Here is a 57119-nt window from a genome sequence, read left to right as displayed (position 1 = left end):
CGGCGAGGCCGCGCGCCTGCGCCTCGCGGGCAATGCCCCGGGCGACGGATTCCGCCCCGACGGAGAGCGCCGCGGCGTCGATCGGCACGAAGATCCTGATGGTGTCGGGAGAAAGCGTCATGAACGAACTCCCGCATCCGTGCACAGCTCCGCGAGGCGGTCGGAGTCGAGCCGCCCGATCAGTTCGCCATCGACGAGCGCCGACGGCCCGAGCGCGCAATTGCCGAGGCAATAGACCGTCTCGACCGTGACATCGGCAGCATGGGAGTGGTCATGGCCACAGTCAGGACCATGGGTATGACCGTGGGAAGCTCCATGGCCGTGCCCATCGACCGCAATGCCGTGGCGATGCGCCAGGTCCTGGACCAGCGCCTCGCAGCCGAGCGCCTGGCAGGCCTCGGCCCGGCAGAGCTTGATGACGCGGCGGGGCGGTGGGCTGGTGCGGAAATCATGGTAGAACGAGATCGTGCCATGGACCTCGGCGCGCGACAGGTTCAGCGCATCCGCGAGCAGCGGGACGACCTGCGCATCGACATGGCCGAACTCCTCCTGCAAGGCGTGCAGGATCGGCAGCGCGGCACCTTCGAGATGCACCAGTCCAGCGATGATCGAGCGCGCGCTGTCCTGGTCCCAGGCTGGATATCCGGTCATCGTTCCTCCATCCGACGCGGTTTGCCCACGCTGCTTTCGGAGAAAGTCGGCCCATACTGGAATGATTTCAAATCGTTTGTTTCGACCATATGATAGTCGGTGACTATCAAAAACGGTCTGCTGCTGCACGAAACCGCTAACGGGCCAGTGAAAGCCTCTGCTTATCGCAGCGTTCCATGATGCGCTCTGACGGAGCGCCGAGGCTGGCGATAGGTCTCGGCTATCCCGCCTTGCTGCGCCGCGGCAGCACGGCCTCGGTGACCGGCTGCGACATCGTCAGGAGATGGCGGGTCAGCGGCGCGAAGGGCTGGCGGTCGGCCACGATCAGTCCGATCGAGCGCTTGGCCTCGGGCTCGACCAGGGGCAGCGCCTTGGTTCCCAGCGGCACGCCGAAGAACTCCAGCAATTGCCGCGAGACGATGCTGGAGACGCCCTGGATGCCGGCATGCGAACACAGGTTGAAGATCGAATTGGTCTCGATCGCCGGCTTGGGCATGACGCCGACCGAGCGGAAGATGCCGTCGATGATTCGCCGGTTCTGCATGTCGGAGGTGAGGAGGCAGAGCTTGAGCTGGCCGGCCTGCGCCCAGGAAATGGTTTCCAGGCCGCCGAGCGGGCCGTCCTCCCGCGTCAGCAGCACATAGGCTTCCTGGTAGATCGGCTTGGCGATCACCCGTTCGAGCGGCTCGTTGTCGAGATAGGTCAGCCCAGCATCGATCTCGAAATTGTCGATCCGCTGCTGAATGTCCGACGAGGTCAGCGACAGCACGGTCAGCGAGACGCCGGGGTAGCGGGCGCAGAACGGCGCGGTGATATGCGCGACCATCGGCAGCGCGGTGGGGACGGCGCCGAGCCGGATGCGGCCGCTGACGCCCTCCTTCAGCTCGGCGATCGAGTCCTTCATCAACTCGGCCTCCGCCAGCATCCGGCGGGCATGGGCCAGCACGGCCTCGCCTTCCTTGGTGAGCCCCTGGAACCTGCGCCCGCGCTCGACGATGAGCACGCCGAGTTCTTCCTCGAGCTGGACGATCGCCGCCGACAGCGTCGGCTGGGAGACATGGCAGGCTTCGGCGGCGCGGCGGAAATGCTTCTCGCGGGCCAATGCGTCGAGATAGACCAGTTGGCGTAGTATCATGCCCCGACGCCCTCAAGCGCGTCCGCCTTCGCGCTGCATGGTTGAGAGGTTGAGAACGTGCTGGCGGACAGGGAGGGATTCGAACCCTCGATACGGTTTCCCGTATACACACTTTCCAGGCGTGCGCCTTCAACCACTCGGCCACCTGTCCGGCGCGCTGCTTATGACCGTCGAGCCGGCTTCTTTCAAGAGCGTTCTGGTGCCCGTCGACAGATGCCGTGAAAACGGCGGCTGACATGGTTGCAAAGCCGCAGGCGAATGGGCACATCGGCCCGACGATCGGTGGGCGAAGCGGGCGATCGGCTGCGCGGGATCGACGAGGACGGACGGATGGTGCGGTTTCTGCTGCGGCTGCTTGGCTACATCATCATCGCGGCGGGATTCGTCTCGCTCGTCATCGATGGCGCGCGCTCCATCGCCAATTCCTCTCTGCAGTACACGCCATCGGGCCTGGTGCTGTCGACGCTGTTCGGCGAGCGCATGGCCGCATGGCAGCCTCTGATCGAGCGCAAGCTCCACCCGCTGCTGTGGGACCCGGTGATGGTCAACCTGTTGCTGGCGCCTGCTGCGCTCATCGCTTTCCTGCTCGGCTTCCTGCTGTTGAAGCTCGGCACGCCGCCCGAGCCCAAGATCGGGATCCTCACGAGGCGGTGAATATCGGCGGAAGCGCATCGGTTGTTCGCTTGGGTTCCTGATCTGTTCTTGCGTCTGCCCGTAAGCTCGGCTAGCCTCCCCTGGGTCATGGGGTGGTGCTGATGGTGACGCGGGTCGCGACGGTGGCGTTCGAGGGCATCGAGGCGCGCGCCGTCGACGTCCAGGTCCAGGTCACGCCCGGCGGGGTCGCCTTCATCCTGGTCGGATTGCCCGACAAGGCCGTCGGCGAGAGCAAGGAGCGCGTCCGGGCCGCCTTGATCGCATCGGGTCTCGCGCTGCCGGCCAAGCGCATCACCGTCAATCTCGCCCCGGCCGACCTGCCAAAGGAAGGCAGTCATTACGACCTGCCGATCGCGCTCGCCGTGATGGCGGCGATCGGCGCGATCCCCGCCGACGCCCTGGCCGGCTACACCGTGCTGGGCGAGCTCGCCCTCGACGGTTCGATCACGGCGGTGGCCGGCGTGCTGCCGGCGGCGATCGCCGCCTATGGCCGGGGCCAGGGACTGATCTGCCCGCAGGCTTCCGGCTCCGAAGCCGCCTGGGCTGCCGCCGACATCGACATTCTCGCGCCGCGTTCGCTGATCCAGCTCGCCAACCACTTCAAGGGCACGCAGGTGATGGCCAGGCCGGAACCTGCGGTCGCCAGGCAATCGGGCCCGTTGCCCGATCTCGCCGACATCAAGGGGCAGGAAAGTGCGAGGCGCGTGCTCGAGATCGCGGCGGCTGGAGGTCACAACCTCCTGATGAACGGCCCGCCCGGTGTCGGAAAATCGATGCTGGCGAGCCGGCTGCCCTCGATCCTGCCGCCGCTCACCCCGCGCGAACTGCTGGAGGTCTCGATGGTTTTGTCCATCGCCGGCCACCTTGCCGATGGCGCGCTGACCGACCGGCGCCCCTTCCGCGCGCCCCATCACTCGGCCTCGATGGCAGCCCTCGTCGGCGGCGGCTTGCAGGCCAAGCCCGGCGAAGTCTCGCTGGCGCATCACGGCGTGCTCTTCCTCGACGAATTGCCGGAGTTCCAGGCCCAGGCGCTCGATGCGCTGCGCCAGCCGATGGAGACCGGCGACGTGCTGATCTCGCGGGCCAATCACCGCGCCGTCTACCCGGCCCGTTTCCAGCTCGTCGCCGCCATGAACCCGTGCCGCTGCGGCAAGGCGACCGAGCCCGGCTTCGCCTGCCGCCGCCAGCAGAACGAGCGCTGCATGGCGCAGTACCAGAGCCGCATCTCCGGCCCGATGCTGGACCGCATCGACATCGCGATCGACGTGCCCGCCGTCACCGCCGCCGATCTCATCCTTCCGGCGGCGAGCGAGGGATCGGCGCAGGTCGCGGCTCGCGTCGCGGCGGCGCGGCGCCTGCAGACCGCCCGCTTCGAGGCGCTGGGGCTGCCCAACATCGCGACCAACGCGGCCTGCCCGGCGCCGGTGCTGGATGAGATCGCGAGGCCCGACAATGCCGGCCTGTCGCTGCTGCGCGATGCCGCCGACGCGATGCGCCTGACCGCGCGCGCCTATCACCGCGTGCTCAAGGTGGCGCGCACGCTGGCCGATCTCGACGGCGAGGCGAAGGTCGGCCGCATCCATCTGGCGGAGGCCTTGTCCTATCGCTCGCGCGGCGACCAGATGGCGCAGGCGGCCTGATCCGCCGCTGGCCAGCCGCGGCGCAAGGTTAACACATCGCCGCACGCGATCCGTCAAATGCGCGGTTTCGCCCAACGGTTCTTCAATCGACAGCTGCTAGATGGGGATGATGGATCTTCTCTCATCCCCCTGGCCCGCGCTTGCCGTGGTGGCGCTGGCGCTGTTTGCAGGCGTCGCTGCCGTGACGTTGCTGCGGCAGCGGGACCGCATCGTCCGCCAGGCGGCGGAACTGGCTGGCGATGTCGAGCAGCTCAACGATCGCCTCTGGGCACTGGCCGACAGCGAGGAGCATTATCGCAGCCTGATCGAGGCGCAGGGCGATCTGATCGTGCGCCGCGATGGCCCCCGGATCGTCTACGCGAATGGCGCCTACGCCGCCCTGCTCGGTCTGAACGAGGCGGAGGTCGTCGGTGCGGTCGCCGTGCCGCGGCTGGTGGCCTGCCGCCCCGCTCTGGCGCTGGACGGCGGCGCCCGCGTGTTCGACGAATGCCTGGCGACGCCCGATGGCGAACGCTGGATCTCCTGGGTCGAGACCGTCGTGCCGGTGGCGCTTGGCAAGACGGTGCTGCAGCGTGTCGGCCGCGACATCACGGCGCGGATCGCGGGTGAACAGGAACTGGTCGAGGCCCGCGCCCGTGCCGAGAGCGCCAACGAGGCGAAATCGCGCTTTCTCGCCACCGTCAGCCACGAGTTCCGCACCCCGCTCAACGGCATCCTCGGCATGGCCGATCTGCTCGGCGACACCGGCCTCGATCCGGAGCAGAAGACCTATGTTCGCGCGCTCCGGACCTCCGGCGAGGCGCTGCTCGGTCTCGTCGACGACATCCTCGACTTCGCCAAGGTCGAGGCTGGCAAGCTCGAACTGGCGAGCGAGCCTTTCGATCTCGCTTTGCTGCTGGAGACGGTCTCGGAGCTGATGGCGCCCCGCGCCCAAGCCAAGGGCATCGAGCTCGCCGCCCATCTCGCGCCGGACCTGCCGACGCATCTGATCGGGGACCGCGACCGGCTCCGGCAGATCCTGCTCAACCTGGTCGGCAACGCGATCAAGTTCACCGATCAGGGCGGGGTGGGCATCCGCATCGGCCGCGATGGCGGCATGGTCGAGATCGTCGTGGCCGATACCGGGCCGGGCGTCCCGGAGGACCGCCGTCAGGCGATTTTCGAGGAGTTCGAGCAGGCCGACGATTCCGCCGCGCGCCGGCACGAGGGCACCGGGCTCGGCCTCACCATCGTGCGCCGGCTCGCCGTGCTGATGGGCGGCTCCGTCGGCGTCGAGAGCAGGGAAGGCGAGGGCGAGGCAGGCAAAGGCGCGCTCTTCCGCGTCCGCTTGCCCCTGCCGGTTGCTGGAGACGCCGTGGCGCCTGCTCCGCCGGACTGGCGGGGCAAGCGCGTGCTGATCGTCTCGGGCGCCCCTTTCGGCGCTGGCTTTCTCCAGGAAACCATCGCGGCGACAGGCGGTGTCGCCATGCTGGCGGCAGATGCCGCCACGGGCCTGTCGCTGTTGCGCAGCAATGCGTCCTACGACGCCGCCCTGATCGACCAGGCGATCGGTCGCGAGGCGGCGACGATCCTGGCCGAAGCCGCCCGCGCCGCCGGGGTGGCCGACTGCCTGATCATGCTGTCGCCGCTGGAGCGCCGCCAGTTCGGTTCGCCGCGCGACGCCGGCTTCACCGGCTTCCTCGTCAAGCCCGTGCGGGCGCGCTCGCTTTATGAGCGGCTCTCGCCCCGCCCCGCTCCGGTGGCGCCGGTCACCGAGATGTCCGGCCCCGGCCCGTCCCAGCCGCTGCGGCCGCGGCTCACCGTGCTGGTGGCCGAGGACAACGAGATCAATGCGCTGCTCGTCACGCGGACCCTGGAGCGCTTCGGCTGCGCGGCGATCTGGGCGCGCGATGGCCGGGAGGCGCTGGCGGCCGTCTCGGCCTGCCTCGACGCGACCGGCCCGTCCTTCGATCTGGTCCTGCTGGACATCCGCATGCCGGAGCTCGATGGGCTGGCCGTGGCGCGCGCGGTCCGTGCGATGGAGCGCGATCGTCCCGGCCGGGCGCGGTTGCCGCTGGTCGCGGTCAGCGCCAATGTCGCGGCAGGAGACCGGGCGGCCGCGTTCGCCGCAGGGATGGATGATTGCCTGGCTAAGCCTCTCGATCGCGTAGCCCTCCAGCGCTGGCTCGACAGGGTCGTAGGGCCGCGGACGCTGACGCTTTCGGCCTGAGGCACCGTCACCGCTCCGACGCAGTTCTGTCGCGATCCTGTCAGACATCGGGCGCAAAGAGTCCCGATTGCCAGAATTGGCGGCCGGTGGAACAAGACGAGCCATGGCACGAAACCTCCACGGATACCCGGCTGAGCCGGCTCGGCATCAGCCGGTGGGGAGCCTTCTGTTCGCGCGCTTCTCGCCGTTGAAGCTGATCGCCGGCGACACGGTCCGCCGCCTCGCTCGCCCATCCGCCGCAGCCGATCCGCTGTCGGGCACGCTCGGCCGCTCGGGGTCGCTCGAGGTCAGGCTGGCGCGCGGGCCGAGCGAGATCTGGCGGGCGCAGCGCCTGCGCTACCGCGTGTTCTATCAGGAGATGTCGGCCAAGCCCGACGTGGTCTCGCGCATGTTCCGCCGCGACGCCGACCGGTTCGACGCGGCTTGCGACCATCTGCTCGTCATCGACCATGCCGCGCGCGGCCGCTTCGGCGGCGTCAAGCCGAAGATCGTTGGCACCTACAGGCTGATGCGCCAGAGTGCGGCGGCCCGGCTCGGCGGCTTCTATACGCAGGGCGAATTCGATCTCGCGCCGATGATCGCCGCGCATCCCGGCCAGCGCTTCCTCGAACTCGGCCGCTCCTGCGTGCTCGAACCCTACCGCAGCAAGAAGACGGTCGAGCTGCTCTGGCACGGCATCTGGGCCTATATCCGCCACCACCGCATCGACGCGATGTTCGGCTGCGCAAGCTTCGACGGCACGGACCCCGATGCGCTCGCCTTGCCGCTGAGCTTCCTGCATCACCATGCGAACTCGGCGGGCGAATGGAGCGCGGCCGCGCGTCAGGAGCGCCATGTCCCGATGGATCGTTTGCCGGCGGAGATGGTCGACGCCAAGCTCGCGCTGAAGCAGATGCCGCCCCTGATCAAGGGCTATCTGCGGCTCGGCGCCCGCTTCGGCACCGGCGCCGTCGTCGACCGTCAGTTCGGCACCACCGACGTGCTGGTCATCCTGCCCGTGGCGGCGATCGACCAGCGCTATGTCGCCTATTACGGCGACGAGGGGCAGCGCTACGCGGCGTGACGAGCCTCCTCGTCATTGCGAGCGCAGCGAAGCAATCCAGGAAGACGTAGAGCGAGCCCTCTGGATTGCTTCGCTGCGCTCGCAATGACGGGTGCGGCGTGCCTTATTCCCCTGACATGGCCAGCGCCCTGAGCGCCTCGCGATAGGTCGGATAGCGGAAGCTGTAGCCGAACTCGCCTTTGACCAGCGCGTTCGAGACACGCTTGTTCTCGCCGTAGAAGCTGGCCGCCATCGGCGAGAGCTTTGCCGGGTCAAAGGGAATCTCCGGCGGAGGTTCGAGCCCGGTGAGGCTGGCGGCGAAGCTCACGACATCCTGCGGCGGGGCCGGCTCGTCATCGGTGACGTTGTAGATCGCGCCCTGGCGCGGGCGTTCAAGCGAGGCCATCAGCACCCCAGTGATGTCGTCGACATGGATGCGGTTGAAGACCTGGCCCGGCTTGACCAGCCGGGTCGCCTTGCCCTGCCGCAGCTTGACGATCGGGTTGCGGCCAGGTCCGTAGATGCCCGACAGCCGGAAGATCTGTACCGCCTTGCCGCTGCGCTCGCCCAGCGCCAGCCAGTCGCGCTCGATGGCGAGCCGCAGCTGCGAGCGAAAGCTCGGCCGTGGCGCTGTCGTCTCGTCGATCCAGGCGCCGTCATGGTCGCCATAGACGCCGATCGTCGAGAGATAGCCGATCCAGCGCAGCTCCGGCGCCACCGCCAGCTCCTTGCTCAGGCAGGCGAGAGCCGGGTCGCCAGCCTCGCCCGGCTGCACCGAGACCAGCACGGCTTCAGCCTCCGCGATGGCCCGGGCGAGAAAGGAGGACACGGCGAAACCGTCGAAGACCAGCGTGCGGATGCCCTCGCGGCTCAGGCGCGCCGCCTTCTCCGCCGAGCGCACGGTGCCGGTGACCTCCCATCCCCGCGCCAGGGCTGCGCGTGCGAAGAAGCCGGCGGAATAGCCGAGGCCGAGGATGACGAGCTTCATGAGGCGCTTTCCGGTTCGGGCGTTAACGCAAGCCATTCGCGGCGGACGTCGATATCGCTTTCCGATGCCAGCGCCGCGGCAGCGAAGGTGCCGGCCTGCACCGGGTCGAGCTTGATCAAAGCCCAGGCCGCCATGGCGCGCACCAGCGGCGAGGGGTCGCAGATGAGCGCGGCGGCGCTGACGGCCAGCTCCGGCCGACCGCTGTTGCCGATCGCGATCAGCACATTGCGGATGAAGCGGTCGCGGCCCGTGCGCTTCACCGGCGTGCCGGAAAACAGCGTGCGGAACGCGGCGTCGTCGAGCCCAGCGAGATCGGCCAAGGGCAGGGCGTCGAGCCCGTCGCGCAGCGCCAGGCGGGTTTCCTGCGCGGCCTCCGCAAACTTGTTCCAGGGGCAGACGGCGAGGCAGTCGTCGCAGCCGAAGACGCGGTTGCCGATGCCGGCGCGTAAGCCTTCATCGATATGGCCGGCATGCTCGATGGTGAGATAGGCGATGCAGCGGCGCGAATCGAGCTGGTAGGGTGCCGGGAAGGCGTCGGTCGGGCAAATGTCGAGGCAGCGCCGGCAGGAGCCGCAATGGTCGGTTTCGGGCGCGTCCGCAGGCAGTTCGGCGGTCGTGTAGATCGCGCCGAGGAAGAGCCACGAGCCGTGCTCGCGCGAGACCAGGACCGTGTGCTTGCCCTGCCAGCCGAGGCCGGCCGCCTGCGCCAGCGGCTTCTCCATCACCGGCGCGGTATCGACAAAGACCTTGACGTCGACCCCGCCCTGCGCCGCCAGGAGCCCGGCCACGCTTTTGAGCTTGCCCTTGATGACGTCGTGATAATCGCGACGGCGCGCATAGAGCGAGATCGCGGCCTTGTCGTTCTGCGAGAGGATGGCGAGCGGGTCGCTGTCGGGCGCATAGCTCATGCCGAGCATCACGACCGATTTCGCCTCGCTCCACAGCCTTTGTGGGTCGGCGCGCTGGTCGCTGCGCTCCTCCATCCAGCCCATCTCGCCATGGTGGCCCTGCGCCAGCCAGGCCGCGAGCCTGGCCGGCGCGTCGGGAATGGCATCGACGGCAGCGACCCGCGCGACGGAGAACCCCTCAGCGACAGCGCGGGCGAGGACCGCCTGCTTGAGGCGGTCGGCCTTCAAAAATCGAGGTTGTCGTAATGGGCGCTCGGCGCCATGCCCGGCATCCGGTCGTTCAGCAGGGGCCGGAAGCTCGGCCGGGATTTGATCCTCGCATACCATGCGCGGGCCGCCTCGTCCTCTTCCCAGGGCACGTCGCCGAGATAGTCGACGCAGGAGAGATGCGCCGCCGCGGCGAGATCGGCATAGCTCAGTTTCGAGCCTGCCAGCCAGTTCCGCTTGGCTGTCAGCCAGGCGATGTAGCGCAGATGATAGCGCACATTGGCGCGCGCGGCGCGGATCGCGCTCATCTCGGGCGGTCCGCCGCCGTCGTCGCGGGCCATGAAGCGCTTCATCACCTTCTCCAGCACGAGCGGGCCGGTGATCTCCTCGTTGAATTTCAGCGAGAACCAGTCGAGCAGCCGGCGAACCTCGACGCGCTCGCCGGGTCCCTCCGGCAACAGCCGGCGCTCGCCAAGGGCCAGCCCGCGCGTTTCGTCGAGATATTCCGCGATCGGGCCGGCGCCGGGAATGGCGAGCCCGTTCTCCTCGCGGAAGACCGGGGTCGTGCCGGCCGGGTTCATCTCGAGGAACTCGCGCCTGCGCTCCCAGACGCGTTCTTCGACCAGCGCGGCCTCGAGGCCGAACTCGCCGAGCACGAGACGGATGAAGCGCGAATGCGGACACAGCGGGTAATGATAAAGGGTCGCCATGGCACTCTTGAAGCAGGCAGGTGCGGCTGAAGCAGGGCCGCAGGATGAAACGCATCCCGATATGCGCTGGGCGCTCGCTATAGAGCCGGCTGGCGAGCCTCACAACCCGGCAGGGCGCATTGGCTGCGATTCCTGCTGAATGGGTTCGGTATTTGGTAACCAATTCGCAAAGGGCTGGGATTATGCAGGCCGGGGGCTTAAGGATGCCGCACTGCACAAAGCCTTGGACCGCACGAGGACACTCCCCCGATGGAAAACTGGATCGAAGCGGCCGTCCTCGGCATTGTCGAAGGCCTGACGGAATTCCTGCCGGTCTCGTCGACCGGGCATCTGCTGCTGCTCGGGCATTTCCTCGGCTTTGAGTCCAACGGCAAATCCTTCGAGGTCCTGGTTCAGCTCGGCGCGATCCTGGCGATCACGCTGGTCTATTTCCGCCGCCTGCTCGATATCGCCCGCAGGATCCCCACAGACCCCGCCGCGCGACGCTTCGTCCTCGGCGTGCTCGTCGCCTTCCTGCCGGCCGCGCTGATCGGCGCGGTGCTGCACGGCTTCATCAAGGGGGTGCTGTTCAACCCCTTCATCGTCTGCTGCGCGCTGATCGCGGGCGGGCTGATCCTGCTCGTGGTCGATGATCTCGAACTCGAGGAGAAATATCAGGACGCCACGACCTTCCCGCTGCCGATGTATTTCAAGATCGGCCTGATCCAGTGCCTGGCGATGATCCCCGGCGTGTCGCGCTCCGGCTCGACCATCGTCGGGGCCATGCTGCTGGGATCGAGCAAGCGCGCCGCGGCGGAATTCTCCTTCTTCCTGGCCATGCCGACCATGGTCGGCGCCTTCGCCTACGATTTGCTCAAGAGCTACAAGACATTGAGCTTCGACGACATGACGCTGATCGTCATCGGCTTCGTCTGCGCCTTCTTCGCGGCGCTGGTCGTGGTGCGCAGCTTCCTCGACTTCGTCTCGAAGCGCGGCTTCGCCGTCTTCGCCTGGTGGCGGATCGTGGTCGGCCTGTTCGGCCTGGCCGGACTCTGGATCGTCGGCTGACCGGTCTTGCGGATGGTGGGCTGACGCCTGGCCGTCAGCCGTTATGGCCCGTCGGCTCCGGCGGGTGCTGATGCTGCATCGGCAGGCCGCGTGGCAGGGTCGCGGTCTCACGCTCGATCATCCGGTGGACCACGGGCGGGTTGGGTCCCTTGTGCAGCGCCCTGACCCGATCACCGATATCGGCGTCGGCCTGCGTCACCCTTTGCGCCTGGCGGACATATTCGACCCAGGTCGGGCTGTCATAGCGCTCGACCCAGAGTTCGGCGTCGGTGAGGTCGCGCAGCAGTGTCCAGTGGCGCGCGCCGTCGCGCCGGCGGATGCGGCGGCGCTCGGCCATGGCCTTGAGAAATTCGACGACGTCCTCCTCGCGGATCAGCCATTCGATCGTGACGATCACCGGGCCGCTGCGCGGCTCGATGTCGACGGCGACCTTGGGCTCGCGCCAGCGGCTCAGCGGATCGAGATTGAGCGCCTCCAGCGGCGGCAATTGGTAGCGCAGGCCGATCGCCGCGCCCATCAGCAGCGCAAAGGCCGACAGCAGCAGCGCCTGCTCGGCTCCCAGATGCAGCGTCGCATAGCCCCAGGCCCAGCTTCCCGCCGCCATCCCGCCGAAGGCCGCCATCTGGTAGATCGCCAGCGCCCGGCCCACGACCCAGCGTGGCGCCGAGAGCTGCACCGTCGCGTTGAAGGTCGAGAGCGTCAGCACCCAGCAGGCCCCCGCGACGGCCAGCGCCGGCATGGTCAGCCACATCGTCGTGCTGACGCCGATGATCGCGGCGGCGGTCGCGTAGGCTGCGAAGGTCGCGCGCACCAGCGACTCGGTCGTCAGCATCCGGCGTAGCCGCGCGCTCATGAAGGCTCCGACGACGGCCCCGGCCCCGAAAGCGCCGAGCATAACGCCGAAGACCAGCGGCCCGCCCTTGACGAGGTCGCGCGCAATCAGCGGCAGCAGGGCCAGCGCGACGATGCCGCCGAAGCCGAACGCGAAGGAACGCAGGATGACGCTGCGGATATTGGGCGACATCGCGATATAGCGAACGCCGGCCCCCATCGCGATCAGCAGCGTCTCGCGCGGCAAGACGCGCTCGACGCGCGGCGGCTGCCAGCGCGCCAGCACGGTGATGAGCGCGATATAGCTGAAGGCGTTGATCACGAAGGCGGCGACCGCCCCGGCTGCGGCGACGATCGCGCCGCCGATGGCGGGGCCGACGCTGCGGGCGATGTTGAAGGCGACGCTGTTGAGCGTCACCGCCGCCGGAACGTCGCGGCGCGGCACCATGTCGCCGACGGAGGATTGCCAGGCCGGGTTGTTGAGCGCGGTTCCGCAGCCGATCAGGAAGGTGAAGCCGAGCAGCAGCCAGGGCGTCATCACGTCGAGCCAGGCCGACAGCGCGAGCAGGATCGAGACCGCCAGCATGAAGCCCTGCGCCGTCAGCATGATGCGGCGGCGGTCGTAATTGTCGGAGATCGCGCCGGCCGCCAGCGAGAACAGCATCACCGGTAGCGTCGTCGAGGCCTGCACGAGCGCGACCATGTCCGGCGAATCGGCGATCGAGGTCATCATCCAGGACGCGCCGACCATCTGGACGAGGCCGCCGAAATTCGAGGCGAGGCTCGCGAACCAGACCGCACGGAAGATCGGCTGACGCAGCGGCAGGAACGGGGAATTGCGTCCGGCGTCCGGTGCGACGCCCTCGGAAGCGAGCTCGGCGTCCGCGATGTCGGCTATCGGTTGGGCATTCGGATCGTCAGGCATGCCATAGGGTTAGAGCCTATGGCAGGACCTGCCAACCGCGATTGCGGCATGGCAGCCGCAAAGCCTTCAGGGCATAGCGCGAGCGGGCGCGCCGGTTTTCACCCTGCGGGCGGGCTTTGCCTTGGGGCGGCGAAACGCACCCGCGAGCGCGGCCGTGAGCCCGGCGAGCGCCACCCAATGACCAGGCCGCACCGAGGCGAGGTCCTGATAGACCACGAAGTCGGCATTGGCCTGAAACACCATCCAGGCGGAGACGCCGGTGGCGAGCGCGTACCAGGCGGTTTCGCACAATGCGGTGGCAAGCCCGGTCGCCAGCGCCGCGGCGATCAGGACGGGTGTCGTCAGCGAGATCTTGAGCTTGTCGAGCCCGCGATAGACCATCAGAAGCGCAAACAGCCCTGTCACCAGCGCGGGCTGGGTGACGTCGATCTTCGACTGCAGAGCGAAATGCAGCAGCCCGAGCATGGTGATGACGTAGATGAGATTGTGCAGGCGCTGCCAGCGTTTGGCGCCCATCCGCCGGATCATGCCGTCGGTCGAGGTCATGCCGAGTGCAACCAGCCCGACCAACGCCGTGATGCCCACAAGCAGGTAGAAGCGCTTGACGATCTCCGAGAGGATCAGCCCCCAGTCGAAGGCGAGATCGATGCAGTAAAGCGCCAGATGGCCGAGCGCATAGGCGAGCACGGAGAGCCCGAGCATGCGGCGGATGCCGATCAGCTTTCCCCAGTCGAGGATGCGCCGCAGCGGCGAGACAGCCAGCGTGACCAGGAGCAGCCGCACGGCCCAGGTGCCGGTGTCGTGGACCGCCTGCGTCCAGGGTTTGGAGCCGAGCTGACCCATCCAGGCATCGACCGCCAGAAGCAGGGCCGGCACGAGGACCAGCGCGAACGCCGCGGCGCGCAGGCCCGAGAAGCGCCCTTGTCGATCTGTCCATGGCAGCCACGAGCTGATCAAGGATGGGCTCATGCCATTCTCCTCATTGCATTCTCCCCGTCGGATACGCGAGAGTTCGCGCATCTGTCTCGCAGGAGCACACACAAGGACGTGAGCGCCTGCAAATCCTGCCCCTGCCACCCGCCTGCCGGATCTCACGACGGGAAACGAGCCATGCCTGCCACGACGCCCACCGTCGTCTTCGATGTCGGCAATGTCCTGATCCGCTGGGACCCGCTGCTGGTCTATCGCGAGTTGATCCCCGATGACGAGAAGCGCGCCTGGTTCATGCGGAATGTCTGCACCGCAGCCTGGAATCTGGAACAGGATCGCGGCCGGAGTTGGGAGGAGGCGGTCGCCATGCTCGTCGCCAGCCATCCGGAATGGGAGAGCCAGATCAGGGCCTATGACGAACGCTGGCACGACGCCGTGCCCGGCATCATCGAGGACAGCGTCGCCGTGTTGGCGGAACTGCGGGAGTGCGGCGAGAAGGTCTACGCGATCACCAATTTCTCGCGCGAGAAATGGGCGGAATGCCTGATCCGCTTCCCTTTCCTGCAAAGCTTCGACGGCGTCGTGGTGTCCGCCCATGAGCGCGTCGTCAAGCCCGATCCGGAGATCTACCAGATCCTGTTCGAGCGCTATGGGCTCGTGGCGGGCGACTGCATTTTCATCGACGACAGCGCCAAGAACGTCGAGACAGCCCGTAAAGTGGGCATGCAGGCCGTTCATTTCGTCGAGCCCATCGACCTGCGGCTGGAGCTGCGAAAGCTGGGCGTCGCGACATAGGGCGTGATGACGCCCTTTTGGGCGTCTGCATCAAATCCAGCGCCTCACGCTCCGATCCGCGCTTCGGCAGCAAGTGCCCGCGTCGCCGCCAGACACTCGTCCACCGCGTACCAGAGCCGTGGATTGAGCTCGATATTGAAGAGAACGCCGTCGGGGAAATTGCAGCGTTCCATCAGCGCCTGCCACGGAATCGCGCCCCAGCCGACCGGCAAATGCAGGTCGCCATGGCCGAAAGCGAGCTTCTCGCTCGCGAAGACCGTCTCGAATGCGTCGGCGAGCCCGAATGAATCATGCATATGCAGATGCTTGGCGAAGGGTGCCAATGCCGCGATCTCGGCGAGATATTCGCCGCCGACATAGCCGAGCCTGAGGAAGGCATGGCTGAAGTCCAGCGTCGCCCAGACATGGGAATGATCGATGGCTTCGATCTCGCGGGCCAGCCGCGAGGGCAGCGAGGCATGTGTCCTGCCCTTGTGGTCGCCGAACATCGTCTCGACGCAGAGCAGCACGCCGCAGTCGCGCGCCACGTCGCCGGCCTTCGACAGCCATTCGCGCTGACGGGCATAGGCGGCTTCGATCACCTCGGCCGGCTGCACCGGCATCACGCCGGAATGCATGACGTAGTGCGCGGCGCCGACTTCGCCGGCGACCTCGAGCGACGCCTTCAGCACCTCGAAATGGCGTGGCAGCCGGGCGGGATCATCGAAGAAGTTGATGACCAGCGGGCCGTGGACGCTGTAGCCGAAGGGCCGGCCGGCGCAGGCGCGCTTCAGCAGGTCGAGATGCGGCCGGCGGATGCGCCCGCCGACGACGAGGTCCATCGCGCAGGTCGGGAGCTCGACGCTGTCGACGCCGAGCCGCTCGACCCGGTCGAGCAGCGCCGGCAGATCGGAGAGATCGCTGGCGGGTTGCCCAGCCGTGATGCCGACACCGCGGACGCCCTTGGGATACATGGCAAGCTCCGGTCGAAACGATCACCTGCGTCGGCTGCAAACGAGCCCGCAGCGCCTGGTCAGCATGATTGAAGCAGGCGCGCAACCGCCATTCCCGAAAGGCGAGGGCGCGCGATGGCTGCTGCGCGCAGCGTTGTGGCAGGCTAGCATCGTCACAGAAACGATATCCGAAATGACGGACCCAACCGATGGCCAGCGAAACCCGCTACGATATGATGACCTATAACCGCTGCGGGCACAGCGGCCTCAAGCTCCCGGCCCTTTCGCTCGGCCTCTGGCACAATTTCGGCGAGACGACCGCGCCGGATGTCGGCCGCCGGATCTGCCGGACCGCCTTCGATCTGGGCATCACCCATTTCGATCTCGCCAACAATTACGGGCCACCGCCGGGCTCAGCCGAGACCGCCTTCGGGGCGATCCTGCGCCAGGATTTCGCCGGCCATCGCGACGAAATGGTGATCTCGACCAAGGCCGGCTACCGGATGTGGCCCGGTCCCTATGGCGAGTGGGGCAGCCGCAAATACCTGCTGTCCAGCCTCGACCAGAGCCTGAAGCGGATGAAGCTCGACTATGTCGACATCTTCTATTCGCACCGCTTCGATCCCGAGACGCCATTGGAAGAGACGATGGGCGCGCTCGATGCGGCAGTGCGCCAGGGCAAGGCGCTCTATGTCGGGCTGTCCTCCTATAATTCGCGGCGGACCCGCGAGGCGGCGGCGATCCTGCGCAGCCTCGGCACGCCCTGTCTGATCCACCAGCCGAGCTATTCGATGATCAACCGCTGGATCGAGGAGGACGGCCTGCTCGACACCCTCGACCAGGAGGGCATCGGCTCGATCGTGTTCTCGCCGCTGGCCCAGGGCATGCTGACCGCGAAATATCTCGGCGGCGTCCCCGAGGGCAGCCGCGCGGCGAGGAAGGCGCCGTCTTTCCGTGATGGCTTCCTCAGCGACGACAATCTCTCGCGCATCGCCGCCCTCAACGAGATCGCGGCCGGTCGCGGCCAGGGCCTCGCCCAGATGGCGATCGCCTGGGTGCTGCGCGGCGGCCGCGTCACCTCGGCCCTGATCGGCGCCAGCCGCCCGGAGCAGGTCGAGGACTGCGTCGCCGCCCTGAAGCGTCCCGACTTCACGGGCGAGGAGCTGGCGCTCATCGACCAGCACGCAGGCGATGGCGGCGTGAACATCTGGGCGGCGTCGGCCGAGCGCTGAGGCGGTCGGCCCGAAGCTCAGGCGGGGCCGTCGTCCAGCCCTGCGCCTCGCCATGACGGGAAGGCCAGGCGCGTGAATTTGGTGGCGGCGAGGCCGATGAAGGAGGTCGGCCGCTCGCGCAGCGTCAACCAGGCCAGCGCGATCAAGCGGCCGATGCGGCCGCCGAGCCGGGCCGCGCCACTCAGGACGGCACGGCCGACCGGGCCTCGCGCGCTCACCTGCGTCAGGATCGCGGCGTTCATCGGTTCAGATCCCGCGGCGATCCGCCCGACGCCGAAGCGCCACCGACGCGCGAACACCGCCGGATACCATGCCGGGAAGGCCGGATCGGCGCTCATATGCTCCAGCGCCGTCGCCAGCATGGCGAGGCTCGCTGCGGGGTCGCCCGCCTGCTGGCGCGACAGGCCCTGCGAACTGATCCGCCAGATCATGCCGAGATGCGGCACGAAACAGCAGCCATGCAGCAGAGCGAGGCGGCGCATCGCATAGGCATCGGCGAAGGCGCCGAAGGTGGCGTCGAACCCGCCATTGGCGGTCATCAGATCGCGGCGCACGACGGCCGTTCCCGTCAGGATCCAGTTGTCGATCCGGCGGAAGCTCTCGGCGACCTCCGCGGGACCGAGCAGGCGCGCCGAATAGGCGGGCCGCACAGGTGGTCGATAGCCGACCGTCCCGGTGTCGAGGTCCTGCACCGCGCCCTCGCAGCATGCGAAGGCCGCCTGTGGATGGGAGGCCAGGATGTCCAGCATCGCGGAAAACAGGCCGGGTCGCGTTACGTCGTCGGCCGCTCCGAAGTAGACGTAGTCGCCGCGCGCCTCATGCAGGCCGCGATTGAGCGCCGCGATCGCCCCGCCATTGGTCTCCAGCGCGATGATCCGCAGGGTCGGATAATCGGCGGCGAGGTCGGCCAGTACTCTCAGGCTGTCGTCGCGCGAGGCGTCGTCGACGACCACGATTTCGTCGGGCGGCGGCATCTGCGCGGCAAGTGCGCGTATCGCCTCTCCGATGACGGCACCATGATTGTAGTTCGGAACGATGGCGCTCAGGCGAAGCGGGCGTTGCGGCTCCGCGATTGGCCGAATCTCCGTGCGCGGGTTATCCGCCTGGCTGTGAAAATCGGGTGTCGTCACGTCTGGCCTCGGCCGCCCGGCCTGGTGGGAAGGGCCTGCTCACGGCAGGCATCGCCGAGCATGGTCCTGTGAAAGCCCAGGTTTGAGGCCCGGGACGGCCCTTGGAAGGCGGAGGCGAGGACATAGCCGCCAATCGCGACCCTGCCAAGGCGTATGGCGGGCCGAGGTGGTCTGCGACTTGCAACCGATCTCCTCGTAAGCTAGGGGCTGGCGGGCCGTCCGTGAAATCCCAAGCTCGGGTTTCGGCGTGGATTGTCGGTGGATCTCCAGCGCGGGCTGCTGGTCCAAAGATCATTCGCACGATGCTGGTGTATTGTCGTTGGAAAATCAAACCGACGGTGCAAATCTCATCTTCGGACGCCGTTGCGTTAGCGGGGACCGAAATTGATACCTGCACGGACGTTGATCGTATCGCCGTCGCAGGGTGTCGCATGCAGGCTGTGATATGACTGACAAGATCAAGATCAAGTTCCTCACGGCCATCTGGGGCGCGCGCTATATCGAAGAGTTCGCGCGGGTCTCGCTGCCCTCCTATCTTGCCCCGGGCAACCTGCCCTCTATGGCGGCACAGACCGAACTTGAAGTCCTGATCCTCACGACCAGCGACAGTCGCGCCAAGTTCGACGAGATGCCGATCTTCGCCAAGCTCGCGCAGCTTTGCACCGTTCGATACATGATGATCGACGATCTCATCACCTCGGGCGTCTACGGCGTCACGCTGACGCTGGCCTATGCGCGCGGCATCCAGGAGAGCGGCGAGGCGCAGACCGAGACGACCTTCGTCTTTATGAATTCGGATTTCGTGCTGGCGGACGGCTCGCTCCAAGGGCTCGTCGACAAGCTGCGCGAGGGCCACCGTTGCGTGATGGCGCCGTCGCTGCGTGCCAGGGCGGAAGTCACCCTTCCCCTCCTGACCGACGCCGTCGACCCGCAGACCGACACGCTGGTCATGGCCCCGCGCGACATGGTCAGGATGACCTTCGACAATCTGCATCCGACGGTCATCGCCAAGACCGCGACGCAGAACTTCGTCACCTGCTCGACTCATAACCAGATCTACTGGCAGGTCGACAGGAACACGCTGCTCGCGCGCTACCACCTGATTTTCATGCTGGCGATCAAGCCCGAAGTGCCGATGCCCGCCGTGAACTCCTATTGCGACTATGGCTTCGTCCCGGAGCTCGTGCCGTCGGGCGAGTTCACCGTCATGGATGACTCGGACAAGTTCTACATGCTCGAACTCCAGCCCTCCTGGCAGGAGAAGCAGTTCGTCCATTGCGGCCGTTCGACGCCGGAGAAGATCGCCTCCGAGCTTTCGGTCTGGACCACGCGCGAGCACCGCCGCTTCGCCGAGGTCGATATCCTCTTCCGTACCGGCGACTTGCCGGCGAATCTCCCCGCCGCCCGCGAGAAGATGGGCGCCTTCGCCGCGGAGGTTCACAAGCGCATGACGCCTCCGGTCACCCATGTCGATCACTTCTACTGGGTCATGGGCCTTCAGGCCTGGCATTCGCTGAGGGAAATGACGAATCCCTTCCATACGCCTGACCCGGGCGAGCTGAACCAGGCGATCGAGATCGACGATCGCCCCGGCGTCCTGCCGGTCGTACGTCCGCCCGTTCGCCTTCGCACGCGCTTCAAGAGCTGGGCGATGCGCAATTATGTCGGGCTGATCGCGAAGGTCAGGGTTCTGGCCGGCTCGAAGCCCCACGTCGCCCGGTGGCACCATTCCTGGCTGGACTGTCGGCTGGTCCTGACCTGGCTGCGCCAGATCGGCGATCACCGGCAGGCGCGCAACCTGCTGGTCGCGGGGGCCGACAGCTGGCTCGGCATGTCCTTGGCTCGCGAAGGGCGGTTCGACGTGGTGTATGGTGTCCAGCAGTTCCTGGATGCTTATCGGGAGCTCGATGCCGAGGGGCGGGCACAAGTGTCAGGCAGCTACGATAACATTCTTCTCCACACGACTCGCTCGGATGTCCGTGGTACAGCAGCGGCTCTGGAGGTCCTCAGGGAATATCTGGCGCACAGTGGAAATATCGCCGTTTACATCGAGCATGTGAATGGCGAGGTCGATCCGAGCAATTTTTCGATCGAACTGGCCCAGTACTCGGAAGAAGTGCTGCCGCCGAGCTGGATCGGCTATGACGTTTCGGCACGTTTTGTCGGTGGCGCCGCCAAGCGCAATCTGCGGCTGATGGAGCGACGGCTGTTTCGCCATCTCACCCCGTCGTCGATCTGGCGTTTGCCGCTGCTCGGCCTTGCCGTCGGCCTTTGGCCTGTCGTCGCGTCGATGACCGCCATCAACAACTTCCGGCATCGCGAGATCGGCGACACCTGCCCCGAATTCTGCAGCAGCGCGCTGATCGCGCTGCGTGAGAACGGTGACATGCCCACCGGCGGCCAAACCTCGCGCTGATGACTGAACGTGCAGGTCTTGGAGCGCTGCGGCGCGCGCGATCTCTCGCCGTCGCACCGCCACAATGCGCCCCCGCATGGAGTTCAATGTTGACAAAACAAGAACCGGCGTGGTTTCGCATCGGCCCACACATGGGCATTGGTCCGATCAGGTTGAGATCAGAATGACAGAGAGTTCGGCGTATTTGGTCGTCGGTGGCGACAGCTTCGTCGGCGGCAGTGTCGTCGAGGCTTTGCGTCGTCGTGGACACAGGGCGCTCGCCAGCACGCGTCGCCGCGAAACGGTCGATGCGGATCGCGTTTTTCTCGATTTCGAGACGCCCGAGGCTTTCCGCGCTCCTCCCGAGGTGAAATACGCCTATCTGATCGCCGCCGCGACCAATTACGACCGCTGCGAGACCGACCCGATGGCGCGTGTCATCAATGTCGATCTGATCCCGCGAACGGTCGCGTCGCTGCTGGAGCAGGGGCTCCACGTCACCTTCATCTCGACGAATTCCGTCTTCGGCGGCGAGCGGCCCTGGCCGCATGAGGATGATCCCCACGCGCCGGGCATCGCCTATGCGCAGCAGAAATCCGATGGCGAGGCCGTGGTTCTGGCGGCCGCCGACAGGCTGGGCGCGCGCGACCGGCTCAACATCACCCGCCTGACCAAGATCATGAATGCGACGGTCTCGCCGGTACCGGGCTGGGTCGCGGCCTGGAAGCGTGGAGAGGCGGTGGAACCTTTCGAGGATCTCGTCTTCGCGCCGATTTCTGTGAATTTCGTCGGCGAGGCGCTGGCGACGCTGGGCGAGAAGCGGCTCTCGGGCAATTTGCATCTCTCTGGCGCCGAGAATGTCAGCTATGTCGCCTTCGCCCATGCCCTGGCCTCACGCCTGGGCGTCGACAAGGCCTTGATCAAGCCGACCACATCGGTCGCCAAGGGTATCCACATCGCCTTCAAGCCGCGCTACAGCGGGCTGGGCATGACCAGGACCACGCAACTGAGCGGCGTCGAGCCGCAGCCGCTGGATCGCCTCATCGACGATCTGGTCGTGGATCTGCGCAGCTGACCGGAGATTTTCGTCCATGAGCGACTTCATCCATCGCGGCTCCTGCCGCCTCTGCGACTCCAAGAATCTCGAGCGCGTCGTCGATCTCGATCCGATCCCGCTGTCGGAGAACTACACCTCCGACTCCGCCTCGGCGAAGGCGCGCAAGCGCTACCCGGTCGACGTCTACATGTGTGCCGATTGCGGCCATGTGCAGCAGCTCGACGTCATCAATTCCAAGGATCTCTGGGCCTCCTACACCTATTATTCGGGTGAGGCGAAGGGCATGCCGGAGCATTTCCAGCAGGTCGCCGACCGCATCCTGACCAAGACATCGCCCGAGAAGGGCGCGCTGGTCATCGACATCGGCAGCAATGACGGCTCGCTCCTGAAGCCGTTCCAGAAGGCCGGCATGAACGTGCTCGGCATCGACCCGGCCGAGGAGGCCGCCCAGCGCGCCAACGACGCCGGCGTCGAGACGATCTGCTCGCTGATGACGCGCGATCTCGCCGAAAAGATCCGCGCCGAGCGCGGGCCGGCGCAGGTCATCTGCGCCTTCAACGTCTTCGCCCATGCCGACGATCTCGGCGAGATGGCTGATTGCGTGCGCATGATGCTGGCGCCCGACGGATTGTTCTTCTTCGAGGCGCAGTACCTGCTCGACATCATCGATGGGGTTTTGATCGCCACCATCTTCCACGAGCATATGAGCCATCATTCGGTGACGCCGCTGGTGCGCTTCCTCGATGCGCATGGGCTCGAACTGATCGCGGTCCAGCGCGCCCGCATCCAGCATGGCTCGCTGATCGGCACGGTGCAGCTGAAGGGCGCCGGCCGGCCGGTCGAGGCCTCCGTCACCGAGGTTCTCGCGCTCGAGGCGCAGCGCAACCTGACCAAGCTCGACACGCTGCGCGAATTCGGCCGCACCATTGCGACGCTCCGCACCAGGACGGCCGCGCTGATCAAGGACTTCAAGGCGCAGGGCAAGACGATCGCAGGCTATGGCGCGGCCCGCAGCGGCCCGACCCTGATCACGCAGCTCGGGCTCGCCGGCGCACTCGACTACATCGTCGACGATCATCCGCAGAAGGTGGGGAAGTACGAGACCGGCGACGGCGTGCATATCGTGCCGACCGCCGAGCTCCTGGCCCGGCAGCCCGACTACACCGTGATCCTGGCCTGGGTGCATTCGCAGAAGATCATCGATACCAATCAGGAATACCTGAAGCGGGGTGGCCATTTCGTGGTCCTCTGCCCGGAAACGCGCGTTGTCGGCAAGGACGGCGACGTCAAGGTCTGACGACAATCGCGCCCCGACGCGGGGCGAAAGGGGTACCACATCATGGATACGCAGAAGACCAAGGAACCGCAGTATCAGGTCATCGTCGAGGCCGCGACCAAGCGCGGCGTCGAGACCTTCGGCCTGCGCAGCAGCGAGAGCTGGCATGAGGATCCCAAGCACCTCGTCTTCCGGCTGGCGCGCTACAAGTTCGTCGCCAAGATGTTCTCGGGCCGCGAGCATGTGCTCGAGGTCGGTTGCGGCGATGCCTTCGGCACCCGTATCGTCCAGGCCGAGGTCGGCAAGCTGACCGGCATCGATTTCGATCCGGTCTTCATCGACGACGTCAACGCCCGCATGGTCGATCGCTGGAAGTTCGACGCCAAGGTCCATGACATGCTCGACGGCCCGGTCCCGGGCGAGTTCGACGGCGTCTATGCGCTCGACGTGCTGGAGCATATCGATCCGGCGCAGGAGAAGCTGTTCCTGAAGAACTCCTTCGCTCCGCTCGGCAAGGACGGCGCCGGCATCATCGGCCTGCCCTCGCTGGAGAGCCAGCCCTACGCTTCGCCGCAATCCAAGGCAGGCCACGTCAACTGCAAGTCCGCGCCTGAGCTGAAGAAGCTGATGCAGGAGTATTTCCACAACGTCTTCGTCTTCAGCATGAACGACGAGGTCGTCCACACCGGCTTCCACAAAATGGCGAACTACGTCTTCGCGATCGGCGCCGGCAAGCGCGATTGAGCGTGATCGGCCTCGCAGCATCGCGCTGCCACGGCCGGCCTGGCGCGATGGCGGCAGGCCGCAACCGGCTCGCAGATGCCTCGGGCCAAGGATCCTGGGGCCAGGGACCAAGCCATGGATGAGCTGCCCGCGCGCCTGCGCATGATCTCGCCGGAGGTTCTGTATTCGGACGGCGGCTTTCTCGCGGTCGACGGCCAGCTCGTCGATCTCCTGAAGGCCCGCGCCCGCGTGGCGCCGCGCCGGCGCTGCCGGCTCTGCTTCCATGCCGACAGCAGCGACGCCCAGCAGGAGATGCTGATCGTCATGCACCGGGATTCCTATGTCCAGCCGCACTGCCATGTCGGCAAGGTCGAGACGCTCTCGATCATCGAAGGCGTGGCGGACGCACTGTTGTTCTCGCCCGATGGCGCGCTGACCGGGACGGTCGCGATGTCGCCGGCAGCCGAAGGCGGCGCGTTCTTCTATCGGATGCCGGAGCGGCAATATCACAGCCTGCGGTTCCGCTCGGAATGGCTCGTCTTCGTCGAAACCACGATCGGCCCGTTCGATCGTTCGACGACGCAGACCGGGACGTGGTCGCCGCCGGAAACGCAACCTGAAGCCGGACACGCCTTCCTGGCAGCCCTCGCCGGGGCGGCCAGTTGAGCAAGCCTGCCTTGGCTTCCCACGCGGCGTGAGTCCGTGTAAGCCCCCGATCTATCTCGTTTGTAACGTCTGGAATCCGTGATGGCCTGTCTGGTTTGTGGCTCAGCATCCGTGGTCGAGCGTCTCGATGTCGGGCGCCATCCCGTCGCGACGTTCTACCTGCAGAGCCAGGACGCGCCGGAGCGGGATTTCCGCCTCGCAGTCGGCCAGTGCGAGAGCTGCGGCACGATCCAGAGCACGCAGATCGTGCCGCATGACGCGCTCATCCCGCCCTATGACTGGCTTTTCGCCCGCGAGCCGGAGGAGCATCTCGACGAGGTCGTCGATCAGATCGCGGCGCTGCCGGGGATTGGCCCGGACAGCGTCATCGGCGCCCTGACCTACAAGGACGACACCACCGTCGAGCGTTTCCGGCGCAAGGGCTTCACCAACACCTGGCGGGTGAAGCTCGATGAGGATCTCGGCGTCGCCAATCCCGCCGCCAATATCGAGACGGTGCAGAAGCTCACCAACCCGGCGCGCATGGCGCAGATCGCGGCCCGTCGCGGCCCCGCCGACGTCCTGATCGTTCGTCACATCACCGAGCATGCTGAGAACCTGATCGAGTTCATCCAGGGCCTGGCCGCGCTGGTTAAGCCCGGCGGGGTGCTGATGCTCGAAGTGCCCGACTGCACCGACAATCTGCGGCTGAAGGACTACTGCATGATCTGGGAGGAGCATTCGCTCTATCTCACGCCCGCGACCTTCGCCGCGCTCAGCTCGATCGGCGGCTTCGAGCCGATCCGCACCGACGTCTATCCGCGTCCCTTCGAGAACTCGCTCGTCCAGCTTTCCCGCAAGACCGGCGCGCCGGGCGACGTCCGGATTTCGCCGCAGATGAAGGCCGAGATCGGCCTGCTCACCGCTTATGCCGACGCCTATGAGCCGGCCAAGCGCGAGCTGCGCGCCAAGCTCGAGCGTGTGCGGGCGGAGAAGGGGCCGATCGCGCTCTTCGGCGCCGGCCATCTCGCCTGTGCCTTCGCCAATTTCATGGATGTCGCCGATCTCATCGACTTCGTCGCCGACGATACGCCTCAGAAGATCGCCAAGTTCCTGCCCGGCGCCCGCCTGCCGATCCTGCCTTCGGCTGCCCTGGTCGAGCGTAACGTGGCCGTCTGCCTGCTGGCGCTGTCGATCAACAACGAGAACGCGGTGATCGCCCGCAACGAGGCCTTCACGCAAGCCGGCGGCGAGTTCCGCTCGATCTTCCGGGCAAGTTCGCGGTCTATCTTCGGCTGATGCCTATGATAGGGAAGGAAGGGGAGCAGCGGCGCATTGCTGAAACGCGCTGCGGCTCTTGGTGGATCTCTTGTTGATGCGTCGACTTGGCTTCGAATCCAAATCGTCCCGCCTGCTTTGAATAGCCAGAAGCCCACGCATGGCACCTGCCTGGCGCGTGTGTCTGTGCAAAATCGATAAACTGGAGAGTTTCAATGGGCATTCGGATGTCGACGCTGCATACGTTCGATGCCCAGGGTCTTTTCGGGTACGGTCGAAAGATCCTTGATTTCGGCAGTTCGAACCTATACGGCGCGCCGGCGTCGGAAATTGCCGATTTTGTGCGCAAGTATAACCCCAAGCCCCGTTCTGACCTTGAAAGCTGGGCGGACTCGCTGGCATTTCGGTCGGGCACGGCAGAGGATGGTCAGGCGAGGAATGAGGCGTTCGTTGGCGAATTGCTCGAAGCCGCCGGCATGATCTACGATGCGATCGACATTGCAGACGGCTACAAGACGACGATCGTCGATCTGAACTCGCGCTCCCTGCCGCGTCGTATGCGGTCGTATTACGATACGGTCATGAACTGTGGCACCAGCGAGCATATCCTCAACCAGTACAATACGTTCAAGGCTGTCCATGATGCTGCCAAAGTCGGCGGAATCATGCTGCACCAGGTGCCCAGCGTCGGCTATACGGATCATTGCTACTTTTGCTATACAAGCCGATTCTTCTGCGATCTTGCCGGTTACAATCATTACGCAATCGAGGATCTTTGGTATGATGGCTCGGTTGAAAATGAAAAGCTTTATGACTCGATCAGGCAATACCAGTCGATCTTCCCGGCCCTGAAGAAGCGGGTCGAGGCGGTCGGCTCCGTCGAGATGGACACCAAGCTCGATGCCATGACGATTCCAACGGTGTCGATCGGTGTCATCTTCCGCAAGCAGACGCGCAAGCCCTTCAGTGGCACGGTCGAAATGAGCACCAGCGTCGGCACCATTTTCTTGGGAAGCCGTGGGCGCGGCTTGTCTCGCTGGATCCGCAGCGACCACGGGCGGCTGATCATCAACCTGCCGTGGTTCTGACGGCGCCGTTGTCGACTGGCGCCCGATGATCGGCCAGTCTTGGCCGAACGAGCGACGCCCTATGCCGGCGACAAAACCTTCGTGCGATCGTCGTGCTGCGGAAGCGCCGTCAGCACGGCCACGGCGCTCGCCCGTGTCTCCGGATGCAGCGGTGCATCGCCCAAAGTCAGGATCTGGCGGAGCCGATCGATCAGGTCCGTGCGCCCCGGATGGAGAGCAAGCGTGCCGGTGATCAGCCGGACCTCGGCATTGAGGTCCGCCTCCAAGCCGAGCGCTGCACGCAGGTCGAAAGAACGCTGAAGCATCCCGACATTGGTGGGATCGATCATGAGGGCGTATCGCAGGCCGAGCTCCTCGATCTCGGCTGGAACGGCCTCGCCTTTGGAGGCCAGCTCCTGCGACAATGCGAAGGCCCGATACATGCCCTCTACGTCACCCGACTGGGCGGCCGCCACGATCCCGGCCGGTTCAGCATAGGTCTCCACCTGCTGCACGCGGCGATTCAGGATCGCTGCGGCGTCCCTTCGGGCCGGCTCATGGCCTTCCAGCGCGCCACTGTCCAGAAGCCCCTTCAGGCGATCGAGGAGATCCTCACGATCGGGGTTCTTCCGGATCGCGGGAATGAGTAGCTCCGCCTCGTCCAACGGACGCAAGGACCGTCCCTGCGCATGCATGAGGCTCAGGAGGCGCATGGTCATGGCCTGGTCGCCTGGGACCAGGCGAAGGGCATATCGGAGTCCCTGGATCTCGAGATCGGCAGGCGGATGCTCCCCCCGCCTCGCCATGTCGCTTGCCAGATCGTAGGCTCGCTCGAGAGCCTGCGCATCATCCGCATCCGCCGCCTCGACAACGGCGCGGCGGTACGTCTCGACGGTGTCCTTGGCGCCGCCGTCGGCGATGATGCGGCCATGCTCCAGCATGATGCAGCGCGTGCAGGTATCGGCGAGCAGCGTTTCGGAATGCGAGGCGAGCACCAGGATCGACGAACTGGCGATCAACTGGTTCATCTTCTCGGACGCCTTGCGTGCGAAATGCGCGTCTCCCGTCGCCAGGCCCTCGTCGAGCAGCAGGATCTCAGGCTCGACCGCCGTGACGATGGAAAAGCCGAGCCGCGTCATCATGCCGGCCGAATAGATCCGCACCGGCAGGTCGATGAAGTCGCCGAGTTCGGCGAAATCGATGATCTCGTCCATCTTCGCGGCGATCTGCCGGCGCGAAAGGCCCAGATGCAGGCCGCAGGTGATGATGTTCTCGCGCCCGGTGCCCTCGGCATTGATGCCGGGCGTCGCGTTGAACAGGGTCGAAATGCTGCCGATGGTGGTGATCCGTCCGCGCGTGGGCGGGTAAGCGCCGGCCAGCAGCCGCAGCATCGTGGTCTTGCCTGCGCCGTTGTGCCCCATGAGGCCCAGCCGGTCGCCATCGCGCAGTTCAAAGGAGATGTCGCGCAGCGCCGTCACGACGCCACGCGAGACGTCGATTTCGCCACCGGTCCGGGAAACGCCGCCCTTGTGAGAGCGGGACAACGAGATCGGCAGCTCGACCCAGGCGTTTTCGAGTGTCAGGCGGGCCATCGGCAGGCGTCCTTCAATACCAGTAGGCCATACGGTCGCGGTAGAGACCATAGGACCAGAACGTCACGAGCAAGCCGACGACAAGCGTGCCCAGCACCCAGAACCAGCTCACGGGATCGGGCACGATCCCGAGCAGCGGATCGCGCACGATCCGCACCATGTGGTAGAATGGGTTGAGATCGGCGGCGATGCCGAGGTTTGGACCCAGCATGTCCTTGGGCCAGAACACCGGCGTCACGAACATCATGATCTGCATGCCGCTGGCGATGGCGGGGCCGAGGTCGCGCCGACGCAGGCACAGCATGCCCGAAAGCAGGCTCATCCAGACGCCGTTGGCGATGGCCAGGATCAGACCGGGGATGGCGAGCAGCACCGTCCAGCCCGGCGAATGCAGCGTGCCGACCATGATCAGGATGTAGAGAACGAAATGGTGCCCGAAGAGCAGCAGTGACTTCCAGACATGGGCGAATGCGAAGGCCACATAGGGAAACCGCATCGACAGCGCGGTCGACTGGCCCGCGATGATGATCGACGTTCCGTCGGTGATGAAGGAGGCGATCAGCCCCCAGACGATGATGCCCGTGCCGACGAAGCGGAAATACTGGCCGGGATCCTGATGCAGGATCGTGCTCCAGATCACGCCCATCGTGATGATGAAGGCGGCGATCCCGAGCGTGTGCCAGAACGGCCCCAGACGTGTGCGCCGGAAGCGCCAGATCACGTCGATCCAGCCTGCGTGCAGCCAGACGGGCGCCAGCCGCAACGCTTCGGACACGTCCTCAGTCACGACGGCGAGCGGCCCGCCGGGAATGGGGGAAATGGACGGCCGGACATCGACCTTCGAACGGGGATTGATCATGAGGCCGAGCTTATAGGAGGCGCCGCAGGAGAAGTCATGTGTGATCTGTAGGCCGGAAATGAGGCTGCGATCGGCGGATGACGCGAAATCGAGGCCGAGGTGGCCCGGTTCGCCCCCGGGCGGGGCCGCTCGCACGACGATGCCCGCCAATAGCGGCGCTCGCCGTTTTCCGTCCGTCACGCGGTGATTACGGGGAGACCAACTCCATCCGGTCGATCTGGAGCTGCGGTCCGGTTGCAGCGGGGTCGAGGGCGTTGGTCTGCCACGTGGTCGCTCCCCGTGTCGACAGCGTCAGTTCAAGCCAGCCGCCGAAGCGCTGTGTCGCTTCGGATGGGAGCGAAAACCGCAGGATCAGCTTCCCATCGTCCTGGATGTCGGGCAGGCGCGTTGCTGCCGACCCATAGATGCCGATTGCGATATCGCGCAGCACGGCGTCGTCCGGCGCGTTGAGCACGCTGATACGAAGCTCCTGCTGGGCTTGGGGATTGACGCGGGCATAGGCCAGCGCCTCGTAGCGGCCGGCCCTGAGCCGACGGAATGTTGTCCCGGCGGCTTTCTCCGCTGCATCGAACCCATAGAGGGTCGGCGAAGCCCCCATGTCGAGCACGACACGATCGGGGCTGCGATAGGGAGTCTGGCGAGCGTTGGGAGGTGGGAGATCCTTGTCGAGCCCCGCGAGAAACCGCCCCACACGATGTGAGCTCTCTGCGGAGTAGGGGGTCGCAATATGCGAGAAGACGGAAAACTTGCTGTCGGGCCAGTAGGAGATATCCAGGATCGAAACATCCTGATGCTGGGCGCCATAATCTTTCAGCGCTCTGCTGATGCCGTCCATGTCGAAGCCGACTTTGAACGCGTCGCTGCGGAACGATTCCGGGACAGGATTGGTTGCGACGACAAGACGCGCGCCATGTTTTCGGGCGAGGGCGAGATAATCGTCGAGAACCATCTCCAGCGTGGTGCGATATGAAAGCTTGGACCAGTCGAAAGCACGAGGAACATTCGCAAATGTTCCATTGGCGCGTTGAATTCGCACAATCTCTTCGTCGGTATAGCCTGACAGGCCGGGTGAGGCTGCCTGGAAGAGCCGCGCGACCGTGTCATCTGCGGTGTCTGTTTCGCGTGCCCAACCACCACTGGGTGCGATGATGTCGCGCAGCATGAAATACCCGGAATTGGCGATCAGAGGCCTGCCGACCTGATTGAGCTTGCCATTGATGTAGTAGAGGCGGTCGGTCACGTCTCGCCTTAAGCCAAGAGACGGGGTGTGAAACAATTGATGAAATGGACTGACCAGTTCGCGCTGCAGGTCGGGGCCCATCAGATCGCGCCCATTGATAAGCGTCTTGGGGAAGGCGCCCCCACCAGGCGTGAAATAAAGAACGAGCACCTTGACGGTGCCACTGCGCTCCATGGCCCGGCGCGCCATGGCGTAGAAACCAGAATAGCCGAGATTGGATGCCACGCTGAGATTGAGGTAGCTGCGTCCGCCAAGATACGATTCGACGATGGGCGATTGCACACCGTGCATGCCGGAACTGTCGCCGACCTGAATGATGTCGGGATGCGCATCGTCGAAGGCCAGGAGTTTCTCATGGACGAAGGCGCGTTGCAGCATCTCCGGCTTGGCAAATGACAGTTCGAGCAGGTTGGTGCGGAGAGCGTCGGGACGGGGTGCGAAAAAGCCGATCGCAGCCTCGATCGCGACGAAGCCCGCGACGGCCAGGCCGACCCAGCTAAAATGCGAAATAGATGAATTCACTGGCCTGCCTCCGGGCAAAGAAGATGATCCCGTAAAGGAAGATGAGCGCGAGAACGGCGCGGGTGACCGTGTTCATCCGCAGGAACAGGTCGGGGAACTCGACATTGTGTCGCCGGCCGAGATAGTCGAGCACGAAGACGGGCCCGGCGAACAGGACGAGGCCCCATCCAAAGACATAAAGATACCAGTTCTGTTGGGTCAGCCCTGCCAGAAGCCCTGGAATGAACGTCGCCCACGCACCAAACCCCGCATTCGGCCCGGGAATGTACTGCGCGTATTTGGTGAGGATGTCTGGAATGATCGTCGGGGTGGCGATGATCGATGACCAGATCGGCCCGATCTGCTCCGGCGTGGCACGGAAGAAGATCCAGCCGATGCAGACCAGATGGAAGAAGATGATGGCGGCCAGAGCCTTTCCGGCGAAGCCGAAGCGGGCCAGCCAGCGGTCGATGGGCACGACTCGGTAGAGGATCAGCAGCAGGCCGTGCCAGGCTCCCCACAGGATGAACAGGATGCCGGCGCCGTGCCAGAGGCCGCCGAGCAGCATCGTCAGCATCAGGTTGCGCATCACAAGCCAGGACGGGCCGCGATTGCCGCCGAGCGGGATGTAGAGATAGTCGCGCAGCCAGGTTGAGAGCGAGATGTGCCAGCGCTGCCAGAACTCTGATGGCCCTGTCGCGAAATAGGGTGTCAGGAAGTTGCGCATCAACTCGACATTGAGCAGCTTGGCCGAGCCGCGCGCGATGGTCGAATAGGCAGCGAAGTCGCAATAGATCTGGATCGCGAAGCCGTAGGCGAAGATCAGCCCCAGCCCCGGCGGCAGAGGGGTCTTGGCTCCCGGCCCCATCAGCTGGATCACCATTTCGACCAGCCCGCCGGCATTGTCGGCGAAGACCGTCTTCTGGAACAGGCCGAACAGGATCATGAAGATGGCGAGAGAGACATTCTGCGCGCTCGGCAGCGGGCGGGAGCGGGCGAGTTGCGGCAGCAGATCGCGCGCCCGCATGATCGGGCCGGCCACCAGATGCGGGAAGAACGTGACGAACGAGATGTAGTCGACCACGTTCCGGTAGGGATGGAACTCCTTCCGGTAGATGTCGATCGTGTAGCTCATTGACTGGAAGGTGTAGAACGAGATCGCCGGCGGCAGGACGATCAGGATCACCGGCACGGCCACGCCCAGCGGCGCCAGAACGCCCGAAAGCGATGTGGTCAGCCAGGTCGTGTATTTGAAGACGGCGAGCAGTGCGAGGTTGGCCACGACGCTGAGGATGACCATCCTCTTGGCCCAGGTCCGGCTTTTCGTGTCATGGACCTTCTGGCCGACCCAGTAGTCGAGCAGCGCGGTCGCAAACAGTGGCAGGAGGTACCAGAGTTCCGCCGACGCATAGAAATACAGGCTGACCACGGCAACGAACAGGTTGCCATAGGCCGTTGTTCTCAGAAGAGCCCAGCCGGCCACGACGAACGGCAGGAAGATGAAGACGTAGTTGAGGGAATTAAAATGCATTGGACATGAAGGCGCGCTCCGGGGGGCAATGCTCGTCTTCTGGAGCTCGCCTATGGCTGTGAACTATGGAAGGTTGAAGCGGTTCCCACCGTCTGAACGGGTGAAAAGCCGCCTTGCCTTCGCCGCCCCCTCATGCCCCCCGGCCAGAGCGGCTTGAAGAAAACCACGCCGCCATCCGACCAGACCTTGATCGATCTACGAATGGCGGCGCGTCTCAAGCTTGTCGATGCAGGCCCTTGCGGCCCCGTCTCATTCGAAGAAGATGAACTCGTGGTCGCCGGTGTAGCCGGTCTGCTTGAACACGAAATCCCACTCCTGCGGCGTGTGGAAGGCGCGGCAGGTCATCTGCCAGTACATCAGGTTCACCTTCTCGCGCTCGTTGCGATAGCCCTCGACGCAGATGTATTTGCCACCGCGGCTGACACGCTCGATCTCCTCGAACGCCGCCCAGAGCTCGTAATTGTAGAGATTATGCAGCGTGTTGATCGAGATGACCAGGTCGAAATGGTCGTCCGGGAAGGGCAGCTTGGTCGCGTTCGCGACCTGGCAGAACGGCTTGACGCTCTCCATCGTGTGTTCGACGCCGTAGGCGGAGATGTCGATGCCGGCGACTTCGATGCCCGGGCAGGCTTCGGTGAAGTCGTGCAGGATGAAGCCCTTGCCAGAGCCGACGTCGAGGACGCGCATGCCGGGCTTCAATCCATAGGTCTGCACCATCGCGTCGGCCACCTTGCGCCAGCGGCCGTCATATTTGTAGCCGCCATAGCCGGTCTCGCGGCTGCCGTCCCAGTAGTCGTAATCCCATTTCAGGGCGAGGTCGGCGACCTCCGCCTTGTCGCGCTGGGTGACGCGGGCGACATAGTCGCGCGGCGTCGATTTGTGGATGAGGCCGACGAAGTCGCGATATGCCATCTGGTGCGTTCCTTGGCTTGGGTCGGGATTAGCGGAGGCCGATCTCGGCGAGTTTCGCCACGGCCTTGTCGAGTTGGGCGGCGCAGCGCGCATCGCGCGCGCCGGGGTGGGCGAAGTCGCGGCGGGCGGCGTCCATCGGCAGGAAGTCGTTCAGGATGATGCAGGCCCATTTGATCCGGTAGGCGTCGAGCAGAAGATCGCAACGCGTGCGGAAGGCTGAATCGAGCCCAAGGTCGCTTGCCAGGCTGTCCACGAAGGTCGCGCGATGGACCAGCGGCACCGGGATTTCCGGGCAGCAGAAGAAATCGCAGACCAGCTTGGCCGGGTCGTCGCGTCCGGCATATTCGAAATCGATGAAAGAGACGCGCCCGTCATCATCGACCATCGCGTTGTGGAAGCCGAAATCAGACGGCGAGATGCACTGGGCGTCCAGGGGCAGGGTGGTCGTGTCGGAAGCCGCCGTGATCGTCTCGCGCACCTTCGCCCAGGCCGGGACGAGACCGGTCCGCACCAGCGTCTCGGCCCGCTCGCGATGTGGTGCATCGGGGTCGAGCGTGGAGAGCCGGGCCACGCGGCGGTCGACGGTCGCGACATGGTCGGCCAGCGAGAAGCAGGCCTCCGAGCCGGGCTGCAGGGCTTGGGGCTCGCGCGGCGCGGCATTGGCTTGGGCGACGAACCCGGCGGCCTGCGCGATGTGGCCGGCGTCGATCTCGCTGGCGGCGAGCTTGCGGCCGGGCATCAGCGTGTAGAGCGCCGTATGGCTCGCCCGCTCCTGCGCCAGCGGCTCGGGCACGACACGCACGCCGCGCTCCCAGACATAGGTCAGGAAGCTCCACTCGGCGAAGAGCCGGTCGCGCGGGTCACGCGCATCGGCGTGGTAGCTCTTCAGGATGAGGGAAGGGCCTTCGCTCAGCGCAAGCGCGAAGACGCGGTTGTTCTTGCCGCCGGCCAGTTGCGCGAGCGAGGCGGGCGCAGCCCGCCCGGCGGCGCTGCAAAGCCGTGCCGCCGCGTCGAGGAGATCGTCGCTGCCGAGCATCGGCTCAGCCGCCGAGCAGGGCGCTCTGGATCGAGCCCCAGCTCGCATGGCGCTCGAAACGGTCGATGGCCGCATGGTGGCCGTCTGGATCGAACAGGATGCCGCGCATGCCGGCCGGAAAGCCGGTCATCGACAGGATCTCGGGCAGGTCGTCGATGAAGACCTCGACGCCAAGAGAGGCGGCGCGCGCGACCTTCTCTTCCTTCGTCAATTCGAAGAAGGCGTTTCCGGCGCGCACGCCCGCGTCGCCGATGAAGCCGCGCGCCTCGAGGAAGCCGCGTGCGGCCTGGTGCATGTCGTAGGCCGGCCCCATCATCGGGGTCCTGGTCTTGTGACTGACGATGAACAGCTCGTGGCCCGCGGCATTGGCCGCCTTCAGGAAAGCGTCGAAGCCGGCATAGGGCGCGACGAGGTCCATGCGGGCACCATAGACATAGCCCTGCAGCTGCGTGAAATCATCCTTGCGGCCGGAGCCGTTGAGGTGGTCGCGCACGGCGTTCTTCGAGCCGCCGAGATCGGCCGGAATCAGCCCGCGCTCCAGCGCCGCCTTGTGGAAGACGCCGTCATAGCAGGCGATCGTGTTGTCGAAATCGATGCCGATCCGCATGGACAGCCCTTTCGTCCGGGCTGGCGCTACAGGCTCATGTCGATCAGCGGCCGGCCGACCTTGCCGTCGGCGAGGTCGTCGAGCGCCTGGCTGGCCTGCGCCAGCGAATAGGGCGCCGACAGCAGCCCCTTGACCGGGAAGCGCCCGCCGCCGAGCAGGCGGCCATAGCGGCCATAGTCGCGATCGGGAACGCTGTCGCCGCCCCAGGTGCCCATCAGGCTCTTGCCCTGGTTGAACACGCCCGGATTGAGCTTGAGTTCGGCGCCGTATTTGGCGTTGCCGATGACGACGGCGCGGCCGCCCTGCTGGCGCGTCGCGTTGATCGCCTGGTCCATCACGGCCGGGATGCCGGAGGCCTCGACGGCGACATCGACGCCCTGCGGCACGATCTTCTTGATCTCGGCGATGACGTCGACGCCGGTCGGATCGATGACATGGGTCGCGCCATAGGTCTTGGCGAGCGCACGGCGCGTCGGGCTCGGATCGATGCCGATCACCGGCGAGGCGCCGCCCAGCGCCGCAGCGAGGCAGGCATTGAGGCCGATACCGCCGGTGCCGAAGATCGCGATCGAATCGCCCGGCTGGAGCTTGAGCACGTTGTAGACGGCGCCCATGCCGGTCGGCGCGGCGCAGCCGAGCAGCACGGCGACATCCATCGGCAGGCTCTCGGGCACCAGCGTCAGGCGGTTCTCGCTGACGACGGCATGGCGCTGGAAGGTGGTGACGCCGCCGGCGTTCACCTTCTTGTCGCCCCACATGTAGATCGCGCCGCCGGCCTCGATGCCCGAGCCCTTGATCCAGGACAGCACGACCTTGTCGCCGGCCTTGACCTTGGTGACGGCGGAGCCCGCCTCCAGCACCGTGCCGGTGCCTTCATGGCCGAGGCAATGGGGCACCCATTTGTCCTCGCCCTTGAGGCCGCGCGCTTCCATGACCTGCGTGCCGCAGGCGCCGGAATAGGCGATTTCGACCAGGACTTGACCGGGCTTGAGGGCCGGGATCTCGATCTCGACGAGTTCGAGCGGCTGGCCGGTCTGGACGAGGAGGGCGGCGAGGGTTTTCATCGGATATCCGTCAGGCGAGCGAATGCAGGATGCGGTGGGCCATCTGGTGGCCAGTGAGTTCGAGCTGTTCGCGAGCGAACTCCTGCTCGCCGGATTTCTTGAAGAAGGCGTCGGGTGTGCCGAAACGCAGGAACTTCTTCGGCGCGATGCCGGAATCGACGATCCATTCGGCGACCGCCGAGCCGAAGCCGCCGATCAGCGAATGCTCCTCGATGGTGGCGACCAGCTTGTAGCGCGAGAACGCGTCCTGGAGGCGCTTCTCGTCGAGCGGCTTGACGGTGTGGAAGCTCACCACCTCGGCCGAGACGCCGCTTTCCTTCAGCACATGCGCGGCCTCGATCACCTCGGGCAGCATGTTGCCGGTCGAGAGCAGGCAGACGTCGCTGCCCTGCTCGATGGTGATCGACTCGCCGATCTTGAAGGTGTCGAGGCGGCCCTTGTGGACCAGCGGCTCGCCCTTCTTGCCCATGCGGATATAGGCCGGCTTGTTCTGCTGCATCACGGCGCGCAGCGCGGCGCGGACCTCCCAGGCATCGCCGGGCGCGATCACGATCATGTTCGGGATCGCGCGCAGGAAGGCGATGTCCTCGCAGGCATGGTGCGTCGGTCCGAGACCGGCATAGGCGAGGCCGGCACCGACCGAGACGATTGTGACGGGCACGTCGTGATAGGCGGCGTCGGTGCGGATCTGCTCGAGGCAGCGCGTCGTGCAGAACGGCGTGATCGTATAGGTCACCGGCCGCATGCCGGACATGGCGAGCCCGGCGGCGACGCCGGTCATGTTCTGCTCGGCGACGCCGCAATTGATGAAGCGCTCGGGGTGGGCCGCCCGGAACTTGTCGAACAGCTTGTTACCGATGTCGCCCGAGAGCATGACGAGGCGGGGGTCGTCATTGCCCAGGGCGGTCAGCTCGTCCGCGAATGCGTTTCTCATAGCAGGCCGAGCTCCTTATGCGCCTTCACGACCTCGTCGGCGGTCGGGGCACGGTAATGCCAGTTGTTGTCGTCCTCCATGAAGGAGACGCCCTTGCCTTTGACGGTGTGCGCGATCAGGGCGACGGGCTTGCCCGTGCCGTTCGGCAGCGTCTGCATCATCCGGGCGAGTTCGCCGACATCGTGGCCGTCGATCTCATGCGCGTCCCAGCCGAAGGCGCGCCACTTGTCGGCGAGCGGGGCCAGCATCAGCGTCTCGTTGGAGCGCGCGGTGGCCTGCCACTTGTTGTAGTCGACGATGACGCAGAGGTTGTCGAGCTTCTGGGCCGAGGCGAACATCGCCGCCTCCCAGACCGAACCCTCGTTGTTCTCGCCGTCCGAGAGCAGGGCGTAGACCTTGTAGTTGCGCTTCTGGATGCGGCCGGCGACCGCCATGCCGATGCCGATCGGCAGGCCGTGGCCGAGCGAGCCGGTCGCGGCCTCGACGCCGGGCAGGAGGTTCGCCGGCGGATGCTCGGCCAGGCGGCCATTGTCCTGGTTGTAGGTCTTGAGCTCCTCGACCGGGAAGTAGCCGCGGTTGGCGAGCGTCGCGTAAAGCGCCATCGCCGCATGGCCCTTCGACAGGATGAAGCGGTCGCGATCGGGGTCGGTCGGGTTCGCCGGGTCGATGTTCAGGACATGCCAGTAGGCGGCCGTCAGGACGTCGAGGCAGGACAGCGACGAGCCGAGGTGAGCGGAGCTCGCCTCATGGCACATGGTCACGACGGTCCCGCGCAGCTGTGCGGCCCTGGCCTTCAGGGCAGCGACATCGGGCTCTTTGTATGCGGCGTTCATCAATGTCTTACGCCTTATGGATGTATTTGGAGGGAAGGGACGGCAAATCGGCCTCGAAACGGCGCATCCAGCCGATCGTGTCGGCGATGCCGTCGGCGAGAGAGATCTTGTCCTGCCAGCCGAGCTCGGTGCGCAGCTTGATCGAATCGAGCGTGTAGGCGGTGTCCTTGCCGGGGCGCTCGGGGCCGATCTCGACGCATTCGTCGAAGTTCTTGCCGAGCGTCGACAGGATCGTCTCGACGCAGGTCCGGATCGAGACCAGCTCATAGCCGGAGATGTGGTAGGTCTCGCCGAGCGCGCCCTTGAGCGCGATCTTCAGCGTCGCGTCCGAGACGTCGCGCATATGGATGAAGACGCGGATCGACTTGCCGCCGCCGTCGAGCCTGAGCTTCTGGCCGGTCATCGCCGCATAGATCGTGCGCGGGATGATGCGGTAGAGCTGCTGGCCGGGGCCGTAGACATTGGCGGCGCGGGTGAACAGCACCGGAAACTGGTACTGCTGGAAATAGGTGCGCAGGCTCATGTCGCCGGCGGCGCGCGAGACGGCATAGGGCGTCGACGGGTTGAAGGCGTGGTCTTCCTTCACCCAGCCCTCGGTCGAGCCATAGGCTTCCGGCGTGGTGACGTGGACGTAACGCTCCAGCCCATCATAGTTGCGCAGCAGATCGTGCAGGCGGACCGTGGAGACGACGTTCGTCATCATCCAGTGGTCGGGGTTGATCCAGCTCTCGCCGACCATCGACTGGGCCGCGAAGTTGACGACATGCGTCGGGCGCTCGGCCTTCAGCAGCGCCTCGAGCGCGGGCAGATCCTTGTTGATGTCGATGCGCTTGAACCGCACCGTGCCCGGCCGCTTCTTCCACTTATAGGGCAGGAAGGCGCGATGCGGCTCTTTCGAGCGGCTCGTCGCGATGACGTCATAGCCCTGCTCGGCCAGATAGTCGCAGAAAAAGGCGCCCGAAAACGAGTTCGAGCCGAGGACGAGAAACTTGACGCCTGACGTCATGTCGAGAGGATTTCCTACGCTGCCGTGACGTGGTGGCGGTGCTTGTACAGCCACTGAACGATCATGTGGCCCAGAATCGTCTGGGTGTCCTCGGCGATCTGCATGTCGTCGACGGGGAAATGGATCGCCACATCCGCCATCGTCTTGGCCTTGCCGCCGCCGAAGCCGACGACCGCATAGGATTTGACGCCGCGACGCTTCGCCTCGTCCAGCGCCTTCAGGATGTTGGGCGAGTTGCCGCTGCCCGAGAAGGCGAGAAGGATGTCGCCGGGATTGGCCATCACCGCGAGCTGATAGGTGAAGACCTCGTCATAGCCTTCGTCATTGGCAAGGCAGGCCAGCACCGCCGGGTTCTCGGTTAGCGCATGGGCCCGGATGCCGGAGCCCAGCGTCTTCGAGAGCGGATACATGAAGTCGTTGGCGAGGTGGTTGGCATTGCCGGCGCTGCCGCCATTGCCGATCAGGAAGAGCTGGCGCTTCTCCTGCCAGCAGCCGAACAGATCCTCGGCCAGCGCCTTGACCGGCGCCCAGTCGAAGACCTGCAGCGTCTGCGCAAGGCGCGCCGAATAGTCCTTGAAGTGATCCGTCGGATCGCTCAGTTCCGCCATGTCGGCCTCCCAGGCCAGGTCGTCTTCGACCCGTTTGTTATTCGGCGGCCGCTTGTGCAGGCAGAACCGTCTTCATCATCCATTTGAGATTATGGAAGCGATCTTCTTCCTTGAGCGCGCCCTGGCGGTAGAGCCCGACGATCTCCTTGATCGCGTCGTCGACGGTCTTCTTCGGGCGGAAGCCGGTCGCCAGCAGCCGGTCGGAGTTGACCCGGTAGCTGCGCGGATCGTTCGACGGCTTCACCTCGATCTCGGCACCGACATGCTCGGCGACCATCTTGGCGATGTCGAGGATCGAGATGTTCTCGAAGCCCGCATTGTAGACGCCGGTGTGCTGCGGGTTCTCCATCAGGAAGATGTAGAGGTCGGTGATGTCGTCCATGTGGATGTTGGGGCGCGTCTGGTCGCCGCCGAGCACCGTGATCTTGCCCTTGGTCAGGGCCTGCATGGTCAGCAGATTGACGGCGACGTCGAGGCGCATGCGCGGCGAGAAGCCGCACACCGTCGCCGGGCGCACGATCTGCACGGTCATGTCGTTCTCATAGGACAACAGGATGCGCTCGCCGCACATCTTGGTCTTGTTGTACTCGGAGATCGGGAACAGCTCGAGGTCCTCGGTGACCTGCGGCTCGTCGGAGACGCCGTAGACCGAGCCGGACGAGGCATAGATGAAGTGCTTGATGCCCTTGCGCTTGGCCCGGTCGGCCAGCTGCATCGTGGCGAGGCAGCTGATTTCCCAGGTGAGCTTCGGGTCGAGATCGGAGCAGGGGTCGTTGGCGACGCTCGACAGATGGATGATCACGTCGATGCCGTCGAGGTTGACCTCGTCGCTGTTGCGGATGTCGCCCTTCACCACCTCGAGATTGGGATGGGGCCGCAGGAAGTTGCCGAACCACTGGATATCGAAGGCGCGAACGGTGTGGCCCTTCTCGAGCAGCTTCGGAACCAGCACCGTGCCCTTGTAGCCGCAAGCGCCAGTGACGAAAATGTTCATGGACCGTTTCCCCGCGAAGAACCCGGCAGACGGTGTCTCCGGGGTGGTGGCGACTGTGAAGAACGGCGCCCTGAAGGCTCCCGCCGAGCGCGCGCCGCCTCATAGCAGCATCAAAATGGCATGTCGATAGCGGCGGGTGCCGTGCCGTTCCCGGCGGGCCACGTGGCAATCGGGATGCTGGTTTGGATCCAAACCCCGCTCTAAAGGCCAAACGAAAGGCGTTGTGCTCCGATTCTACAATGTGCCGGCGCGGAATGATTGCCGCCTATCTATGATTGGTCTAAGGAAGCGCGCCTCACCGCACCGTATTCGCTGCCGACCTGACGGACCTGATCTGAATGACGAAGATGACCGATCTCACGGACCTCGAGGAGGCGGTGGACGCAAGTCGCGAGCCGCTTACCAGCGTGGCGGCCATCCGGGCTCTTGCGGGCGAGAACAAGCGGATCGCCTTCGTCTCCGGCAACTTCAACGCCGTCCATCCCGGCCACCTGCGCCTGCTCCGCTTCGCTGCCGAGAACGCCGACTTCCTGGTCGTCGGGATCAATTCGGACCGGACACCGGGCGTTACCGTTCCCCAGGCGCTGCGCCAGGAGGGCATCGAGGCGATCTCCTTCGTGAGCCATGCCGTCTCGCTCGCCGGCGCGCCGGAGGAGTTCGTCGCGGAATTGCGGCCCGACGTTGTGGTCAAGGGCAAGGAATTCGCGGTTCGCGAGAACCCCGAGAAGCCGGTCGTCGAGGGCTATGGCGGCAAGCTGATCTTCTCGTCGGGCGAGGTGCGCTTCTCCTCGATCAGCCTGCTGCAGCGAGACTATGCCGAGCCGAACTTCCACACCATCAAGCTCCCGGCCGATTATCCGTTCCGCCACGGTTTCGACAATGAGGACCTGAAAGGCTGCCTCGAGCGCTTCACCGGGCTGCGCGTCCTGGTGATCGGTGATCTGATCGTCGACAAATACATCAACTGCGACCCGCTCGGCATGTCGCAGGAAGACCCGACCATCGTGGTCACGCCGATCGAGCACAAGACCTTCGTCGGCGGCGCCGGCATCGTCGCGGCCCATGCGCAGGGGCTCGGAGCCGATGTGCGCTTCATGACGGTGGTCGGCGATGACGAGGCAGCCCGCTACGCCGAGGAGGCGCTCGGCCGCTACAACGTCAAGCTCGACCTGTTTCTCGACCGCTCGCGCCCGACCACGGTGAAGGAGCGCTATCGCGCCAACGGCAAGACGCTGCTGCGCGTCAACCATCTGCGCCAGCATCCGATCGAGAGCGATCTCCAGGCCCGCATCCTCAAGCGGGTCGAGGACGTCGTGGCCGATGTCGATCTCATCCTCTTCTCGGACTTCAACTACGGCATGCTGCCGCAGCCGCTGGTCGAAGCGATCACCGCGCTCGCCACCCGTCATGGGGTGATGATGGGCGCCGACAGCCAGTCGTCCTCGCAGCTCGCCGACATCTCGCGCTTCAAGGGCATGGACATCATCACCCCGACCGAACGCGAGGCGCGGCTTGCGCTCCGCGATTTCGAGTCGGGCCTGGTCATCGTGGCCGAGCGGCTGCGCGAGGTCGCAGGCGCCGGCAGCGTCATCGTCACGCTCGGCTCCGAGGGGCTGCTGATCCATGGCCGCAAGGACGGGATCGACCGGTCCGACCGGCTGCCGGCCTTCAACACGGCCCCCAAGGATGCCGCCGGCGCTGGCGATTCGCTGTTCACGACGCTCTCGATGGCGCGCTGCGCCGGCGTCGATATCTGGCGCGGGATCTATCTGGGATCGGTCGCTGCCGCCTGCCAGGTGTCCCGCGTCGGCAACACGCCGCTCACGCGCCAGGATCTGATCCTGGAGCTCGAGCAGGCGACCGTCACCCGCGCCTAGAGCAGACACGATGCGCGCATTGCTGCTGGCCGCAGGGATCGGAAGCCGGCTTCGCCCGGTGACCGACACGATTCCCAAATGCCTCGTGCCGATCCATGGCCGGGCCCTGCTCGACTACTGGTTCGACCTGCTGACGCCGGCCGGCGTCGGCCCCGTCCTGATCAACACGCATTATTTGCCCGATGCGGTGCGAGGCCATGTCGCCGAGGCGCCCTATCGCGACGCGGTCACGCTGGTCCATGAGGACGAGCTGCTCGGCACCGGCGGCACCATCCATGCCAATGCCGGCTTCTTCGGCCGGGAGCCCTTCCTCGTCGCCCATGCCGACAACCTGACGCGCTTCGACCTGCAGGCCTTCGAGGCCGTCCACAAGGCCCGCCCGCCCGGTTTCGCGATCACCATGCTGGCCTTCGAGACCGACGACCCGCGCTCCTGCGGCATCCTCGAATTCGAGGAAGAGGCGGCGCCGGGCCGGGCCGGCATCGTCAAGGCCTTCCACGAGAAGGTCGAGAATCCGCCAGGCAACCTCGCCAATGCGGCGGTCTACATCCTTGAACCTGAAGTGCTGGACTTCCTGGCCGGGCTCGGCAAGCCGGTGATCGACCTCTCGACCGAGGTCATCCCGCATTTCGTCGGGCGCATCCAGGCGGTCTCGCTCGCCACCTATCACCGCGACATCGGCAATGTCGAAAGCCTGCGCCGCGCGCACGAGGAATTCGTGCCCTGAGAGGCGCTGTCCGTTTCGAAGCTGTGGGGTGTCCAGAATACCCAAGCGACCGATTGTTGACATGCTCTCCTAACTGCCGAAGTAAGACTCAACGATCGGTAGAAGACGACCCTGCGGAGCATTCGATGTCGATGATCAGAGAGGCTTTGCGCCGATGGCCCCCGGCGGTCCGTGTCTATTTGGCATGCAAGGCTGCTTTTCCTTCGTTTTTTCCGGCCCCGACACCACCATCAGGGGCACTGAACAATGATATCGGCACTCCGTCAGATCGCAGTGCGCCTTTGCAAGAGCCCGCGATCGTCGCCGGGTCCGGCGAGTCCCTGACGCCAGAGAACAGCGTCGACCTTGAACCGGCGCCTTCTCAAGAGGCCCCGGCGCCAGAGCCAGCGTATCGTGCCGAGGATTTTGATATCTATCACCAATACCCACCGCATATCTTTTATACTGACAGGGGAAAGGATGCGCTGTTCCGCGATGCTGTGGTCGCCTATTCCAACGTCCCCGTGGCGGATGAAGCATCTGGTCTCCACACCGATCCAAACCGCGTCGTCAATTTTTTCCAGGCGGTGCAGTCGACGTCGAGCCTGGAAGAGGCGGATTACCTAGAACTCGGCTCGCATCGGGGTTTCAGCCTGCGAGTCATCCACAAATTCATGGACCCGTCACGAACCCTTTATGCGCTCGATACGTTTGAGGGCTTCGACGAGCGAGACATTTCGGTCGAGCGGTCGATTTATGAAACGGAATGGACGGCGGGTTCGTTTGCTCCGACATCGGTGGAAAGCGTTGCGAGTTACGTTGGTGACGGCGCTTGGCCGGCCAATCTGAAGCTCGTGCGCGGCTGGTTTCCGGATGCCTTCGCCGATCTCGCCAGCCACCGCTGGCGGTTCGTTCATATCGATTTCGACCTCTATCAGCCGATCAAAACGGCTCTTGAAACCGTTTGGCCGAATATGGTCGCCGGCGGGGTCGTAATGGTTCACGATTATGGCTGTTATGGCTTCCCGGCTGCGCGGATGGCCGTCGATGAGTTTTGTGCGGCCGAAGGCGTGTATCCGGTCGAGCTGAACGACCGTTGGAGCACGGCCATCCTTCGCAAGCCGGCGCGCAGATTATGAAGGCTGTCGTCATGTCGAAGGCCCCACCGCTGTATTTCGCCGTTCCCGTATGGGGCGATTCCTACGTCGAAACCTATTTGAATGTCTGTCTGCCGGCCCAATTGTCGAGCGGCAATATCCAGTCGCTCTCAACCGATAGTCGCAACGAGTACCACATTTATACGGCCGAGGCGGATGCGAAGCGCATTGAGGACTCGGTGGCATATCGGGCGCTTTGCGATCTGATTTCCGTTTCAATTCATGTGATCGACGTCGGCGGCTCGACCGCGAGCGGCGGAGAGAAATATGCGATCAAAAGCGAAAGCTATCGCGATGCGCTCAACGGCGCGATTTCTGCCGGAGCCGCGGTCGTTGCGTTGAACGCCGATATCGTGATGGCCGACGGGTTCGTGCGGACTATCGTCGGGCTTCTTGCCAGGGGCATCCGCGTGATCGAAATTCCCGGTCCAAGGGCGCTGAAGCAGGAGGTTGTCGATATCCTGCTCAAGGACTTCAAGTCCTCGGACAATGGAATTCTGACGGTTTCACCGAATGAGCTGTCCCGTATCTGGTTTGGCAACCGTCATCCACAGCTCCTGATGCATTGCGTCGAGGGTATCAAGGGCGATGAATTCCACCCGTCCCATCTTTATTGGATCGTCGAGGGATCGGGCGTCATCATCCGTGGATTCCACCTTTACCCGATCGTCGTCTATCCGAAGAACAAGGATTTCGAATTCGCCGGCACGATTGATGACGATCTGGTCGCCAGTCTCAATCTCGGCGATCACGAGCGCTTTCTGGCGCAGGACAGCCGGGAACTCTTCTGCTGCGAACTGAGCGTTCCCGAGCATTTCGTGGGGCGGATGGCCGATCGCGGCGACATTAATCGCTACGTCGAGTACTATCGGTCCTATGCAGCAGCCAACATGGCCAATCTGCAGAAGGAAATCATCATCTCTGCCGATCGGCCGACAAGCTTCACCTGGCTGAAGCAGAGATGGAAAAGCCGTCGGTTCGCCGCGCGTCTTGCGCGCCTCTATGAGCGGGCCGCTGAAACGGTGCGGTAACTCCTCAGTCGTTGCATGATGCGTTCGAGAGTGCCGAGGCGAGGCATCTGCTGAACGGTGCCCGGCTTGATCATCATGCGGCAGGAGTAGTCCACCCGGATCAGAGGGGAAACGATGGAGTGTTCGGCGAGGAACTCGTCGACCGCCTTTCGGGCGCCACCGAAGTGCCCATAGTCATCGAAGATCACAATGCCACCGGGGCTCACGCGGTCATAAAGCGCATTCAGGACATGACGGTATGAGGCATACCAGTCGGTGTCGATGCGAAGCAGCGAAATGGCGCCCGGCGCCGTTGCTGGGATGGTCTCCTCGACCATGCCTTCGACAAATGTCAGAAGTCCTTCGGGATAGCCCGTGGACAACATGTTGGCAGTCACGTCTGCTCGGTCGGCATAGGCCCAGTACGTCTTTCCATCCGTCAATGTATGGGCGTTCCAACCATCGATGGCGCGGTTGCCGAGGACGTCGACGTCCACTTCCGCATCCGGCTTGGGCAGTCCCGCGAACGTATCATAAAGCCAGAGACGTCGATCGTGAGAAGCGGTTCGAAGCAATTCGAGGGCAGCAAGCATCATGCTGCCGCCACGCCAGACGCCGCATTCGACGATGTCGCCGGGGATACGCGCGCGCGCCACGTAGTTCACGCTCGACCAGAGCGCATGGAGGCGTTCTGTCGTCGTCATCGTGAATTTTCTGACCTTGTTCATCGAGATGATGAACTCGGGCTCAAGGTCGGCGTATTTCGTTTGCCTGCTGAATTCCTCTAGCAGGGACTGAAAATCGGTCTGGTGTTCGTCCGCGATCATGGAATCGCGGACCTCTTTCAACAGATCGGCATCCGTCTCACGCCCCAGCATGCTGTTGACGGCAGCCAGGCGACGCTTCAAATCGATTCTGTCGGGATGATTGACGAGATGGATCTTCAGAACTTCCGCCTCAATCTTGGGCGGGATGGTTTTGTTGTTCTGAATGTAGTCATCCACAAATGAAAAAAGGCTGTCTTGGCTTGCGGAATTCGCGTCGATCTGCGCCATGAGCACGTCTGCATCGATCCGCTCGATCGGTTCCACGGGGCTTTGCGGCAAATCGTTGTCGGTGGTCATGATCGATTCCACTGAGAGCGCTAGACAATTCGCTATAGACTAGGAGTGCCGCCTGCGAATTGAGACTTGAATAGGATGATGAGTATCTGGAGAAATTCGGTAGATCGGAGCGGCCCGTCTCACGACGTGTCCTTCGCGATCAGGCAGCTTGCTGGGGCTGCTGAGTAGCGGCGCCATGGCGCACAGTCAATTCCAGACCCCCCAACCCAATCTTCAGCTCCACACTCCGCAAGCTCCATCCTTGCCTGCCCCCGCCCTTCCGCATGATAATCGCTGAGCCGCGCTGTTGCGCGACGATACGGATCGACGATGACCTTCCACAACCTCCACAGCCACGGCTTCATCCGCCTCGCCTGCGCGGCGCCGCGGCTCAAGGTCGCCGATCCTGGCTTCAACCTCGGCGAGATGCTTCCCCTGCTGCGGCGGGCGGACGATGGCGGCGCCTCGATCGTGCTGTTTCCGGAGCTGGGCCTGAGCGCCTATGCGATCGACGACCTGCACATGCAGAGCGCGCTGCTCGATGCGGTGCGCGATGCGCTGTCGGCGCTGGTCGAGGAGAGCCGTAGCCTGCGTGCCGTTGCCGTCGTCGGCGCTCCGCTGCGCGTCGAGGGGCGGCTCTTCAACTGCGCCGTTGCGATCCATCGCGGCCGCATTCTGGCCGTCGTCCCCAAGACCTATCTGCCGAATTACCGCGAGTTCTATGAGCGCCGCCAGTTCGCCTCGGGCGAGCGCGCCGGCATCACCTCCATCCAGCTTTGCGGCCAGGAGGTGCCCTTCGGCACCGACATACTGCTGAGCGCGTCCGACGTCCCCGATCTCACCATCCACATGGAGATCTGCGAGGACGTCTGGATGCCGGTGCCGCCGAGCTCGTTTGCGGCGCTGGCCGGTGCGACCGTGCTACTCAACCTCTCGGCCTCCAACGTCACCATCGGCAAGTCGGACTGGCGCCACACGCTCTGCAAGGCTCATTCCGGCCGCTGCATCGCGGCCTATGCCTATTCGGCCGCCGGTACGGGCGAATCGACAACCGATCTCGCCTGGGACGGACAGGCGATGATCTACGAGAACGGCGCGCTGCTGGCGGAAGCCGAGCGCTTCGCGTCCGAGCCGCAATTGATCCTCGCCGATATCGATCTGGAGCGGCTGGCGCTCGACCGCATCCGCATGAACACCTTCGGCGACAATGCCGATGCGCTGCGCGACCGGTTGGCTTTTCGGCGTGTCTCCTTCGCGCTGGAGCCGGACTGCGAGAGCGATCTCGGGTTGATGCGCGAGGTCGAGCGTTTCCCCTTCGTGCCATCGGACGATGCCAGGCTGAACGAGCTCTGCTTCGAGGCCTACAACATCCAGTCGCACGGCCTGCGCAAGCGGCTGGAGAGCACCCGCGTCGAGAAGATCGTCATCGGCGTGTCCGGCGGACTCGATTCGACGCAGGCGCTGCTGGTTGCCGCCGACACGATGGATGCGCTGGGCCTGCCTCGCGAGAACATCCTCGCCTACACGCTGCCGGCCTTCGCCACGAGCGCGGGCACCAAGACCAATGCCTGGCGGCTGATGAAGGCGCTCGGCGTCACCGCCGCCGAGATCGACATGACCCCGGCCTGCCGCCAGATGCTGGTCGATATCGGCCATCCCTTCGCCGAGGGCGAGCCCGTCTACGACATCACTTTCGAGAACGTGCAGGCGGGTGCGCGCACCTCGCTGCTGTTTCGCCTCGCCAACAAGAACAACGGCCTCGTGCTCGGCACGGGCGACCTCTCGGAGCTGGCGCTGGGTTGGTGCACCTATGGCGTCGGCGACCAGATGTCCCATTACAACGTCAACGGCTCGGTCTCGAAGACACTGATCCAGCATCTGATCCGCTGGGTCGCCCGCACGGAGCGCTTCGGCGGGGACGCCTCGGCCGTGCTGCTCGACATCCTGGCCACGGAAATTTCGCCCGAACTCGTGCCGGGAGACGGCGAGGGGCCGAGCCAGAAGACCGAGGATTTCGTCGGCCCCTATGCGCTGCAGGATTTCAACCTGTTCTACATCACGCGCTACGGCTTTTCGCCCAGCAAGGTCGCCTTCCTCTCGCATCACGCCTGGTCGGATGCGGCTCGCGGCGACTGGCCGCCGCATATGGAGGCCGCCAAGCAGGTCGCCTACGACCTGCCGACGATCAAGCGCTGGCTGCGCGTTTTCGTCCGCCGCTTCTTCGAGACCAGCCAGTTCAAGCGCTCGGCGATGCCAAACGGGCCGAAGGTCTCGTCGGGCGGCTCGCTCTCGCCGCGTGGCGACTGGCGCGCGCCCAGCGACGCCTCGGGCGCGGCCTGGCTGACGGATCTCGATCGCATTCCGGATTGAACGTCGGTCCGGTTGTTGGGCGCGCCGTCATCCCGGACCAGCCGCGCTGCCGCGGAGATCCGGGATCCATGCCTGAACCGTTCCGGAATGGATCCCGGATCTCCGCTTCGCTGCGTCCGGGATGACGGAGTGGTTCTGTCGTCAGCGACATCGAGAGGCCACGCACCGAGCGCCCCGGCCGGCTCGCGCCGCGGGGTTTTCGGGCAGAGGTCTCAAACCAGTGCGTATCCGAGGGGATGCGCGGGGAGAGGCGGCGTCGCAGTCGACGGCTGCGTGCCGATGTCGATGTCGAAGTCGAGATGTCGAAGCAGCGCCGTCAGCCGCCGCCTCGCCCCGCGCGCGGTTCTCTGGGGGCCCGTCGTCATTGGGAGTCCGGCGAGGACCCGGGCCTGCCTGTTTGGCCCGGATGACGAACGGCGCCTCCATGACGCCGGCCCGCAACGGCCGGACATCATGAACACCGCAAACCCCGCCCGGCCGCACGATGCCTCGCGACAGCCCCCTTGGTCGGGCGGAGCGAGGAGAGGATAGGGGCTGGCTGGGGGCGCGGGGATAAGATTCATAACGCGCCGTCATGCTCGGGCTTGACCCGAGCATCTCAGGACGAGACGTCTCCGGCGCCTCGTCCGGCCCGAGTTTCTCGGGTCTGCGCTGCGCTCCGCCCGAGAATGACGCGTCCTTCTTCCCTCCTCCCCTCAGGCCAGAAGGGTTCCCGCGACCGAAAGCCAAGCGGGCGCTGATTGGCCCAGACTGAGGCAGCCAAGCCTCAGGAGCGCCCGCCATCCACCGACAGCACCTGCCCGGTGATCCAGCCGGCCTGGTCGCTCAGGAAGAACAGCGTGGCGGCTGCGATATCGGCGGGCGTGCCGAGCCTGCGGGTGTGGATGCCCTCGACCAGCCGCTTCTGCCCTTCGGCCCCATAGCTCTCCCATTGCCGCTCGGTCGCGGGGTTGGAGCGCACGAAGCCCGGAGCCACCGAATTGACGGTGATGCCATCAGGCCCGAACTCCCAGGCGAGCTGCTTGGTCAATCCGACCAGCGCGTGCTTGGCCGAGGAATAGGCCTGGATGCCAGTCAGGCTCGGCCGCAGTCCCGCTCCCGACGAGATCGTGACGATGCGGCCGTAATGCGCCTGCTTCATCACGGGCGCGGCCGCCTGCGCCAGGAAGAAGGCGGCATCGACATTGGCCGCGAAGATCACCCGCCAATCGGCCTCGGAAATCGCCTCGATCGGCCGTCCGACCTGCCCGCGGACGCCGCCCGCGGCGTGAACGAGGAGATCGAGCCGGCCGCTTTGCGCAACGATCGACTCGACGAGCCCGGCTGCCCCCTCGGCCGAGCCCAGATCCACCGCATGGGGGATCGCGCCGATCGCGGCGGCGGTCGCGGCAACGCCGTCCGCGTCGATATCGGCGAGATGCACCGTCGCGCCGGCCTCGACCAGGGCGGTCGCGATGGCGCGGCCGATGCCCTGGGCCGCGCCGGTGACGAGGGCTATGCGGTCGTCAAAACGGATTTGCATCGGTCGATCAGCACCTTCAGGGTATCCAGGGATTGCGGCCGCCGGCCATCCTCGATGTCGTGGATCAGGCTCACCAGCGTCTCGACCGCAGGCGTCGGCACGCCGGCCTCACGCCCCAGCGCGGCGATGATGCCGATCTGCGGATCGACCTCGGTCTTGCGCTTGCGGACCGCAAGATCGCGCCAGATGCCGGAATGGGTCTTGGCGGTCTTCGAGGTGTAGTCGGCGAGCCAGGCGATCGTCTCGATCTGCGGATATTCCGGCTGGCCGGGCGCAAAGACCATCGGGTCGAATTCGCCGAAGCCCAGCGTCTTGACGCCGCGCGCGGCAGCGACAGCCGCGACCTCCTGGCCGAGCGCCAGCCAGACCACGAGGCGCTCGGGGTCGGCGAAATTGGCCGACATCGAATCGCCCGTCAGCGCCGTGCCAAACAGCATCGCGCCATAGGAGAGCTTGCCCCAGAGATAGCCCCAGATATTGGTGGTCAGGATCGACTTGGGCTCGAAGCCGAGCAGCAGCTTGTGCATCTCGATCGCGCGCGGCGTGATCTGCCCGTCGATCTCGCCGACGACAACGGCGCCCTCATTGCCGTAGAGGATCTCGCCCGGCCCATGCCAGTCGGCGCCGAAATTGACGAAGCAGCCCATCGTCCGCTCTGCCCCGACGACGGCTGCGATGGCGATTTCGTTGAGCCCGTTCTGGGCCGAGAGCACGAAGCCGTCGGGCGCCAGATGGGGGCTGAGCGCAGCGACCGCCTCGTCGGTCGCGCCGGCCTTCACCGCCAGCACGATGCGCTTGTAGGTGCCGGTCAGTTCGGCCGGCGTCACGGCGGGGATGACCTGCGTGAACTGGTCGATCGGCCCGGTGATCGAGAGCCCCGTCGTGCGGCAGGCCTCGACATGCTCGGGCACGATGTCGACGAGCAGCACGGGAACGCCGGCCCGCGCCCAATAGGCGCCGAGCGTGCCGCCGATGGCGCCGGCGCCCCAGATCAGGATCGGTTCGATGGTCATGGGCAGGCTCCTGATGCGCTGACCGATCCCCTTCCCCCCGCTTGCGGTGGGGAAGGGTTAGGGATGGGGGGCAGTGCCGCTCGGCGAGACGACGCCGGATAGAGGTCTGGCTTTGCGGCCCCCCACCCCAGCCCCCCCCCCCGCAAGCGGGGGGAGGGAGAAGGCTCAAGCCAATCGCTGTGTCGCATCACGCCGGCCCCGCGATCTCCACGTCCGCATGCGTCGCGACATGGACGGTGCCGTCCGGCGTCACCCAGCCGCGATACATGCCGTCCGTGTTGTAGGGCGCGACGATGGTGCCGTCCGCGTCGACCGCCACCAGCCCTGCGCCGATCTTGTGAGCGGTGAGTTCGCCCAGGACCGCGCCGCTCGCCTCTGCGAGGGGCAGGCCCTTATAGGCGATCAGCGAGGCCAGCTCGTGGCCGACGCAGTAGCGGATGAAATACTCGCCCTTGCCGGTGCCCGAGACCGCGCAGCGCCCGTCACGGGCATAGGTGCCGGCGCCGATGATCGGGGAATCGCCGACGCGCCCGACCGGCTTGTTGGTGTAGCCGCCGGTCGAGGTCGCCGCCGCCAGATGCCCCGCCGCATCCAGCGCGACCGCCCCGACCGTGCCGTGCTTCTCGGCTTCGCTCGCCTCGCCGGCCGTGCCGACCAGCTCGCGGATCTTCATCGAGGACAGGTTCTTGCGCCGGCGCTCCGTCGAGAAATGGCCGTTCTCGACGGTGTCGAGGCCTTCATGCGCGGCGAAGGTATCGGCGGCCGGGCCGACCAGCAGCAGCGGATCGCCGCGCAGCATCAGCGCCTTGGCGGCGCTGACCGGGTTGCGGATGCGCTTGACCGCCGCGACCGCACCGGCCGCCAGCGTCGCCCCGTCCATGATCGAGGCGTCGAGTTCATGTTCGCCCTCGGCGTTGAAGGCCGCGCCGTAACCGGCGTTGAAATGGGCCGAATCCTCCATCACCCGCACCGCCGCCTCGACGGCGTCGACGGCGCTGCCGCCCGCACTGAGGATGCTCCAGCCGGCCCGCAGCGAGGCCGCGAGATCGGCCCGGGCTTCCGCCCATTCCGCCTCTGACATTTCGGATTTTGGCAGCGTGCCGCAGCCGCCATGGATGGCGAGGGCGATCGGTTTGGTCATCAGGCGGTGGAACCTCGACGGAGGAATCCTTCTCCCCTCGGGGGAGAAGGTGGCAGCGCGAAGCGCTGACGGATGAGGGAAGGACGGATGAGGGCGGTGCTAGACTTCCCTCATCCGTCTGCTTCGCAGACACCTTCTCCCCCGGAGGGGAGAAGGAAAGCCTCACTTCTTGGCGGGCTTGATGTCCATCGCCAGCGTGTCCTCGTCGACGCGCGGAGCGATCGTGACTTTGTCCTTCTGCATCGCCCAGGCCGAGCCGACCGCGACGATCGGCAGGCGCGGACGGTCCTTGGCGACGATGGCGTTGGCCTGCGACAGGAAATCGTTGCGTTTGGTCTCGTCGAGCTCGACGGCGGCGTCCTCGATCAGCTTGTCGAGCGCGGGGTTCTTGTAGCCGAGCACGTTGAAGGCGCCGAGCTTCTTGGCCGGTTCGTTGGAGTGGACGACCGAGGACAGCGTGTAGTTGGCCTCACCGGTGAGCGTGCCCCAGCCCGACATCGCCAGCGAATACTCGGCGCGGGTCCGGGCCGGGAAGAACACGGCTGCGGTCTGCGCGTTGGCGGTCACGTCCAGCCCGATGCGCGCCAGCATCTGCGCGACGGAGGTGCCGACCTGGCGGTCGCCCGGCAGGCGGTCATTGGTGAAGGAGAAGGTGGTCTTGAAGCCGTTGGGGTAGCCGGCCTCCTCGAGCAGCTTCTTGGCCTTGGCGATGTCGACCTTCAGCGGCGGCAGGCTCTTGTTGAAGCCGGCGATGCTGGCGGTGACGAGCTGGTTGACCGGCGCGCCGAGGCCTTCCATCGCGATCTCGACCAGCGCCGGCCGGTCGATGGCGAGGTCGATCGCCTCGCGCACCTTCGGGTCCTGCAACGGGTTCTTGGGCAGGGGCGAGCCGTCCTTGGCACTGACCTGCGGGGACTTGTCCCGCATGTCGATCTCCATGTTGAAGACATAGACCGTGTCGATCGTCGCGACCGTCAGCTTCGGATCGCGCTTCAGCGTCGCGACGTCGGAGGAGGGCGCGCGCACGATGATGTCGACCTGGCCGGCCTTGAGCTGCGCGACGCGGGCGGCATCGTTCGGCAATTCCTTGCGGACGACCTTGGCCCAGGGCTCCTTCGGGCCCCAATAGCCGTCGAACCGGTCGAGCACGAGCTGGTCCTTCGGCGTCCAGGAGACGAACTTGTAGGGGCCGGTGCCGATCGCGGCCTTGCCGGAGTTGAAGGCCTCGTTGGCATTGTCCTTGGTCAGGCCGGCGGCAGCCTTGGCCGAGACGATGAACAGGCGGATGAAGTCGTTGGGCAGGTTCGGGGCCGGGCCGTCGGTGACGATATGGACCGTCAGCGGGTCGATGATCTTCACCTCCTTGACGCGGCGGACATAGATCGTCGTCGGGTTGGGGCCGGCAACGACGGGAATGCGCTCGATGGAGAACTTGACGTCCTCGGCCGTGAAGTCCGAGCCGTCATGGAACTTGACGCCGGAGCGCAGCTTGAACTCCCAGGTGTCGGGCGCGATCGCCTTCCAGCTTGTGGCCAGCCGCGGCTCGATCTGCAGCTTGTCGCCCGACCAGGTCAGCGTGTCGAAGACATGCTTCAGCGCTTCGGCATGGGTGCCGGTGGCGGTGAAGTGCGGGTCCATCGAATCGGGACCGGCCCGCACGCCGATGGTCAGGTTCTGGGCGAGCGCGGCCGTCGAGACTGAGGCTCCCAGCAGCAGGGCGAGCGCGGCGATGCGGGCGATCTTGGTCGGTGTCCGAGTCATCTTGATCGGTGTCATGATGCAGTTCCCTCTTTTTCTAAGTCTGTTGGCCAGGTCGGAGAAGCAATGACGAGCTTGTCCATCAGTTCGCAGAGCTGGCGCTGCTCGGTTTCGCTGAGAACCGAAAGCATCGCCGTTTGCTGCTGGATCATCAGCGGCATCGTTTCCTCGAAGATCGCGCGGCCGGGCGCCGTCAGATACAAAACGAAGCTGCGCAGATCGTCATGGTCGGTCTCGCGGCGCAGCAGCCGCCGATGCAGCAACTTCTGAATCGACCGGCTGAGCGTGTTCTTGGGCAGGCCCGACGAGGCGACGATGTTCTTGGCCGCGACTCCGTCGCGCAGGCCCACCGCGTAAAGAGCGACGAATTCGGGCCGGACCAGCCCGTAACGCGTCTCGATCCAGCGATAGACCGGATCGTTGAAGCGGAAGGCGATGAAGTTCAGCCGGAACGACAGCCAGCACGGGTTGTCCCACAGCTTGGTGACGGTCAGCGGGTCGAGATCCCGCAGCGCCTGCTCGCGCTCCGGATCGACACGTGACAGAGCCATCGGCGCACGCCGCATGCCCAGGCCCTCCCTGCTCCCGATTAGTTCCAAATGGAACTTGACGCTGTCGAAGGGCAGAGTCAAGGATGCAGGCAGTGAGGATGATGGAGCGGCGGTGGTCCCGCAAACCGTTTTTCTGTCTATCGCTCCGCGATCACCGCGAACCGCCCGAAATGACGACGTCATTTCGGACCGATTTCATCGGAAGCAAGGATCAGGCCGTGCGTGTTGCGCAGATGAACTGGATGCAGATCGAGGCGCAGGCGAAGCGCGACGATCGCTGCGTCCTGCCTTTGGGTTGCGTCGAGCAGCATGCCTATCTCAGCCTCGCGACCGACGCGATCCTGGCCGAGAAGGTGGCCAACGACGCGGCCGAGCCGCTCGGCCTGCCGGTTTTCCCGGTCCTGGCCTATGGCATGACGCCGAGCTTCGCCGCCTATCCCGGCACGGTGTCGCTGCGTATGAGCACCTATGTCGCCGTGATGGAGGACATCCTCGAGGCGTTCTACCGCTCCGGCTTCCGCCGCATCGTGTTGGTCAACGGCCATGGCGGAAATTCGCCGATCATGACGCTGGCGACCGAGTGGCTGGGCCGTCGCAGCGATGCCAGCGTGCGCTTGCACAACTGGTGGGCCGGTCCGCGCTTCCAGGCGGCGGTCCAGGCGGTCGATCCCGCCGCCTCCCATGCGTCGTGGATGGAGAATTTCCCCTGGACGCGGCTTGAGGGTGTCGTCATGCCCGACGCCTCCAAGCCGCCCTTCAACGCAGCCCTCTACCAGGCCGCCAACCCGGCCAAGAGGCGCGAGATCCTCGGTGACGGCAATTTCCACGGCCGCTACGAGCGCTCCGACAACGAGATGCTCAGCCTCTGGCAGGTCGGTGTCGAGGAGACGCAGGCCGCGATGACGGAGAACTGGCCGTGAGGGCTATGTCGTCATTGCGAGCGCAGCGAAGCAATCCAGACGGGTCCGCTCGACGGCCCCTGGATTGCTTCGCTGCGCTCGCAATGACGGACGGCTCCTGCCCTCACGCGGCCGTCTCGCCATGCTAGGCCACATCCTCGGCAGGTTGGGGCAGGCGCTGGTCGTCATGCTGGTCATGTCGGCGCTGGTCTTCGTCGGCGTCTACGCCATCGGCAACCCGATCGACGTGCTGATCGGGCCTGATGTCAGCCAGGACATCCGGCTCGACACGATCGCGCGCTACGGCCTCGATCAGCCGCTCTATGTCCAGTATTTCACCTTCCTCGGGCGTATCCTGCAGGGCGATTTCGGCCGCTCCTTCGTCTTCGGCATGCCGGTGCTGGACCTCATCCTGTCGCGTCTGCCGGCAACGCTGGAGCTGACGCTCGCGGCGGTCGTCGGCGCGGCCCTGATCGGCATCCCCGCCGGCATCTATGCCGGTTACCGCCCGGACGGTCTCGCCGCCAAGGCGATCATGACGATCTCGATCCTGGGCTTCTCGGTGCCGACCTTCTGGATCGGCCTCGTGCTGATCATCGCCTTTGCCGTCGAGCTGCAATGGCTGCCCGCCGGTGGTCGCGGCGCGACCCTGCCGCTCTTCGGCATCGAATGGAGCTTCCTGACCGCCAACGGGCTGAGCCATCTCCTGCTGCCGGCGGCCAACCTCGCCTTCTTCAAGCTCGCCTTGATGACCCGCCTGGCCCGCGCCGGCACCCGCGAGGCGATGCTGTCGGACACCGTCAAGTTCGCCCGCGCCGCTGGCCTCTCGGAATGGACGGTGCTGCGCCGGCATGTGCTGCGGCTGATCGCGATCCCGCTCGTCACCGTGTTCGGCCTCGAATTCGCTTCGACGCTGGCCTTTGCGGTGGTCACCGAGACGATCTTTTCCTGGCCCGGCATCGGCAAGCTGATCATCGATTCCATCACCTCGCTCGATCGGCCGGTGATGGTGGCCTATCTGATGCTCGTCTCCTTCGTCTTCATCATGATCAATTTCCTCGTCGATCTCGCCTATGTCGGGCTCGATCCGCGGCTGCGCCGGGCGGGTTCGCGATGAGCCGGATTTCGCCCGCAACATCCTCTCACGGGAAAGAGATTTCTCCGGTGGCCCGCTTCTGGGCCGAGTTTCGCGAGAGCAAGGTCGCAGTCATGGCGCTCGCCGTCGTCGTGCTGATGCTCGGCGTCGCGATCTTCGCGCCGCTGGTCGCCCCGCAGAACCCTTATGATCTCGCCAATCTCGTCCTGATGGATGCCCGCCGGCCGCCGGGCTTCGTCGGCTCGGCCGGCTACACCCATATCCTCGGCACCGACGCGCAAGGCCGCGACCTGTTCTCGGCGATCCTCTACGGCCTGCGCATCTCCTTGCAGATGGGCCTGATCGCCGGCTCGCTCGCCTTCGTCGTCGGCGTCACGCTGGGCGTCGGCGCGGCCTATCTCGGCGGGCGCTGGGAGGCCTTCATCATGCGGGTGATCGACCTCCAGCTCGCCTTCCCGGCGATCCTGCTGGCGCTCGTCCTCTCGGCCCTGCTCGGGCAGGGCAAGGCCCAGCTCATCGCCGCGCTGGCAGCGGCTCAATACGCCTATTTCGCTCGCACCGCCCATGGCGCGGCCTCGGCCGAGCGCGGCAAGGACTATGTCGAGGCGGTGCTCTCGACGCCGCTGCCGGCCTGGCGCGTGGTGCTCAAGCACATCTTCCCCAACTGCCTGCCGCCGCTGATCGTCGTCGCGACGGTGCAGGTGGCGAGCGCGATTGCGCTGGAGGCGACGCTGTCCTTCCTCGGCGTCGGCCTGCCCGTCACCGAGCCGTCGCTGGGCATGCTGATCTCGA

The 57119-nt window shown here is 65.5% G+C and carries 51 protein-coding genes and 1 tRNA gene (2 of these 52 running past the window's edge); 22 read left to right on the top strand and 30 right to left on the bottom strand.

Annotated features, from left to right (window positions below):
* The 4 genes from AE618_RS17235 to AE618_RS17220 form a co-directional block, all read right to left on the bottom strand.
* On the bottom strand, positions 1–121 hold the start of the coding sequence (locus tag AE618_RS17235) for a formate dehydrogenase beta subunit (RefSeq protein ID WP_054210293.1). The gene continues 1451 nt to the left of window position 1, outside the view; the window shows 121 of its 1572 coding nt (coding positions 1–121); it begins with the start codon at positions 119–121; its stop codon lies beyond the left edge, outside the window.
* Positions 118–651, bottom strand: coding sequence for an NAD(P)H-dependent oxidoreductase subunit E (locus AE618_RS17230; RefSeq protein ID WP_054210292.1), 534 nt, complete (start codon positions 649–651; stop codon positions 118–120). The genes AE618_RS17235 and AE618_RS17230 overlap by 4 nt, the downstream gene beginning before the upstream one ends.
* 220 nt (positions 652–871) lie before the next feature.
* On the bottom strand, positions 872–1786 hold the full coding sequence (locus AE618_RS17225) for a LysR family transcriptional regulator (protein ID WP_054210291.1): 915 nt from the start codon (positions 1784–1786) through the stop codon (positions 872–874).
* Between the two features lie 61 nt (positions 1787–1847).
* Positions 1848–1937, bottom strand: a tRNA-Ser gene (locus AE618_RS17220).
* Positions 1938–2044: 107 nt separating this feature from the next.
* On the opposite strand from AE618_RS17220, the gene AE618_RS17215 reads away from it, so the two are divergent.
* The 4 genes from AE618_RS17215 to AE618_RS17200 all read left to right on the top strand — a co-directional run bounded on the left by AE618_RS17215 (position 2045) and on the right by AE618_RS17200 (position 7352).
* Positions 2045–2440 (top strand): PetM family of cytochrome b6f complex subunit 7, encoded by a 396-nt coding sequence (locus AE618_RS17215; RefSeq protein WP_248310916.1) that lies wholly within the window; start codon positions 2045–2047, stop codon positions 2438–2440.
* A gap of 101 nt (positions 2441–2541) precedes the next feature.
* Positions 2542–4080 (top strand): YifB family Mg chelatase-like AAA ATPase, encoded by a 1539-nt coding sequence (locus AE618_RS17210; protein WP_054210290.1) that lies wholly within the window; start codon positions 2542–2544, stop codon positions 4078–4080.
* 109 nt (positions 4081–4189) lie between these two features.
* Positions 4190–6289: an ATP-binding protein gene (locus AE618_RS17205; protein WP_082365382.1), complete on the top strand. Its 2100-nt coding sequence runs from the start codon at positions 4190–4192 to the stop codon at positions 6287–6289.
* Between the two features lie 103 nt (positions 6290–6392).
* Positions 6393–7352, top strand: a complete 960-nt coding sequence (locus AE618_RS17200; protein WP_082365357.1) for a GNAT family N-acyltransferase — start codon at positions 6393–6395, stop codon at positions 7350–7352.
* Positions 7353–7455: 103 nt separating this feature from the next.
* Here AE618_RS17200 and AE618_RS17195 read toward each other — a convergent pair whose 3' ends face one another.
* The 3 genes from AE618_RS17195 to AE618_RS17185 are packed head-to-tail and all read right to left on the bottom strand — an operon-like array spanning position 7456 to position 10144.
* Positions 7456–8319, bottom strand: coding sequence for an SDR family oxidoreductase (locus AE618_RS17195; RefSeq protein ID WP_054210287.1), 864 nt, complete (start codon positions 8317–8319; stop codon positions 7456–7458).
* A complete protein-coding gene (gene queG / locus AE618_RS17190) occupies positions 8316–9455 on the bottom strand; it encodes a tRNA epoxyqueuosine(34) reductase QueG (protein WP_054210286.1) in 1140 nt (379 codons plus the stop codon). Before queG ends, AE618_RS17195 begins: the two co-directional genes overlap by 4 nt.
* Complete coding sequence (locus AE618_RS17185; RefSeq protein WP_054210285.1) at positions 9452–10144, bottom strand: glutathione S-transferase family protein; 693 nt, start codon at positions 10142–10144, stop codon at positions 9452–9454. Before AE618_RS17185 ends, queG begins: the two co-directional genes overlap by 4 nt.
* Positions 10145–10393: 249 nt before the next feature.
* On the opposite strand from AE618_RS17185, the gene AE618_RS17180 reads away from it, so the two are divergent.
* A complete protein-coding gene (locus AE618_RS17180; protein WP_054210284.1) occupies positions 10394–11191 on the top strand; it encodes an undecaprenyl-diphosphate phosphatase in 798 nt (265 codons plus the stop codon).
* Positions 11192–11225: 34 nt separating this feature from the next.
* Here the strand turns inward: AE618_RS17180 and AE618_RS17175 are convergent, their stop codons facing one another.
* Both AE618_RS17175 and AE618_RS17170 read right to left on the bottom strand, forming a co-directional pair.
* On the bottom strand, positions 11226–12947 hold the full coding sequence (locus AE618_RS17175; protein WP_082365355.1) for an MFS transporter: 1722 nt from the start codon (positions 12945–12947) through the stop codon (positions 11226–11228).
* 66 nt (positions 12948–13013) lie between these two features.
* A complete protein-coding gene (locus tag AE618_RS17170) occupies positions 13014–13916 on the bottom strand; it encodes a sulfite oxidase heme-binding subunit YedZ (protein ID WP_082365354.1) in 903 nt (300 codons plus the stop codon).
* Between the two features lie 141 nt (positions 13917–14057).
* Here AE618_RS17170 and AE618_RS17165 point away from each other — a divergent pair, with 141 nt between their 5' ends.
* Positions 14058–14672: an HAD family hydrolase gene (locus AE618_RS17165; RefSeq protein WP_054210283.1), complete on the top strand. Its 615-nt coding sequence runs from the start codon at positions 14058–14060 to the stop codon at positions 14670–14672.
* A gap of 44 nt (positions 14673–14716) precedes the next feature.
* Here the strand turns inward: AE618_RS17165 and AE618_RS17160 are convergent, their stop codons facing one another.
* Complete coding sequence (locus AE618_RS17160) at positions 14717–15625, bottom strand: sugar phosphate isomerase/epimerase family protein (protein WP_054210282.1); 909 nt, start codon at positions 15623–15625, stop codon at positions 14717–14719.
* Between the two features lie 188 nt (positions 15626–15813).
* Between AE618_RS17160 and mgrA the strand changes: the two genes are divergently transcribed.
* Positions 15814–16836, top strand: a complete 1023-nt coding sequence (gene mgrA / locus AE618_RS17155) for an L-glyceraldehyde 3-phosphate reductase (protein WP_054210281.1) — start codon at positions 15814–15816, stop codon at positions 16834–16836.
* A 17-nt stretch (positions 16837–16853) separates the two neighbouring features.
* Here the strand turns inward: mgrA and AE618_RS17150 are convergent, their stop codons facing one another.
* Positions 16854–17966, bottom strand: coding sequence for a glycosyltransferase family 2 protein (locus AE618_RS17150; protein WP_054210280.1), 1113 nt, complete (start codon positions 17964–17966; stop codon positions 16854–16856).
* A gap of 445 nt (positions 17967–18411) precedes the next feature.
* On the opposite strand from AE618_RS17150, the gene AE618_RS17145 reads away from it, so the two are divergent.
* From AE618_RS17145 to AE618_RS17115, 7 genes are all read left to right on the top strand, one after another.
* Complete coding sequence (locus tag AE618_RS17145; protein WP_054210279.1) at positions 18412–20382, top strand: hypothetical protein; 1971 nt, start codon at positions 18412–18414, stop codon at positions 20380–20382.
* 163 nt (positions 20383–20545) lie between these two features.
* The gene (locus AE618_RS17140; protein WP_054210278.1) at positions 20546–21436 is read left to right on the top strand and encodes a sugar nucleotide-binding protein; all 891 of its coding nucleotides are present in this window, start codon (positions 20546–20548) and stop codon (positions 21434–21436) included.
* A 16-nt stretch (positions 21437–21452) separates the two neighbouring features.
* Positions 21453–22715 carry a class I SAM-dependent methyltransferase gene (locus tag AE618_RS17135; RefSeq protein ID WP_054210277.1) on the top strand — a complete coding sequence of 421 codons (1263 nt, stop codon included), beginning with the start codon at positions 21453–21455 and terminating at the stop codon, positions 22713–22715.
* A 42-nt stretch (positions 22716–22757) separates the two neighbouring features.
* Entirely contained in the window at positions 22758–23438 is a 681-nt protein-coding gene (locus AE618_RS17130) for a class I SAM-dependent methyltransferase (RefSeq protein ID WP_054210276.1), read from the top strand.
* A 114-nt stretch (positions 23439–23552) separates the two neighbouring features.
* Complete coding sequence (locus AE618_RS17125) at positions 23553–24083, top strand: WbuC family cupin fold metalloprotein (protein ID WP_054210275.1); 531 nt, start codon at positions 23553–23555, stop codon at positions 24081–24083.
* Positions 24084–24164: 81 nt separating this feature from the next.
* Positions 24165–25361 carry a methyltransferase domain-containing protein gene (locus tag AE618_RS17120; RefSeq protein ID WP_082365351.1) on the top strand — a complete coding sequence of 399 codons (1197 nt, stop codon included), beginning with the start codon at positions 24165–24167 and terminating at the stop codon, positions 25359–25361.
* A 194-nt stretch (positions 25362–25555) separates the two neighbouring features.
* The gene (locus tag AE618_RS17115) at positions 25556–26428 is read left to right on the top strand and encodes a hypothetical protein (protein WP_054210273.1); all 873 of its coding nucleotides are present in this window, start codon (positions 25556–25558) and stop codon (positions 26426–26428) included.
* A 59-nt stretch (positions 26429–26487) separates the two neighbouring features.
* On the opposite strand, the gene AE618_RS27435 is transcribed toward AE618_RS17115, so the two are convergent.
* The 13 genes from AE618_RS27435 to AE618_RS17050 all read right to left on the bottom strand — a co-directional run bounded on the left by AE618_RS27435 (position 26488) and on the right by AE618_RS17050 (position 40124).
* Entirely contained in the window at positions 26488–27999 is a 1512-nt protein-coding gene (locus AE618_RS27435; RefSeq protein WP_082365350.1) for an ABC transporter ATP-binding protein, read from the bottom strand.
* Positions 28000–28012: 13 nt separating this feature from the next.
* Entirely contained in the window at positions 28013–28858 is an 846-nt protein-coding gene (locus tag AE618_RS17105; protein WP_156330322.1) for an ABC transporter permease, read from the bottom strand.
* A gap of 187 nt (positions 28859–29045) precedes the next feature.
* On the bottom strand, positions 29046–30620 hold the full coding sequence (locus AE618_RS17100; RefSeq protein ID WP_054210271.1) for a hypothetical protein: 1575 nt from the start codon (positions 30618–30620) through the stop codon (positions 29046–29048).
* On the bottom strand, positions 30595–32130 hold the full coding sequence (locus AE618_RS17095; protein WP_054210270.1) for an MBOAT family O-acyltransferase: 1536 nt from the start codon (positions 32128–32130) through the stop codon (positions 30595–30597). Before AE618_RS17095 ends, AE618_RS17100 begins: the two co-directional genes overlap by 26 nt.
* 249 nt (positions 32131–32379) lie before the next feature.
* On the bottom strand, positions 32380–33042 hold the full coding sequence (locus AE618_RS17090) for a class I SAM-dependent methyltransferase (protein ID WP_054210269.1): 663 nt from the start codon (positions 33040–33042) through the stop codon (positions 32380–32382).
* Between the two features lie 28 nt (positions 33043–33070).
* The gene (locus AE618_RS17085) at positions 33071–34078 is read right to left on the bottom strand and encodes a phosphotransferase (protein WP_054210268.1); all 1008 of its coding nucleotides are present in this window, start codon (positions 34076–34078) and stop codon (positions 33071–33073) included.
* A gap of 4 nt (positions 34079–34082) precedes the next feature.
* Positions 34083–34685, bottom strand: coding sequence for a hypothetical protein (locus tag AE618_RS17080; protein WP_054210267.1), 603 nt, complete (start codon positions 34683–34685; stop codon positions 34083–34085).
* 26 nt (positions 34686–34711) lie between these two features.
* Positions 34712–35749, bottom strand: coding sequence for a zinc-binding dehydrogenase (locus AE618_RS17075; RefSeq protein WP_054210266.1), 1038 nt, complete (start codon positions 35747–35749; stop codon positions 34712–34714).
* A 10-nt stretch (positions 35750–35759) separates the two neighbouring features.
* Positions 35760–36683, bottom strand: a complete 924-nt coding sequence (locus tag AE618_RS17070; protein ID WP_054210265.1) for a transketolase family protein — start codon at positions 36681–36683, stop codon at positions 35760–35762.
* Positions 36680–37516 carry a transketolase gene (locus AE618_RS17065; protein WP_054210264.1) on the bottom strand — a complete coding sequence of 279 codons (837 nt, stop codon included), beginning with the start codon at positions 37514–37516 and terminating at the stop codon, positions 36680–36682. Before AE618_RS17065 ends, AE618_RS17070 begins: the two co-directional genes overlap by 4 nt.
* Positions 37517–37523: 7 nt before the next feature.
* Positions 37524–38522, bottom strand: coding sequence for a GDP-mannose 4,6-dehydratase (locus AE618_RS17060; RefSeq protein ID WP_054210263.1), 999 nt, complete (start codon positions 38520–38522; stop codon positions 37524–37526).
* Between the two features lie 14 nt (positions 38523–38536).
* Positions 38537–39130 carry an SIS domain-containing protein gene (locus AE618_RS17055; RefSeq protein ID WP_054210262.1) on the bottom strand — a complete coding sequence of 198 codons (594 nt, stop codon included), beginning with the start codon at positions 39128–39130 and terminating at the stop codon, positions 38537–38539.
* 37 nt (positions 39131–39167) lie between these two features.
* Positions 39168–40124 (bottom strand): NAD-dependent epimerase/dehydratase family protein, encoded by a 957-nt coding sequence (locus AE618_RS17050; protein ID WP_054210261.1) that lies wholly within the window; start codon positions 40122–40124, stop codon positions 39168–39170.
* Positions 40125–40471: 347 nt separating this feature from the next.
* On the opposite strand from AE618_RS17050, the gene AE618_RS17045 reads away from it, so the two are divergent.
* The 4 genes from AE618_RS17045 to AE618_RS17030 all read left to right on the top strand — a co-directional run bounded on the left by AE618_RS17045 (position 40472) and on the right by AE618_RS17030 (position 44895).
* Positions 40472–42001, top strand: a complete 1530-nt coding sequence (locus AE618_RS17045) for a PfkB family carbohydrate kinase (RefSeq protein WP_054210489.1) — start codon at positions 40472–40474, stop codon at positions 41999–42001.
* Between the two features lie 10 nt (positions 42002–42011).
* On the top strand, positions 42012–42728 hold the full coding sequence (locus AE618_RS17040) for a nucleotidyltransferase family protein (protein WP_054210260.1): 717 nt from the start codon (positions 42012–42014) through the stop codon (positions 42726–42728).
* Positions 42729–42853: 125 nt separating this feature from the next.
* Complete coding sequence (locus AE618_RS17035) at positions 42854–43846, top strand: class I SAM-dependent methyltransferase (protein ID WP_082365348.1); 993 nt, start codon at positions 42854–42856, stop codon at positions 43844–43846.
* An 11-nt stretch (positions 43847–43857) separates the two neighbouring features.
* Positions 43858–44895, top strand: a complete 1038-nt coding sequence (locus AE618_RS17030) for a hypothetical protein (RefSeq protein ID WP_156330321.1) — start codon at positions 43858–43860, stop codon at positions 44893–44895.
* Here the strand turns inward: AE618_RS17030 and AE618_RS17025 are convergent.
* Positions 44865–45998, bottom strand: coding sequence for a TylF/MycF/NovP-related O-methyltransferase (locus tag AE618_RS17025; RefSeq protein ID WP_054210257.1), 1134 nt, complete (start codon positions 45996–45998; stop codon positions 44865–44867). The two genes, AE618_RS17030 and AE618_RS17025, sit on opposite strands and share 31 nt — an antisense overlap.
* A gap of 309 nt (positions 45999–46307) precedes the next feature.
* On the opposite strand from AE618_RS17025, the gene AE618_RS17020 reads away from it, so the two are divergent.
* A complete protein-coding gene (locus AE618_RS17020) occupies positions 46308–48347 on the top strand; it encodes an NAD(+) synthase (RefSeq protein WP_054210256.1) in 2040 nt (679 codons plus the stop codon).
* Positions 48348–49113: 766 nt separating this feature from the next.
* Here AE618_RS17020 and AE618_RS17015 read toward each other — a convergent pair.
* From AE618_RS17015 to AE618_RS16995, 5 genes are all read right to left on the bottom strand, one after another.
* The gene (locus AE618_RS17015; RefSeq protein ID WP_054210255.1) at positions 49114–49869 is read right to left on the bottom strand and encodes an SDR family NAD(P)-dependent oxidoreductase; all 756 of its coding nucleotides are present in this window, start codon (positions 49867–49869) and stop codon (positions 49114–49116) included.
* Positions 49842–50882, bottom strand: coding sequence for a ketopantoate reductase family protein (locus AE618_RS17010; RefSeq protein ID WP_054210254.1), 1041 nt, complete (start codon positions 50880–50882; stop codon positions 49842–49844). The genes AE618_RS17015 and AE618_RS17010 overlap by 28 nt, the downstream gene beginning before the upstream one ends.
* A gap of 187 nt (positions 50883–51069) precedes the next feature.
* Positions 51070–52023 (bottom strand): isoaspartyl peptidase/L-asparaginase family protein, encoded by a 954-nt coding sequence (locus tag AE618_RS17005; RefSeq protein WP_054210253.1) that lies wholly within the window; start codon positions 52021–52023, stop codon positions 51070–51072.
* 162 nt (positions 52024–52185) lie between these two features.
* Complete coding sequence (locus AE618_RS17000) at positions 52186–53799, bottom strand: ABC transporter substrate-binding protein (RefSeq protein ID WP_248310915.1); 1614 nt, start codon at positions 53797–53799, stop codon at positions 52186–52188.
* On the bottom strand, positions 53796–54515 hold the full coding sequence (locus tag AE618_RS16995) for a MarR family winged helix-turn-helix transcriptional regulator (RefSeq protein ID WP_082365347.1): 720 nt from the start codon (positions 54513–54515) through the stop codon (positions 53796–53798). Before AE618_RS16995 ends, AE618_RS17000 begins: the two co-directional genes overlap by 4 nt.
* Before the next feature lie 35 nt (positions 54516–54550).
* Here AE618_RS16995 and AE618_RS16990 point away from each other — a divergent pair, with 35 nt between their 5' ends.
* The 3 genes from AE618_RS16990 to AE618_RS16980 form a co-directional block, all read left to right on the top strand.
* The gene (locus AE618_RS16990; protein ID WP_054210487.1) at positions 54551–55252 is read left to right on the top strand and encodes a creatininase family protein; all 702 of its coding nucleotides are present in this window, start codon (positions 54551–54553) and stop codon (positions 55250–55252) included.
* 121 nt (positions 55253–55373) lie between these two features.
* Positions 55374–56348 (top strand): ABC transporter permease, encoded by a 975-nt coding sequence (locus AE618_RS16985; protein WP_054210251.1) that lies wholly within the window; start codon positions 55374–55376, stop codon positions 56346–56348.
* Positions 56345–57119 carry the 5' portion of an ABC transporter permease gene (locus tag AE618_RS16980; protein ID WP_054210250.1) on the top strand. It continues 137 nt past the right edge of the window, so the window shows 775 of its 912 coding nt (coding positions 1–775); its start codon is at positions 56345–56347; its stop codon lies beyond the right edge, outside the window. Before AE618_RS16985 ends, AE618_RS16980 begins: the two co-directional genes overlap by 4 nt.

It is taken from the genome of Allobosea vaviloviae (assembly GCF_001298265.1).
In the GTDB taxonomy this organism is placed as follows: domain Bacteria; phylum Pseudomonadota; class Alphaproteobacteria; order Rhizobiales; family Beijerinckiaceae; genus Allobosea; species Allobosea vaviloviae_B.
This window is presented reverse-complemented; position numbering and strand designations above follow the sequence as displayed.

Coding starts and splice junctions, on each gene's coding strand:
- AE618_RS17210 (WP_054210290.1), top strand. CDS start 2,542: ATGGTGACGCGGGTCGCGACGGTGGCGTTCGAGGGCATCGAGGCGCGC.
- AE618_RS17015 (WP_054210255.1), bottom strand. CDS start 49,869: ATGCAAATCCGTTTTGACGACCGCATAGCCCTCGTCACCGGCGCGGCC.
- AE618_RS17175 (WP_082365355.1), bottom strand. CDS start 12,947: ATGCCTGACGATCCGAATGCCCAACCGATAGCCGACATCGCGGACGCC.
- AE618_RS17035 (WP_082365348.1), top strand. CDS start 42,854: ATGTCGATGATCAGAGAGGCTTTGCGCCGATGGCCCCCGGCGGTCCGT.
- AE618_RS17125 (WP_054210275.1), top strand. CDS start 23,553: ATGGATGAGCTGCCCGCGCGCCTGCGCATGATCTCGCCGGAGGTTCTG.
- AE618_RS17130 (WP_054210276.1), top strand. CDS start 22,758: ATGGATACGCAGAAGACCAAGGAACCGCAGTATCAGGTCATCGTCGAG.
- AE618_RS17115 (WP_054210273.1), top strand. CDS start 25,556: ATGGGCATTCGGATGTCGACGCTGCATACGTTCGATGCCCAGGGTCTT.
- AE618_RS17070 (WP_054210265.1), bottom strand. CDS start 36,683: ATGAGAAACGCATTCGCGGACGAGCTGACCGCCCTGGGCAATGACGAC.
- AE618_RS17195 (WP_054210287.1), bottom strand. CDS start 8,319: ATGAAGCTCGTCATCCTCGGCCTCGGCTATTCCGCCGGCTTCTTCGCA.
- AE618_RS17040 (WP_054210260.1), top strand. CDS start 42,012: ATGCGCGCATTGCTGCTGGCCGCAGGGATCGGAAGCCGGCTTCGCCCG.
- AE618_RS17200 (WP_082365357.1), top strand. CDS start 6,393: ATGGCACGAAACCTCCACGGATACCCGGCTGAGCCGGCTCGGCATCAG.
- AE618_RS17030 (WP_156330321.1), top strand. CDS start 43,858: ATGTCGAAGGCCCCACCGCTGTATTTCGCCGTTCCCGTATGGGGCGAT.
- AE618_RS17145 (WP_054210279.1), top strand. CDS start 18,412: ATGACTGACAAGATCAAGATCAAGTTCCTCACGGCCATCTGGGGCGCG.
- AE618_RS17215 (WP_248310916.1), top strand. CDS start 2,045: ATGGGCACATCGGCCCGACGATCGGTGGGCGAAGCGGGCGATCGGCTG.
- AE618_RS17075 (WP_054210266.1), bottom strand. CDS start 35,749: ATGAAAACCCTCGCCGCCCTCCTCGTCCAGACCGGCCAGCCGCTCGAA.
- AE618_RS17160 (WP_054210282.1), bottom strand. CDS start 15,625: ATGTATCCCAAGGGCGTCCGCGGTGTCGGCATCACGGCTGGGCAACCC.
- AE618_RS16985 (WP_054210251.1), top strand. CDS start 55,374: ATGCTAGGCCACATCCTCGGCAGGTTGGGGCAGGCGCTGGTCGTCATG.
- AE618_RS17020 (WP_054210256.1), top strand. CDS start 46,308: ATGACCTTCCACAACCTCCACAGCCACGGCTTCATCCGCCTCGCCTGC.
- AE618_RS17095 (WP_054210270.1), bottom strand. CDS start 32,130: ATGCATTTTAATTCCCTCAACTACGTCTTCATCTTCCTGCCGTTCGTC.
- AE618_RS17120 (WP_082365351.1), top strand. CDS start 24,165: ATGGCCTGTCTGGTTTGTGGCTCAGCATCCGTGGTCGAGCGTCTCGAT.
- AE618_RS17225 (WP_054210291.1), bottom strand. CDS start 1,786: ATGATACTACGCCAACTGGTCTATCTCGACGCATTGGCCCGCGAGAAG.
- AE618_RS17060 (WP_054210263.1), bottom strand. CDS start 38,522: ATGACGTCAGGCGTCAAGTTTCTCGTCCTCGGCTCGAACTCGTTTTCG.
- AE618_RS17135 (WP_054210277.1), top strand. CDS start 21,453: ATGAGCGACTTCATCCATCGCGGCTCCTGCCGCCTCTGCGACTCCAAG.
- AE618_RS17080 (WP_054210267.1), bottom strand. CDS start 34,685: ATGCGGATCGGCATCGATTTCGACAACACGATCGCCTGCTATGACGGC.
- AE618_RS17050 (WP_054210261.1), bottom strand. CDS start 40,124: ATGAACATTTTCGTCACTGGCGCTTGCGGCTACAAGGGCACGGTGCTG.
- AE618_RS17165 (WP_054210283.1), top strand. CDS start 14,058: ATGCCTGCCACGACGCCCACCGTCGTCTTCGATGTCGGCAATGTCCTG.
- AE618_RS17055 (WP_054210262.1), bottom strand. CDS start 39,130: ATGGCGGAACTGAGCGATCCGACGGATCACTTCAAGGACTATTCGGCG.
- AE618_RS17205 (WP_082365382.1), top strand. CDS start 4,190: ATGGATCTTCTCTCATCCCCCTGGCCCGCGCTTGCCGTGGTGGCGCTG.
- AE618_RS17140 (WP_054210278.1), top strand. CDS start 20,546: ATGACAGAGAGTTCGGCGTATTTGGTCGTCGGTGGCGACAGCTTCGTC.
- AE618_RS17010 (WP_054210254.1), bottom strand. CDS start 50,882: ATGACCATCGAACCGATCCTGATCTGGGGCGCCGGCGCCATCGGCGGC.
- AE618_RS17000 (WP_248310915.1), bottom strand. CDS start 53,799: ATGACACCGATCAAGATGACTCGGACACCGACCAAGATCGCCCGCATC.
- AE618_RS17045 (WP_054210489.1), top strand. CDS start 40,472: ATGACCGATCTCACGGACCTCGAGGAGGCGGTGGACGCAAGTCGCGAG.
- AE618_RS16995 (WP_082365347.1), bottom strand. CDS start 54,515: ATGACGTCGTCATTTCGGGCGGTTCGCGGTGATCGCGGAGCGATAGAC.
- AE618_RS17005 (WP_054210253.1), bottom strand. CDS start 52,023: ATGACCAAACCGATCGCCCTCGCCATCCATGGCGGCTGCGGCACGCTG.
- AE618_RS17105 (WP_156330322.1), bottom strand. CDS start 28,858: ATGATCAATCCCCGTTCGAAGGTCGATGTCCGGCCGTCCATTTCCCCC.
- AE618_RS17085 (WP_054210268.1), bottom strand. CDS start 34,078: ATGCTCGGCAGCGACGATCTCCTCGACGCGGCGGCACGGCTTTGCAGC.
- AE618_RS17180 (WP_054210284.1), top strand. CDS start 10,394: ATGGAAAACTGGATCGAAGCGGCCGTCCTCGGCATTGTCGAAGGCCTG.
- AE618_RS17230 (WP_054210292.1), bottom strand. CDS start 651: ATGACCGGATATCCAGCCTGGGACCAGGACAGCGCGCGCTCGATCATC.
- AE618_RS17090 (WP_054210269.1), bottom strand. CDS start 33,042: ATGGCATATCGCGACTTCGTCGGCCTCATCCACAAATCGACGCCGCGC.
- AE618_RS17170 (WP_082365354.1), bottom strand. CDS start 13,916: ATGAGCCCATCCTTGATCAGCTCGTGGCTGCCATGGACAGATCGACAA.
- AE618_RS27435 (WP_082365350.1), bottom strand. CDS start 27,999: ATGGCCCGCCTGACACTCGAAAACGCCTGGGTCGAGCTGCCGATCTCG.
- mgrA (WP_054210281.1), top strand. CDS start 15,814: ATGGCCAGCGAAACCCGCTACGATATGATGACCTATAACCGCTGCGGG.
- AE618_RS17025 (WP_054210257.1), bottom strand. CDS start 45,998: ATGACCACCGACAACGATTTGCCGCAAAGCCCCGTGGAACCGATCGAG.
- AE618_RS17065 (WP_054210264.1), bottom strand. CDS start 37,516: ATGAACGCCGCATACAAAGAGCCCGATGTCGCTGCCCTGAAGGCCAGG.
- AE618_RS17185 (WP_054210285.1), bottom strand. CDS start 10,144: ATGGCGACCCTTTATCATTACCCGCTGTGTCCGCATTCGCGCTTCATC.